This is a genomic window from Paenibacillus nuruki (genome assembly GCF_963311185.1).
Classification (GTDB): Bacteria; Bacillota; Bacilli; order Paenibacillales; family Paenibacillaceae; genus Saccharibacillus; species Saccharibacillus nuruki.
In genome coordinates this window covers 3,818,186-3,875,856 of record NZ_OY725677.1, presented here as the reverse complement: position 1 = coordinate 3,875,856, position 57,671 = coordinate 3,818,186, and the positions used below count along the sequence as shown (strand labels likewise).

The following is a 57,671-nucleotide window of genomic DNA, read 5'->3' as shown; positions in this document are numbered from 1 at the left end:
AGCTAGAGCGTAATGATGCTCTGGCTTTTTCGGTTACGTAAACAGGTTGTTGATTGCAGTCTATGCAAAAGTTGACAAGGATTAGCATCTTAAAATATAATTAACTTATTAAAAGTAAGTAATAAAAATTACTATTTGAACTATTATAAATAAAGCTACTGAAAAGCAAGGTAAGGAGAACAATCTGATGGAAAAGGTTGCAGATGTATGTATAGTTGGAGCAGGGCCTGGCGGTGCATTGTTAGGTTATTTACTGGCTGCACAAGGAGTATCTGTTATTTTGTTAGAACGTCATGGTCATATTGATAAAGAGTTCCGTGGTGAACATTTGAATACACAGGGTGAGCAGATTCTGAAGCAATACGGGCTGTATGAAAAAGTTCGTGAAGCAGGGCTGTTACTGATGGAACGTGTAGAATATTTTCAGCATGGTCAAATCATCAAAACGATTCAACCTGCACCTGGAGAACAACATACCGGTATTCATGTACCGCAAAAGCATCTGCTACAGGTTCTATTAGATCAATCTTTGCCGTATTCTAATTATGAATTGATGATGAATACAACGGTGATTGACCTGATACGAGATCCACAGTATGGGTCTGTTAACGGTGTTAAAGTAAGGCATGAAGGACAAGAATTAATCATCCGTAGCCAGATTGTAGTAGGTACAGATGGTCGATATTCTTCGGTACGTAAGCTGGCGGGGATTCATGCGGATATTGTAAAGCATGGATTCGATCTATTATGGGCACGTATTCCTGCGCCTGCACAGTGGCCTGCAACGGTACGAATGGCTCTGGCACAAGATGCGCAGTTATCGGTTTTCAGTCAAGAAGGCGGGTATCTCCAAATCGGTTGGAATATTCCGCAGGATACGTATCCTCAATTACGGAAGACTCCTTTTGAATCTTTTGTGCGCTCACTGACTGAAGCCTTTCCTGAATTAACACCTATTGTCGATCAGCATATCCGTTCATGGGAAGATTTCGTATTGCTCAAAGTGCAGAGCTGTGTCTGTGATACATGGGTGCAAGATGGATTAGTCATTATGGGAGATGCGGCACATACATTTAGCCCCACCGGAGCTATTGGTGTAAATAGCGCAATGAAGGATGCTCATATATTAGCTCCGATTCTCATTGATGCGCTGTCTACTCATCAGTTTAGCGCAAGCCGATTAAAAGAATTTGAACATGCCCGTCGTCCTGAGACTGCGGCTGAACTGGATAGCCAACTGGTCAAAGAAGCTGCTTTTCGCGCACAATTTGCATCTTTCCAACATGAAGGCATATAATCCATATCACTTCATATAACGTATCTACAATCATATACAGAATAGAACATGAACATATGGACTCTGGAGGTAATAATAATGATTAATCCTAAAATTACAGCGGCTTTGCAAGATCATATTCAAATCGTACCAAGTGCAGATAAATCAATCTACTTAGTAGGGCCGATTCGTTTACCTGTCAATTTGGACAATGAGACTGTTGTATTCCAGTGGTATTGCTGGTTGCGATGCGATAGTATGCCGGGGAATTTGTGCGGTGAAGGTGATTATGATCAAGCGGCTATTATTGAAATGTTATCTTCATCTAATTTAGCAGAAGCGCAACAATCGAGTGTACTTGTATATGGTGATTTCAAACAATCTCCAGATGCTTTAATTCGGATGCATAGTATTTGTCATACAGGTGATATCTTTGGAAGTAAGCGTTGTGACTGTGGATTCCAATTGAAGCAGTCGATGAAAATGATTGCAGCTCACGGATCAGGTGCGTTATTTTATCTGGCAAATCATGAAGGACGTGGTATTGGTCTATTCAGCAAAGCGATGGCTTATGTCTTGCAAGAACAAGGAATGGATACGGTAGAAGCGAATCTAGAACTTGGATTTGAAGATGATATGCGTAATTATGATGACGCGATAAATGTGTTGAATCATCTACGTACATTGCCGGTAACATTGATTACAAATAATCCGCGCAAATTAGAAGCATTACAACGTTCAGGAGCCGAAGTGAAAGAACGTGTACCATTATGGGGCGATATCTCTGAATTTAATGAAAAATATTTAAAAACAAAAGTAGCTCGTTCAGGGCATTTTGATATATAATTAAAGGTTGACGGTATCATTCACTTTAGAATATAAAGTACGTGTAAATCTGATATGGTAGAATTAGGAATCGTTTGGTAAAATTCTTAGAAAGTACTCTATTTACATGTTGTACTGTTTGATGAAGACTAGGCTTGTAGAAGATTGTATAGAAAAGAATAGTTTTCATGATAATGCTTGATAAGATACTGCGGTAGGAGGTGAGTTTCTTGGAACATCTAAAAGAGATTGAGGAATCGATAGAACTAGAGCGCCGGGAACTTAATGAAATGGTGCAGTTTTATGACCTTCACGATCGCCGCGTATTGGACCAGTCTAGAAGAGTAGATTCCATACTTAATCAATACAACCATCTCAAACAAGCTTTACTAGGCAATCGTAGTTCAATTGTAGGTTGATCGCTTATAACGAAAAATAATTCAAATAGCGAATAGCGCTTGAGTTATTATTATGCTTCCGGCACATGTCGGGAGCTTTTTTGTATCAAAAAAAGCTTGAATGCACTCTGTTATAGCAGTACATTCAAGCTTTTATTTTGGATTTAGAAATCGAAGTTGTCTGGATCTGGACCGGTACGCTCATTTTTGTTGAGTGCACTGATACGATCAATTTCTTCAACCGTTAATTTGAAATCAAAGATTTCAGCGTTAGAAGCGATACGTTTTTCTTTAACCGAACGCGTGATCACAACGACACCTTTATCGAGTACCCAGCGTAAGATCACTTGAGCAGGCTCTTTACCATATTTATCAGCGATCTCTTTGATCACTTCGTTGTCGAATAATTTACCACGTGCTAATGGAGACCATGCTTCCAATTGAATTCCTTTTTCTTCACTATACGCAAGCAATTCAGTTTGCGTTAATAGCGGATGGAATTCCACTTGGTTGACCGCAGGAACCACTTCAGCATCAGCTAACAAATCATCTAAATGATGGGTTTGGAAATTACTTACGCCGATCGCACGAATACGTCCGTCTTTGTATAGTTTTTCCATAGCACGCCATGTGTCTTTATATTTACCAGCAACAGGCCAGTGAATCAAATAGAGATCCAATACGTCTAGATCTAATTTCTTCATCGTTTCTTCAAAAGCAGCAAGAGTCGATTCATACCCTTGATCTTTATTCCATACTTTTGATGTAATGAATAGTTCATCACGAGCAATCCCTGATTCTTTGATTGCTTTGCCGACACTTTCTTCATTACCATAAGCAGCAGCTGTATCTATTGCACGATAACCGCTTTTAAGTGCAGCTTTTACCGAATCAATCGCTTCGTTACCATCTTCAACTTGCCATACACCCAGACCAAACCAGGGCATATTTACACCATTGTTCAACTTCTTAACTGAAATTAAATCAGTAGTCATTATTTAGCTCCTCCTTTAAATCTGATCTCTTATAAAACATACCCGATTTTAAGGGTATTCACACATACTTGATTGAATTAGCTAGCAGAAGCTGTTTTTTCTTCAGGATGAATAAAGCCTTTACCGCCTGCCATCATTCCGGTATAAAGAATCACGAAAGTAGCGATTACCAGTATACTGAGCGGTAATTTCCAGTTGCCTGTGACATCATGCAGTATCCCGAAAAGGGTAGGACCACATGCAGCAAGCAAGTAACCTATTGATTGCGACATTCCGGATAGATCAGCCGCTTGATTGGCAGTATGTGTACGCAGACTGAAAAACATCATGGAAAGACTGAATGAAGAAGCGCCTGCAATCCCTAATAAAATTAGACAAGTGGCTGTCCACCATAAGTAGCCATCTACAAAGATAATGCCCAGCAGTGAAATTAGGTACAACATTACGGTGAATAATACCAGCGGACGCTGTGTTTTGAGCTTCGCTGCTAGAATAGGAATAATAAAGTTAAATGGCAACATCGAAAATTGCATTAAAGATAACATGTAACCGGATTGAATATTAGTCAGTCCTTGTTCTTGCAAAATATCAGGCAACCATGCGATCGATACATAGAAAATCATAGATTGCATACCCATAAAAATTGTAATTTTCCAAGCCAAAGGAGAACGCCATACACTGCGAGTGGCTTTGACACTGTGTTTCATTAATTTGGCAGGTTGATTGTAACGTTGTTGAGGAATCCATAAGATCAGTGCGACCATCGCAAGCACCGTCCAGATCAAAATCGAACCTTTCCAACCGAGTCCCGTATTAGCTAAAGGTAGACTTACTGCTGAAGCGGTAGCGGCGAATACATTCATACAGATCGAATAAATACTGGTCATAATCCCAACACGAAAAGGAAATTCGCGCTTGATCATACCCGGCAAAATTACATTGACGATTGCAATCGCCAGACCTGTTAAAAATGTACCGATTAACAGCATAGGCAGTCCGCCAAAAGGACGTAACCAACCACCGATGGTTAAGACCATCAGCGAGATAATAATAATACGTTCCATGCCGTACTTTCCAGCTAGCTTGGCGACAAAAGGAGAAAGAATCGCAAAAGCAACCAAAGGAATAGTGGTCAAAAATCCAGCCATCGTATTAGAAACTGGGAAATCGTGACGGATCAAATCCAGTAACGGACTGATCGCCGTAATAGGGCTACGCATATTAATAGCGGTAAACAAAATACAAATCAATACAAAAAGCGGATTCCTCAGGGATAATCCTGATTCCGCATCGTTCAAAGAAGTACGGTTCATTTCTTAGTCCTTTCTATAACACTTGATCGTTCAAGCGTTGATACCCTAATAAGTAACACATGGATAGATCATCCTTGGTCTTCAGGCGATGTAGAGTGATCCAATGACTGAAGTCGATCCGTAAAATAAGTAATATAGTCATCTACAATCAACATCGCTTGTTCACTTTGTTGTTCACGAATCGCTTGAATCAAATTACGATGTCCTGTGCAATACGAATCACTCAGTTCAGTTGTACTGGTAATCGACATCTGAATCTGTTCAAACAGGTGAGCATAGAGATCAATCAGTAATTGATTGTAAGAAGCGGCTGTAATGGCTTGATGTAGCTTAAAGTCGGCTTCTACAAATTCAGCGATCTGCCCTGCATCGATATGTTGCTGGCACAAATCAGCATAATGATCCATCTGCTGTAGATCATCCTCGGTGCGTCTAAGGCAAGCGAGTGCAACAGCTTCGCGATCAAGTGCATGACGCACTTCAAGAACCTCAACAACGGTGGAATTTTGTACCCGCTTTTGCAAAACAGAATGCAGTTCACTGTTAGCGATCACGAATGTTCCGTCCCCTTGTCTGGTCGATAACAGACCGACATGAACAAGCGCACGGACAGCTTCACGTAATGTATTACGACTGACACCGAACTGTTCCATTAATTCAGCTTCTTTGGGAATACGCATACCAATTGCCCAGCTGTTATTTTTGATTCGTTGTTCAATCTGTGAATAGACTTGATCTACCAACGATTGTTTTTCTAATTTATTAAAAATAATATTCACTCCTAAAGGTAGGATGATTGGTCTATGGGACATTCTATCGAACTATACCCAAATTGTAAAGTGAAAAAGACAATTTTGAAGTGATTTCCATGTTAGATTACATTTTGCTTAGACGAATCTATATTGCTATCAGACCTTTTGCTCTGAACAATAGATAAGGTATAGATAGAAAGCGATTTAGAGTAAAAGGGGTACTTTATTTATGATCATAAAAGATATGTTTATTAATTTTTGTATCATCTCTACTTTTTTATTTTTTGGGAATATCGTTTTTCGTAATTGGCGTAGCAACCCGCGTATTAGTCCATTTGTTTTAAGCTGCTTAACAGGGGCTTTTTTGGGTTTATTTGGTATTATTCAGATGCACTTTACATTCAAATTAGATAACGGAACATTACTGGATCTGCGCCAAATTCCTATTATTGTAGCAACAGTGCTCGGTGGAGGCATCTCAGGGACGATTACCACCCTTATTATTTCAATTGCACGCTTATGGCTGTCTGCTCCAATCAGTATCGTTTCTTTTTTAGGGATAGCTAACGCCTGCATGACACTTCTAATCACCTATCTTGTTTTTCGAACCCGGCAATCGTTTAGTCGTAAATGGGTGATAACTTCATTGATTTCGACATTGAACTCATTATTCTTTTTCCTAATCTGGTCAGGGTTTACCAAAGAAACGACACTGATTCTATTTATTCTTATTTTATTTTCATCATTTATTTTTACATATTTATTAATTGAGCGGTTAAGACGGTATAACCAACTGTATGATGCTATGAGTCAAGAAGTACAGTTGGATTTTCTCACAGGGCTATACAACTATCGTGGATTTGAAATGAAGTACAATCAGTTAAGTCAGGAAAAGCATATCCCGTTTGCATTGTTTCTGTTAGATATTGATCATTTTAAAATGATTAATGATCAGTACGGTCATTCTGCTGGAGATGCTGTGCTAGTTCAATTTGCAGAGGTGTTACGTCGTAGTGTGCGTGTCTGTGATCATTGTTCTCGTAAAGGAGGAGAAGAGTTCTCTCTGATCTTAGAACATGTAGAACAGCAAGCGGAGGCGATAGAATGGGCAGAGAACATTCGCAAAAATATAGAGAAACATACCTTTGTGATTCCTGATGGACGACAAGTGTCACTTACCGTATCTATTGGTATTGGATTTTATCCACTGCACCCGTGTGACGAATTATTAGATAAAACAGATGATGCATTGTATCAAGCGAAAAAAGCAGGCAGAAACCAGTTTTGTATCGCCCTCTAAAATAATAAATAAGGACTATTGAATAAAATCGTTAGACTGACGATGTATATAGATATACTTATTATTTTCGCAGTCAAAGGGACGTGAACAAATGTTGTTCAAAGACTTATTTATGAATTTTTGTATTCTAGCAACATTTTCTTTTTTTGGAAGTATGTTATTGAATTATTTGAATGCCCATTTCAAAACAAGTACCTATATAAAGCGCCAATGGATCGGACTTTTTTTCGGTTGCTTGGGAGCGACATTGATGCAATTCACCTTTCCAGTTGGAGATAATGTTTTGCTGGATTTACGCCAGATATCGATTGTACTTTCGATCAGTATGGGTGGCAGTGTAGCTGGGATTATCACCACAATTATGATTATGATCACCCGTATTATATTGAGTCCAACGATAGGGTTAAGTGCAATATTAGGATTAATCAATGCGGCGACGCTGTGTATTGTCGCTTCATGGATTTTTTCGCGAAGTATCACTTTTTATAAAAAATGGTTATATTCAGGCATTGCACTGACGATTATTGCTACGGCTTCTTTATGTATCGTATTAGGAAGAAATGAAATTGATAAAGTATTGGTTTTTATTGTCGTGGAATCAGCGGCGACTTTATTTATTTTTATGCTTACTCGATCCCTGCGCAAAAATAACGAATTGTTTGAAAAAGTCAGCAAAGAAGCTCAATTCGACTTTTTGACCGGATTGCATAATCCAAGAGCTTTTGAGAAGAAGTTTGAGCAATTGCAACATCAGGAAACCGATATGGCACATTCGCTACTGTTTATTGATATTGATCATTTTAAAAAAGTGAATGATGTGTATGGTCATCCTGCGGGGGATGCCGTACTTTTTCAGCTTGCTAATGTAATTCAACAAAGTATTCGCAGTACCGATTATGGTGCTCGCAAAGGTGGAGAAGAATTTGCAGTCTGGCTGGAATATTGTCAATTAACCGAAGCCAAAATGATTGCAGAGACGTTACGTACCAATGTGGAGAAGAAGAAATTTATATTACCTGATGGCAAAATGATTCATATCACCATCTCGATCGGTATTGGGATGTATCCTGCACTGATGTGGGATGAATTGTTAGAAAAGACCGATCAAGCGTTGTATCAAGCCAAACAGCAAGGGCGCAATCGTTCTTGTCTAGCACAGTCTTCACTTTAATAAACTAGCCAGTCCTATAGTATTCAAAATAGATATACGATCTCTTATTGTTGATGAGATCGTATTTTTTAGTATGTTTACAGTGTTCTGGATGTTTAAATTTACTTTTAATTAAAAATTTACATAAAAGAGGAATTAGATAGACAAAATAGAATTATGATAATAAGAGAATCAGAATGACTCATTCTGTCTCTACCTATCAAAGGAGGAATTGTTATATGCATAAGGTGGTAACGAAGCAGTTAACGATAGTGCTTTTGACAGCATTATTGATGTTCATTTCTTTATTGGGTGGATATCGTCCGGTAGCAGAAGCAGCAACAACATTAACTGTTGCTCAAGCGATTCAGGCTCAAAGTGGCGGGTCTACAATTACAGTTAAAGGGATTGTTGTTGGACATGCTTCAGGAGCTTCTACAGGCGATTTTACAAGCCCGTTTGCAAATGATTTCAATGTATTAATCGCAGACAGTAGCAGCGAACGTACAACAAGCAAGCTGTTAGATGTACAATTGAGTACTGCTTTTCGTTCACAGTTCGGTTTACAGAGCAATCCAAGTCTAATTGGCAAAACGATTGTCGTTACAGGTACAGCCGGTGCATATAATAATTTTGCAGGTGTGAAAAGCCCATCATCTGTTACTTTAGATGGCGGCACAACTACACCTCCTACAGAACCAGGGACAGATACACCTCTTCCTAACGGTACAGGTAAAAAAGTATTGTTTGATAACACGCACGCTCAAACAGCAGGTGCAGCAGATTGGGTAATCGATGGTGGATTCTCTGACTTTGCAAATGGACTCAAAGCAGATGGATTTACAGTAGATGCACTTACTCGTCCAGTACCCTATACATTTGGAGAGCAAGCGATCACTTATGATAAGATCAAAGGATACGATGTATTCGTTATCGCTGAGCCTAACGTTCCTTTCAAAGCAACAGAACAAGCAGCAATGCTTCAATATGTAAAAGGTGGCGGTAGTATTTTCTTTATTGCCGATCATTATAATGCAGACCGTAACAAAAACCGTTGGGATGGATCTGAAGCGATCAATGGCTACCGTCGTGGTGCTTACAGTAACCCAACTAAAGGCATGACAGCTGAAGAAGCGGCTTCTCCAGCAATGCAAGGTGTAAGCGGTTCGGACTGGTTAGGGTCGAACTTTGGTATTCGTTTCCGTTACAACGCGCTAGGTGATGTGAATGCCAATGATATCGTAGCTTCTTCCCAAGCATTCGGAATCACATCAGGCGTGAGTTCAGTAGCGATGCATGCGGGTTCTACACTAGCTATTCTAGATCCAACCAAAGCTAAAGGAATTGTATATTTACCGTCTTCTGTATCTAAATGGAACAATGCAGTCGATCAAGGGGTATACAATGGCGGTGGACGTGCAGAAGGTCCTTACGCAGCAATCTCTAAAGTAGGAGCAGGTAAAGCAGCATTTATCGGTGATTCTTCACCAGTCGAAGATGCTTCTCCAAAATATCTACGTGAAGAAACAGGCGCTAAAAAAACAACCTATGATGGATACAAAGAAGTGAATGATGCGAAGTTGTTGGTACAGACTGTAAGATGGTTGGCTGTGAAAGAAAGCTATACAAGCTTAAGCCAAGTATCGGGTCTGACTTTAGATAGCCCAACATCATTGTTGCCGATCGAGACACCTTCTACTTCTACAGAACCACAAGCAGAACCATGGGCAACACCAGCGGCAGGATACAAATGGTATGATCCTACAACATTCAAAAGCGGTTCCTATGGAGCAGCTTCTTAATTAAAGTAGTAAACGTATAAGTAATGAATAAAGAAAACAGCTTTCGGTCTGAGGATATTCTTCAGATGCGAAAGCTGTTTTTTTTATAATGAATGGATCTACATAACAAACGTTCCGATTACAAAAGAAATTCCGATAATTAATGAACGTAACAGTTGAGCAATAGCCATATTTCCTTTTTCGATCTGTTCACAGACTTTAGTGCGTGGTGTAACCCAATCGAATACCAGATACACCAGACAAAGAATCACAATACCGATCCCTGACCAGATTAATACATCGAGCCATGCGTCAGAGTTAATCGAGACTAACCCTACAATAATACATAATCCTAATAGCTTACTCCCCATGTACATGCCTGCCGCTTGGTTGCCTTCAGCGATTTGCTGGTTATCATTGTAGCGTGTCAATAAGCTGAAGATATAATACCCGACAAACAGAATCGCAAATAAAATCACTAATCCTATTCCGATATGCAATAAATCGGTTCCAAAGTTTTTCACTGTACTTCCTCCTTCAAAGTTAAATGTAGAATTTAGTGTGATCGATCTGATATAGATGGATCAACAGCCGCTGCACAGTAGCAAGCCAGATTATCGGTGACTTTGCCTCCAATACGAGGAAGTAATCCTGCAAACTGACCACCGATAACAAAAGCACCTGTTAACAAATAACCATCAAATGTTCCCTCAGTCGTTGTGACAGATACAGGTTCCATAGGGTGCAATTGTTGATAGATTTTGGGTTGATCTTCATAATAAGCGGCAATCTCTTCGGCTTCTGTAGGTATAGCATTAGAATCAATAATAGGGGATTCAGATACAGCTACCGAATGTTGTTCGGGTTGTTCGATCAGATGTGTGCCTAAGCCTTCACGTCCAAAAAAACCTTTGACCACATAGGGAATCTGTTGTTCTATAAAGACTTGATCTGTAAAATACGTCGGTAATAAATAATGCTCAATCCATTCACATTCTTGGGCTGTAAATAAAGTGAATCCCGTATATTCTGCCATCTGTGCATTGCGTTCATATAACGACCAGATCGTAGCCATAAATCCTTTACTTTGCGTTAAAATATGTTGCGTTGGATTGAGTAGACCTAGCTTCCCAATGTTCACCAATTGCAATAAATCTTCACCCACCAGTCGACCTGAATCAGCTTCCCTATCTTCGACCAGATACTCTAATGGATACAAGCGATATAGAATAGAAATACGTTCTACATCATGATACAGCCCTTCACCAGGGACAATCTTCAATTGTTCCAAAGGGATATACTTCGCTTCAATACCTAGCGCTAGACACTGCTCCATCATATATAACGTATTTGCACGATCTTCATCATGCCAGTCGTAACTGGTGAAATGGATGATTCTCCCCAATCCCTGCTGTTCATAATAATCAACGGATTGCTTGAACATTTGACGAATACAATTATTCATCTGCTTTGAAGCAGGTTGTAGATCAGGTGCATAACGCAACAATTCCTGTTCTAAAAAAGCAACTTCAGGTATACCGCTTGGGGTATCTGTATTATTTTCGATACATTTCAGCTCACCTTGAGAGCTAATAATCCAATCTAAGCGAGTAAATCCATCGATAGGAATAGCTTGTCTTGCGCTTTCGATCAATGCAGGATGAATGCCTAATTGTTGCAATAGATATTCATCTGGCAAATGTTCTTGTACAAACTGTAATGTTTTGCGATACAGATGATCTACATTTTCAGAACCGACTCGTAATTGTTCTAATTCGTAATCTTTATACAGCGTGAGCGCTGTTAAGCAGTAAGGTTTCTCATACATCATATGATACGGCACCTGTTGTTCAATCCGAGGGGTAAATAATTGTGCTCGTGTATAGGGAAGAGCGCGTGTCTGTCGCATCTACTTAACCTCCAGAAAAGAAACCACTAACTCCACCACTGCCGAAGCCACTATGGGAGCTACTTTTTTTCGAATACGACGAGCCACCGTAATAGCTACTGTGGGTATTACAGTTATACGCATTGCCGTTCTGATCATACTGACAATCGTCGTCGTAATCATTGCCACAACCAGAAAGGGTTGCAGGAACAGCTAGCATTAACGAGAAAGCGATCATTTTGGTACGATTATTCATGATTCGTTCACCTCACTTAAAAAAATCATCACTTTCTGCCGATCTGCATCCAGTACGGTGTACAAAATATCGTAAGTGATATCTTGCTGTACCAAATAGTGATCCAATAAGCGAAGAGCAAGATCAAGCGGAGCGACATAGGAATCTATCGCATGACGACGTTGAAAGGCTTTGCCATCCCAAAGCCAGTATTCAGGTGACAGACCGCTTGGATAATCTTTTTGCCCGCTGATCGTGGTCGCCAGACTGCGCTGATACGTAGACGGTAATTCTTCTGCAAATGGACGCAGATAGATCGTATGCTTCTCATGATCGACAGACTCATGAGAGACATGAACCCATATGCGATCATTTAACTTTACGGCATCTACTAATTTATGTACGAATAATTCTTCTTGTGACAACGAATGTATGTGATGCACTTCGCCGATTTCAGCTTGTTTGGCCTCTGACCATTCGATATATCGCAGAGGATAATACATAGCGTTCACTCCCTTTTGAATAATGTATCACTAGACTATTCCTTTTACGTCGTAATTTGTAAAAAGATGCACATTTTCCAGTATACCGATTTCTTTGCAAATAGGAACAAATATTTCGTGTAATCGGCTCTGTATCACGCAAAGTCAAGAATATGAATAACAAATTCGCAAACCGCAAAGGCTTGCTTGTATAATGAGCCTAACAACGTTTGTGAATAAGGTAGAGACGATCCATATTGCCTTATTTTCTTGGAACAACGTCTGCCACTTTTGTAACGATACAAGGAGGTATGACTGATGACAGATCGACTCTATAGACACACTCGTAAGCAACAACGTCTGTCCATGTCTCTATGGATAGAATGGCTGTTATTTTTGCTATTACTGTCAGTAGGACTAGGGTTAAGGTTATGGCTAGGAAGCCGTTATGCTGGATTTATGAGTGATCAGAATTTATTTGTACAATGGATGAATGCCTTACGAAAATATGGGCTGGGTACAGTCTATATACATGATCCCAATATTAACTACCCACCACTATTTTTGTTATTTATGCAGAGTTATGCTGCTTTTTTGCATGGATTTGGAATCACGATTCAAGCGGGTCAATTGTCTTTCAAATCATTATTAATTGTACTGGATCTGGTTGCAGGCATAGCTGTATTTGGCTGGTCGCTAGGGAAAGAAAAGGCGATTGTTCGTTGGGGGCTACTGTGTCTGTTTGTCCTGAATCCAGCACTGATTGTGAATAGCTCGATCTGGGGACAAGTGGATATTTTGAATGGGATGTTGATGGCTGGAGCCTTATTAACCTTTCTAGCGTCGCCTATTTTAGCAGGAATACTCTTTGTTTTAGCATTATTAACCAAATTGCAGGCAATTGTGATTGCTCCTGTGTTTGGATTGTATCTATTGAAATCTCTGTGGCAACGTAATATCAAGCCTTTGATCCATATGACGATAGGTGCCGTCATTCCTGTAATAGGGGTCGCTATTTATTTTGCTTCTTATGGCGGATTACAAGCGATGTTCAAAAGCGCGTATATGAGTGCAGTAGGCTTGTACACTCAAGTGACATTGAATGCACTCAATATCTGGTTTTATGTCGTAGGTACGGTTCCAACAACAAGCGATACAGCAAAGCTCTGGAACATCATTTCATTACGTAATCTAGGATTTATATTGTTGCTATTAGCTGTGATCTATACAGGTATCTACCTCTGGAAATGCCGTACGATTACAACAGCTATTTTACTCAAAGCCGGTGCATGGATATCCTTTGCCTTTTTTATGCTACCTACGGAAATTCACGAACGCTACAGTATTCCTGCGTTAATCTTGATCTTGCTGGTGACAATGCTGGATCGTAAATGGATTGCGATCGCATGCGTATTGAGTGTAACGATTACGTATAATCTATGGGGTGTACTCACAAGCAACCTTCCGCAACTTTCTGGTATGGTCGTCGTATGGATTCATATTTTTATTTTGCTATGGATCGGATGGTTAATGTATCGGGATATGCGAAGTACGAGTAGAGGAATAGTGTTGGTAGATACAAATAACTGATACTTAAATAATCTTATTACTATTAGAAAAGCGTGCTTTACAGTGGTTTGCTTCTCAATAAATCAAAAAACGCCTACAAACATCATGTCTGTGGGCGTTTATCAACTTGGTGGAAGCTTACATACTAAATTCAGATTCTCTAATAACCAATCCGTAGCGATCTATTCAATCGGAGGATTATTGTAGCATTTGCGACACACCGGATAATAACTTTCGTTACCACCAATTTGAATTTGCTCGCCTGTATACACAGGTTTACCATCTTTGACCCGCAGATTCATAATGGCTTTACGTTCACAGAACCAGCAGATCGTTTTCATTTCTTCGATTTTATCCGCATACAGTAGCATATACTGGCTACCTTCAAACAGATTATTTTGAAAATCGTTTTTGAGACCGAAACCCATCACAGGGATACTTAATTCATCCACGATGCGTACCAGTTGCAAAATCGCTTCTTTTTTCATAAATTGGCATTCATCAATTAATACACATGAAGGCTTAGGGGAATAATTTTTGACAATACTGTAGATATCCGTATCATCGTGAATAGCAATCGCTTGACGACGTACACCAATGCGAGAAGAGACATAACCGGTCTCATCGCGATTATCTAGCGCAGATGTAAAAATCAGAACATGTTTATCCTGTTCCTCATAATTGTGGGCCACTTTAAGAATCTCAATAGACTTCCCACTGTTCATTGCACCATGCTTAAAAAATAACTGTGCCAATGGTCATAATACCCCTTTCTGTAGATCGTTCTTTCTGTCAGCGTGATCTATTGTAGCAGGAATTAGAGGGAGAGACCAATTTAAAATCCAACGAAAAAACAACAAATCCAAGAACGAGTATGAGCCACTAGACTACTCTTATGCTTGCGTAGAAGAAGCTTCTGTTAATAATCCATCGAGCGTAGTTACCATTTGGCGTAAATACTGGATATCTTCTGCTGTCCATACATGATCTGGTTGGTATAGAATGAAGTTAAGGATTTCTTCACAGATATGATCGATACCTTCGTACGAGAGCGTAAGTGCCAATCCTTTGATAGCATGGGCATGACGATGAATCGCATCAGGTAATGTACGATGATCTGCTGACAATCGCCCGTGATCATAATCTTCGAAGCGATGGTGTAAATCTTGCATTTTGAGAGAAGCATCCGCCAAAAATCGAATTCTAGTTTGCTGAATGATCTGTTGATACCGATCTGCTTTTGACATGAATCTTTCCCTCCCTATTTTTCTGCAAAGGACGTGTAACCGTTTCATGAAAAAAATAGTTATTATTGATGATAGCGCTCCATTTACATTGTTGATTAAGCAATTGTTGGAAACAGAAGATGTAATCGTAGAATCATATGAGGATGCTGGTGACTTTTTGAAAATCCCTTCGCGTATTACAGGGTATGATTTGATTATTTTAGATATTCATCTACCGGATGTAGACGGACTGCATGTACTAGAAAATCTTAAAAACAAACCAGCTACCAAAGATATACCTGTGTTACTATTGTCAGGTGATTCTCGTTCTGAAATGGTCATTCGTGGTATGCGTATGGGGGCAATTGATTTCATGACAAAACCAATCGATCCTGCACAATTGATCGAGCGAGTATTGGATCATTTAGACAGAGGAATAGATCAATCATAAAAACGCTTTTACAGGGTACATTTTAGCATAAATTTAAAGGAAATAGACAGGATGTTTTGTATCGTTTAGATCAGGATACTTTATAAAAGAACTGTCTGAACCATTTTAAAATGAAGACTATAGTAAAAAAAGATGGAGAAGCAGCAGCCTATTTATTTTCAGTAGGCTGTTTTGTTTGTCCAATAAAATAAATATATATACCTAAAAAAATAAAATATCAATTAATACTTGAATACCCTATGGGGGTATGTTAAGATGGGATTATAAATGATTACAGGGGGCTACTTTATGGAGAAGATGGATCATCTGAATATTGAAGGTTCACCTCAGGAACATCGTGAATCTTGCGACCATAGCCCGGGAGAGGTTCGGCACAGTCACCATTCAGATGAGATGAAAAGTAATATGATTCGCCGTCTTAATCGTGTGGAAGGACAGATTCGCGGGATCAAAGGCATGATCGAGAAAGATACGTATTGTGATGATGTACTGAATCAGATTGCAGCTGCCCAATCCGCATTGAATTCGGTGGGTAGATTGTTGTTAGAAGGGCATATGAAGAGCTGTGTAGTGGAGCGAATCGAAGCCGGCGAGAATGAAGTGATTGACGAGCTATTGATAACGATTAATAAATTATTGAAATAATATAATCATAACTTTTTGAAGGAGGAAATAATCATGGCAACGATCAAATTAGAAGTAGAAGGTATGTCTTGTAATCACTGTGTTCAAGCGGTAGAAGGAGCACTGCAAGAAATTGGTGCTAAAGGCAAAGTGAATTTGGAAGCGAAGTCTGTAGATATCGAATACGATGCAGATCAAGTGGATATCATGAAATTGACTGATGCGATTGAAGAACAAGGATATGACGTTATCTCCACAGGCGGTTAATAGAACGATAGAGCTGTATACTGATTTATGTATGTTGAAATGAAGTGAATGTGTTGCCCTTAGTGATCCTTTGGGCAACTTTTTTTGGAAATATAAATACCCTATAGGGGTATTATGAAATAAAGAATCATATCGAAAAGGGAGGTTATTAGCATGAACGCATCATCAGAAGATCAGACCAAGCAATTAACATTACAAATTGGTGGCATGACTTGCGCTGCTTGTGCAACACGGATCGAAAAAGGATTGGGTCGTCTTGACGGGGTAGAAGAAGTGAATGTGAATCTAGCTCTTGAACGAGCTTCTGTCACTTATACCCCATCTACAGTAAATAAAGAACAAGTGGAACAGAAAATCGAACAATTGGGTTATCAATCACTGAAAGAAACTGTCGATCTGGATATTGCAGGTATGACCTGTGCAGCTTGTGCTACAAGAATTGAAAAAGGAATCAAGCGGATGGAGGGCGTCTCATCAGTCAATGTAAATCTGGCGCTGGAAACCGCCAGAGTTCAATATACGCCGGGTAGTCTAGAAACAACCGATATTATACGCAAAGTCGAAAAGCTAGGCTATACCGCATCTCCCAAAAAAGAAGAAGGTCTTCAACAACGACGAGCACATGAAGCCACTGTGCGAAAGTGGAAATTAATCGCTTCGGCGATCTTATCACTGCCTTTACTGTGGGCGATGTTCGGTCATTTTAGCGTGACATCATGGATTGGTGTACCGATGTTCTTAATGAATCCATGGGTACAATTAATACTTGCTACACCGGTTCAATTTATTATTGGAGGAGCTTTCTATGTGGGTGCTTACAAAGCATTGCGTAGCGGAAGCGCCAATATGGATGTACTAGTAGCATTGGGAACATCAGCTGCTTACTTTTATAGTTTATTTCTCATTATCCGTTCGTTGGTGGTACCAGGAACGACGATAGAATTGTATTTTGAAGTGAGTTCGATCTTGATTACATTGATTTTACTAGGCAAATGGTTTGAACATCGTGCCAAAGGACGTTCTTCGGATGCGATACGTAGCTTGATGGGCTTACGAGCTGTAACTGCTCGGATTGATCGCGATGGAGAAGAAGTAGAGATTCCAGTCGATGATGTGCAAGTTGGCCATATTATTATTGTCAAACCGGGTGAAAAGATTCCAGTTGATGGTGAAGTGGTCGAAGGGCATTCTTCTATTGATGAATCGATGTTAACCGGAGAAAGTCTACCTGTCGAAAAAACGGTCGGTGATCAGGTGATCGGAGCCACTATTAATCAGAATGGACGACTTAAGTTCCGTGCTGTTCATATTGGCAAAGAAACTGCGCTGTCTCAGATTATTCGTGTTGTAGAAGAAGCTCAAGTCTCCAAAGCACCGATTCAGCGTCTAGCTGATGTGATTTCAGGTATTTTTGTACCGATTGTAGTCGGTATTGCGTTATTAACCTTTGCAATCTGGTTCTGGGGTGTAACGCCCGGTGATTTTAGTGGAGCACTTGAAAAAGCAATTGCGGTACTGGTTATCGCTTGTCCATGTGCACTAGGGCTAGCTACACCGACTTCGATTATGGCAGGTTCAGGTAGAGCTGCTGAATACGGTATTTTGTTCAAAGGTGGAGAGCATTTAGAAGCGGCACACAAAGTAGATACAGTTGTATTAGACAAAACAGGAACGATTACACGTGGTGAGCCTATTTTAACAGACCTTCGATTTGCTAATCATCACGAACAGATTTCAGAAGATCAATGGTTAACATGGGTAGCGGGAGCGGAATCAGCTTCTGAACATCCATTAGCTAGAGCCATTGTACAAGGGATCAAAGATCGTGGATTAACACCTGTTCATGTAGATACCTTTGAAGCGATACCCGGCAAGGGTATACATGCAACGACAGGGCAACAATCGCTATGGATCGGAACTCGTCAATTGTTGCAATCTCAGCAGATTGATGTAGATTATCTTGAAGCAGAGATTCAAGAAGTTGAACAGCAGGGTAAAACAGTGATGTTAACTGCTATTAACGGTCAGTACGCAGGCTGGATTGCTGTAGCGGATACGGTTAAAGAAACATCACAAGCAGCAATAGCTCGTCTCAAACAAATGGGCTTACGTGTGATTATGATTACAGGCGACAATGAACGTACCGCTCAAGCGATTGCTAGCCAAACAGGTGTCGATCACGTATTGGCAGGTGTACTGCCTGAAGGTAAAGCTGCCGAGATTAGCCGTTTGCAACAAGAAGGTCGTATTGTAGCGATGGTAGGAGATGGGATCAATGATGCTCCTGCTTTGGCAACAGCCAATACAGGGATTGCGATTGGTACAGGAGCCGATGTAGCGATGGAAGCGGCAGATATTACCTTAATGCGTGGAGATCTGAACGGGATTGCCGATGCGATTATGCTCAGTCGCCGGACGATTCGTAATATTCGCCAAAATCTATTCTGGGCGCTTGCTTATAATGTTATTGGTATTCCTATTGCTGCCCTAGGTTTGTTAGCTCCATGGTTAGCCGGGGCAGCAATGGCTTTTAGTTCCGTATCGGTGGTATTAAATGCGTTACGTTTACAACGAATCAAATTATTATAAACTTGCATTTAGTACTAATTAATATGATAATAGTTATATATAATTAGTTAGTTATAAATGATTAGTAGACAGGAGTGTTCCTATTTATGAATGATACTATTTCTTTATTAATGAAGCACCGTTCGATTCGTAGCTATAAATCTGATCCCGTTACCGAAGAACAATTAGAAGCGATTGTTGCTGCTGGGCAAATGGCATCTAGTTCTAGTAATGTGCAAGCTTATAGTGTGATTGCCATTACAGATCCAGAGCGTAAGTCCAAGCTATCTGTGCTTGCAGGGAACCAACCGTATATTGAGCAATGCCCTGTATTTCTAGTATGGTGTGCAGATATGTATCGCTTGGAAAATGCGGTTCAACAGCATATGCCTGAAGCTGAATCTTATGGTGATGCCGCAGAAAACTTTATCGTGGCAACCGTAGATGTTACTTTAGCTGCACAGAATGCCGCAATAGCCGCAGAGTCTTTAGGACTTGGTGTAGTCTATATTGGTGGGATTCGTAACCATATCGAAGAAGTGTCTGATTTCTTAGACTTACCGGATCATGTGTACCCTATCTATGGCATGTGTCTAGGCTATCCGAATCAAGAGCCGGGTATTCGTCCACGCTTACCACAGAAAGCGATCTTGCATCGTGAATCCTATCAAGCAGATACAACTTTAGAAGCAATGAAAGAGTACGATGACACGATGGTTCGTTATTTGTCTGAACGTACAGGTGGAGCCAAAAGTGCACCATGGTCAGCTTTGATGGCTGAGAAAATGACGGCTCCTTCACGGATGCAATTAAAATCATTTTTAGAACGCAAAGGATTCAATAAACGTTAATTGTAATATCGTGATTTTACATCATAATATAGTGAAAAACCGTTATCGATTGTTCTCACGAAGAGTCCACGATAACGGTTTTTTATGTTTTATTCAGCTAATATTTTGAACCAACCTAATATAGAAATGATAAGCATCGTGAAAAGAAGAGCAGATAACCGTACAATGCGAGGTATAGCCAGCCAATACTTTAGCAATTTCCACTGTAGTTCTTTCCATTTTTCCCAATCGATGATCATGGAGCAAACACTCCTCTATTAAAGTCGTGTAGAACTTTTTTAAGTGTATCGAGTTTATTAAGAACGTTCCAGTGCTGGCTTAGCATTGGACTGATTGGGAGTCGGATGAACAGTAGGTGCTTCATGCTCTCGAATCGCCTGAAATAATTGTTTACTAGAAGGTAAGAACAGAGCGACAATCAGATTCAATATCGATACAGCAAACATCAATATAAATACATAATGAATTCCAGATGCTAATTGAGAGGGGGTACCTGTCGTCACCATTGCATTAAATACCATACCGAATACAGCTACACTAATCGTCTGTCCAAGCGAGTTCATTAACGTATTGGTAGACGTTGCTACACTACGCATCTGGAAGCCGACAGCGCCCTGAATAATAACCAGTGATGGAGTCACAATAAAGCCCATGCCCAGTCCAATCAGAATCAATGAACCTACGATCACACCGTAAGAAGATTGAGCATGCATAACAGCTAGCCATAGACTACCGCCTACAACCAATGCTGATCCAAGTACAATCAGTAATTTGGCGCCTACTTTGTACATCCAGCGTCCGGCTAACGTAGAAGCGACAGGCCAGGCAATCGACATCGGCATTAGAGCCAGTCCAGCACTCGTAGCACTATAGCCGAATACATCTTGTATCCAGAGTGCACAATACACCGTTACACCCATGACCATCCATCGTGTAGAGAAACCAAGCACATAAGGAATAGATAAAATACGTGAGTGAAACAGCGATAACGGTAACATCGGTTCAGCTGCACGCTGTTCAATCCGTAGGAATAAAGCCATAAAAATAACAGTCACCGCAAATAAACCTATAATTATCGGTGAACTCCAAGCATATTCTTCTCCACCTGTTAAAAGGGCTAACAACAAAGCGGTCATTCCGATCGTAAACGTAATGGCTCCTGCATAATCGATCGACTTCTGCTTTTTCTCAAAAGATTCGTGGAAATAAATAAAGATAAACAAAATAGCGATAATACCTACAGGTAAATTGATAAAGAAAATCCAGCGCCAGGAGATATAATCGACGAAATAACCACCAACTAATGGACCAAACAGCCCGGCTACAGACCATACCGATGAGAATAATCCCTGTACTTTGGCACGTTCTTTACCGGGATACAGATCGCCTACGATGGTAAAGGTTACCGGAGTAAGTGCTCCTGCGCCAATCCCTTGAATCGCACGATACCAGATCAATTCAGTCATCGAGTTAGCAAATCCACACATGATCGAACCCAGCACGAATACTCCAAGTCCTATCGCAAAAATAGATTTACGACCAAATAAATCACCGAGCTTACCAAAGATAGGCGTGGCGATACATGTGGTTAATGTATAAATAGAGAAGATCCAACTAATAAGGTTCAGTCCACCGAGTGAAGAAATAATGCGCGGTGATGCTGTACTGACTACTGTAGAATCTAGGGCACCAATAAACAGGGCTGCAAGCAGACCTATAGTAACCATAGACCGATTGGTTGCTTTGGACATGTACATTGTTCCTTCTTCCTGAATCAAGATGTTTATTATTAACGAAAAGAGAGTTATTTGAAGCACTGCACATCGTATATCAGAATAAAAGGAACGTCAAGACATTTGAAGCATACGAACACTTGTAGTGAGTCAACCAATTTTTACAAAAAAGATTGTATTAAATCGAGACAATTGCTGGAATTTAGCGTATTCTTGATAGAGTATGAATATCTTTCTATACAAACATTAAGATGGCACAACAGAGAGGAAGATTGTCTAACGAATGAATTACAAAAACCAACAAATCTTTGGATTTAGCATTGTTTTAACAATAGCTATTATATTCATGGTTATTGAATTTATTATATTTCAGAATGGCTCATTTACAGGTACAGGAATGGTTGTTGCTCTGTTATCTATTCTTCTTATCGTAGTTGGAGTGGGAATCGCATTTTGGACGATCAGAAGAACGACCCGTCAGTTAAAACAAGTCACGACAGTGATGGAACAGATCGATTTTGATACGTCTCAACCTTTGCCACGTCTACATGTTACAGCTAGCGGTGAAATTGGTAATATTGCTACAGCTTTTAATAAAATGTCTGAAGCGTTAGAAGCGCATACTCATCAAGCAAGTGAATTTAATAAGCATATCGAAGAAAGCAATTGGATCCAGACTCAATTGGCTCATATTGGAAATGTCTATCGCAATGTAAATGCAATCGATGATCTAGCAGATCGATTAATTCATGAATTAACACCTGCTGTAGAATCAGCATATGGTATTTTTTATTTTTGTGAAGAAGAAAATGGAATTGAATTATTAAAAAGAAAAGCGTCTTATGCTACCTACAGCGATGTGCCTGATCTAGTTCATGCATTTAAATTTGGTGAAGGTATTATTGGACAAACGGCCCTCGAAAAACAGACTCATATCATGAAAGCTCCATCGGATCACCCGATACGTATTCAGACAGGTGCAACCGTTATTCCTATTCAAGAAATTATGATTGTGCCCATCTTATTTGAAAATCGTACAGTCGTTGTCATTGAATTAGGAACAATTCATGGATTTTCGCAAAGACAGGAACAACTGGTTGAACGTATCGCTAATACTTTTGGTGTGGTTGTGAACAATATTGATAATCGGATGCAAGTGGATCGGTTATTACGTGAGTCTCAGACACTAACAGAAGAACTGCAATCACAACAAGAAGAGTTACAAGTCCAACAAGAAGAACTGCAAGCTACCAATGAACAGCTTCGTGAACGTAATCACTATGCTGAGATCAAAACGGAAGAATTGCAGATCACGCAAAAAGAACTTCAATTGTATTCAGAAGAATTGAGCCGTAGTTCTCGGTACAAATCGGAGTTTTTAGCGAATATGTCCCATGAATTACGTACACCACTGAATAGTATTTTAATTCTGTCTCAATTGATTAGTGAAAAAGAAAAACAGCATGAAGAAGATGATGTTCCACATTTTGGAGAAGTGATCAATCGATCCGGGCAAGATTTGTTAACCCTAATCGACGATATTTTGGATTTATCTAAAGTAGAAGCAGGGATGGTTGAAGTACAACGTGATTCGGTAGCGGTCTATGATCTACCTGAAGTCATGGGATATAGCTTTGACAAAATTGCAGAGCAAAAAGGTATTGAATTCCATTCTCATATTAATGAAAATGTGCCAGATGTCTTCTATACCGATGAGAAAAGATTACAACAAATCATGAAAAATCTACTTTCTAATGCATTCAAATTTACAAGTAAAGGTTCTGTAACAATCAATATTTCGTTAGCAGATGAATCGATTGTGGCTAAAGGATATAGTATTCCTGAGCAGATGGATTATATGTTAGCGATCTCGGTAACGGATACTGGAATAGGAATCAAAGAAGATAAGCAAAGTTTAATCTTTGAAGCTTTTCAGCAAGAAGATGGTACTACAGAGCGTCAGTATGGAGGCACAGGGTTAGGATTATCTATTTGTCGTGAGTTCTCCAAATTGCTGGGGGGCTATGTAACAGTTCAAAGTGAATTGGGTAAAGGTAGTACATTTACATTATACCTTCCTTCACTTGCTATTAATGAAGAAGGACAGCCTGTGACCAAGCCTGTATCTCCAACATGGATGGACAAAGAAGAACAAGAAGATTCGTTAGCTCGATTACAAGGCAAATCTGTGCTGGTTGTTGATGATGATTTGCGTAATATTTTTGCATTAGAAGGCGTGCTCAAGCTCAAAGGGATGCATGTTCGTAGTGCACAAAATGGGGAAGAAGCGATTGCACTTCTACATGCCGAATCTACAGATATTGTATTGATGGATATGATGATGCCGATTATGGATGGATATGAAGCGATGCGCTGGATTCGCTTAGAGGAAAAGTGGAAAGACTTGCCTATTATTGCGTTAACTGCGAAAGCGATGAAAGATGATCGTGAATTATGTATTGAAGCAGGAGCATCTGATTACATCAGCAAACCGATGAATGTAGAACAGTTGTTATCTGTTATTTTGGTATGGCTTTCCGATTGGGAGCAGCCTGATCAAGTCAGCTCACCTGAACAAGAGCAGACTCAAGAACAAAATAAATAATTTACAGTAAAATAATAAGGCACATTGTCCGCATAATGGACAGTGCGCCTTATTTTATGTGTAAAAAGATAGTGTGTTTTGATACAGTATCTGACGTGCTTCTTTCTCCGTTAGTCCTTGAATCTTCGCCCATTCACGGCATACATCAGCAGTCATCATAGGATGAGTCATCTGTTCTGCAAAAGAACCTTCAAATGGCCACGGCCCATCGGTTTCAACCATAACGAGATGAGCAGGATATACGGCTGCTAATTGCTGAATCTCCTGCTCATATTGGATATCCGGTGTAAATGAAATAGAGTAACCGTTATGGATCATACGCTGAATCGTTTCAGGATATCCTTTGAACCAATGAAAATGTGCTTTGGTAACACCATATTGCTCTAGCAAATCACAAGCGATTGCAGCATCTTCATAGACTGCATGTAAGATCACAGGCTTATCATAACGAGCAGCCAATTGGAGCAAAGCAGACAGTACATCTTGATATCCTTGCTCGTCCAATAACTCGCCACGTTCTATCGCTTCAAGCCGACGATAATAAGGTAATCCAATCTCCCCAATAGCAATCAGTCGATCTATACGCTGTTCGATCCACAACAATAACGTCTGAAGCTCTTGAGCGTCAGGTAAAGGCTGTTCTGGATGATAACCATACGCAGGTTGAACAATAGACGGATAGCGCTGAGCAAGCTGTTCTGTGCGCTGACAGGAAGACAGATTCATTGAGACGCTGATTAAAGATTGAATATTCAGATCAGCCAATGACCGAATCATCTGTTCAATCTTCGGATCATCATATTGATCCAGATGAATATGACTATCTATCAATGGAGCATAGACCTTATTCATCATAGATCACCTTCGTCTGTATGACGCATCGCATTCATCAGTTGTCTACGTAAAGCAATAAATGCTGGATCATCGGTAATCTCTTCTCGTCTTGGGCGCGGGAAAGGCACAACAATATTGTGTAGCACGGTCGCTGGACGACGAGACAGTACATAGATGCGATCGGACAACAGCAAAGCTTCTTCAATATGATGCGTAACGAAAATAACCGATCGTCTATTCTCTTCCCAAATATTTAACAACCATGATTGCATCTCACTGCGTGTAAAAGCATCCAAAGCACTAAATGGCTCATCCAGACAAAGTAAGTCACGAGGACCTAGCAATGCTCTAAGAAAAGCGACTCTTTGCTGCATACCGCCAGATAAAGTATGAGGATAAGCAGAAGCAAAATCACCCAATCCCACTTTGTCCAACCAGTGACGTGCTAAGTCTAGTGATTCTTTACGTGGTAAGCCTGCAACCTCGCGCGCTAGAATTACATTATCCTGAATCGTTCGCCATGGCATCAGTGCCGGTTGTTGGGGCATATAGCCACTTAATCCTTTACGTCCTGTTATATTTTGACCATCTAACAGAATATCACCTTGATCGGGAAGAACGACACCACCGATCATCTGTAACAGTGTGCTTTTACCTGAACCGGAAGGGCCGATAATCGAGACAAATTCTCCTTGATCAACATGTAAAGAAATGTCTTGTAGCACATGTAAAGATTGCTTGCCTTGTGCAAAAGATTTACTGATCTGTTGTAATGCTAACAGTGGCGTAGAAGTGTTCGTGATGATAGGTGAAGATTGAGATTTATTGATCGACATCTTTGGAACCTCCTTTGCCAGAACGCATCGATGCAGGATGATGCCAACGAATAGACCATTTTTCAATAAGATTGATAATCATAAATAACAAAAGACTGATAGCGACAACGACTAGAATCGCTAAAAACATATGATCAGTACGGAATGCTGATTTCTGTAACATCATATAATAGCCTATTCCTTCACTACTGCTGATCCATTCTGCGATAATTGCACCCATCACACTATAGGTTGCTGCAATTTTTACGCCAGAGAAGATCGAAGGTAAGCTAAAAGGCAATTCTAATTTCCAAAAGATTTGGCTTTTGGAAGCACCGATCATTTGCATATAATTGAGCATTGTTCGATCGGTTGTAGCCAGTCCGCTGAGTGCCGCAATCGTGACCGGGAAAAAGCAGACGAGAATAATCACGATTAATTTGGATAAAATACCAAATCCGAACCAGATGACAAGTAGAGGTCCCAGTGCAATCGTCGGAATATTTTGACTCAAAATCAATAACGGATATAGCGCTGAACGTAGAAACGGAGTGTAATGAAGTACTCCTGCTACCAGTAGACCTACAGCGACCCCGATACTAAAACCGGATAATGTTAACTTTAAAGTTGCCCACGTATGCAGACCCAGTCGATCTTTTTCACTCCAAGCTTCATGTCCAATTAACGCAGGACTTGGCAGAATCCATGCTTCAATATGGAATAGACTGGTTGCCAATTGCCAGATGACCAATAATAAAACAACCGCCCCCAGGGGCGGCCATATGCTTTTCCACCATGATCTCATAGCAGACATTAGCGGTACTTCTCGGTCAATCCATCCATACTGATACCGGATGGACTATGTGCAATCTTGATCTGAGAAATGATACTAGGACTACCTTTCTCCACCAAAGCTTCATGCATTTGACGAACCACTTCTAGCAATTCGCTAAGTTCGCCTTCCATAGTAGTCTCGAGGGGATGCACTTCATATTTCACGCCGGATGCTTGAATTACTTCAATCGCCCGATCTACATAATCATAAGAGTTCTCACCTGCTTGTGTTTTGGGAATTACTTGAATACTGAGTAACGTATGTGCCATTCTATCCATCTCCTTATGCTCTATTTAGTCGTTGCCGCAGGTAAATAATCATTGGTGTAGGCTTTAGTTGCATCTAATGGACTATCGAGCAATTTTTGCTTGAACATCCAGTTGGCATATCCTTCCCAGACGGATTGTTTTTGTTCACCCCAGCGTGGTGCATCATCTTGATAACGTGGAGATAACCATTCTTGACTGGCTTTTACTAATTTAGGATCAAGATCAGGAACAGCTTTGAGCAAGATATCCGCAGATTCGTCTGGATGCGCAATCGCATATTCATACCCTTTACTGGTTGCCGCCATAAATGATTTGACCAATTCAGGATCGGTAGAGATCTGCTTCTCATTGGTTACGATAACAGGGGTATAGTAATCCAGTTGGTCAGAATAATCTTTAACATATAACATATCTAACGGCTGACCACGAAGTTCAGCTTCTATGCCTGTCCATGCGTAGAATATCCAGGCAAAGTCGATTCCTTTTTGTACTGCTGTAAAATAATCGGCATTCCCGATATTCACACTTTTAACTTTGCTAACATCGCCGCCGTCCGTGTCCATAATTGATTTCATGACAGCTTCTTCAACAGGAGAGCCCCAAGCGCCATAGGATTTGCCTTCCATATCTTTAGGCGTTTTGATCCCGCGATCTGTAGGTGCTGCGAAGCCAGAAGTATTATGTTGAATAACAGCAGCAAGCGAGACGAGTGGAACACCTTGTACTCTAGCTTGTGTGACACTTTCTTGGTAGCTGATTCCAAAAGGCACTTCACCAGAAGCGACCATCGTATCTGCTCCGCCTTGTCCGGGCGCTATAATTTCGACATTCAATCCTGCTTCTTTATAAAAGCCCTGTGCTTGGGCTACATATAAGCCGGTATGATTTGTATTAGGTGTCCAGTCTAGAACGACTTTGACATCTTTAAGTGCAGATGTATTGCCCGCTTCATCTGTTGTATTGGTTGTACTTGCTGCTGAACCACATGCAGTTGTGATCCATAATAAACCTACCATTAACCATGGTAAGCTTTTCCGCCACCCTTTTTTATTTCCAATCATCCTAACCCTTCTTTCTGTTCAATCAAATAGTAGAATCGGTCTTCACTTGATAAAAGGCATAAAAAAAACGCCCCCATCGGGACGACATAGGTGCAATTATAAGCTCAACATACAGCATATAACGACTTGTTACTTTCCTACGCTGGCATTATCCAGATCAGGTATAAGGGTCTGTATTTATCACAATACACTCTCAGCCAGTTGCAACTAGCTCCCCTGTACGTATGCGGTTTTTTTACATTGTAATTATAGACCAGAGGGTATCAACTGTCCAGTACAGAGAATGCGTTGTCATCAGCAATAGACAATCTATTTCGGTTCAGGAACTCGGTCTAAGGGTATTTACATATACGGAAGTTTGTAACTAATAAAGTTCCATTCAATCTTTTTCTATCATATCTATTCGATATACATAGACTAAGAAATTGAATACACCCATACGTTTATATACAGGAGGAGATTGATCATGAGTAAAACAGCTGAAGAACAAGCAATTTTGACTGCATTAGAAGGTAACCCATTTTGTGCACTAGGTACTGTAGAAAATGACAAACCTAAAGTACGTTATATGGCGCTATATAATGAAGGCTTAAATATTCATCTCGCGACGAACCGCAAAACACATAAAGTCGAAGAGTTAGAAAAAAATCCGAACTGTTATGTATTGTTGGGTTATGAAAAAGGCGGCACAAGTCAAGTTGTTGAAATTGAAGGCGTAAGTTCTGTATCTACAGACGACGAACTCAAAAAACGTGTCTGGAAAGAAGAATTTAAAGAATGGTTCTCCGGTCCAGAAGATCCTGATTATGTGATCCTAGATATCAAACCACAAACGATTGAATATACAGATAAAGATGGCAACAAACAAACTTGGACTGCATAATATTCTTTTTCAAAAGAATTAAATAGGCAGTAATAGTATAAAAAACTCGGGATTTGAATTTGCGAAATAAGTAAAATGAATGCAAAATTCAAATTCCGAGTTTTTTCGTCTTTTTATTTCCAAAAAAAGGATAAAATAGGTACTTGAGGAACTTGATAAGGTATGCCCAAATAAGGTATAAAAAGATAAGTAGAATTATTTTAGATCATAACATGTAAAATGCCGATGGTGGAATAAACTGAAAGTTCTTATTGTAGAACTGTAAAGGAACTATACTGGAGGTGGTTTCCTTGAATTTAAAACAGATTGAACAGCAGATCGAACAGGAACGCCGCATACTGAACCAGATGGCAGAAGAACACGGAGTACGTGATTATCGTGTGTTGGATCAGTCCGAGCAATTAGATCGAATTTTAGATATGTATTTTCAATATAAAGATCAAGATGCCGATTTTTTAATACCTTAATGTATAGATTTTATGAAAAGAAACATAACACAATCATGTAAAATATAGAATTTTTCGTAAAATAAATATCATTTTCATAAAAAATAGAACTAATAACCCTTCAAATATATCAGCTGATAGTATACAATTCTATCATGCGTTTCTTTTGGTAGCCTTTTCTTCTTTATCTTGCCTATTCTATAAATAGATTACAATATATAATGTAATCGTTTTAAAACAGCATGAACTATGGTTAAGCGAGTTATTCATGCTGATAATACATATCGGGCGCAGAGATAAAGTCGTAAAAGGTCAAGCAAATGCGAATATATTTGGGAGGGGTTTTTTATTTTGAACTTAGGAAACAAAACATTTAAAAAAGCAATTACTGTCATCGCAGCGCTGCAATTGTTTGCAGTGTCGGCAGTTCCTGCTTTTGCAGCAGAAACCACTTCTTCTGAATCTACAGTGAAATTGCGTTTGTTGGAGACAACAGATATTCATGTTAACGTAATGAACTATGATTACTACTCAGATGCAACTACAGATCAATACGGTTACGCTAAAACAGCGACATTGATCAAAAATGCTCGTGCAGAAGCAACCAATAGTGTATTGATTGATAACGGTGATCTATTGCAGGGTAATCCGTTAGGCGATTATGTAGCTAAAGTCGATCCTTTAAAAACAGGCGAAGTTCATCCTGTCTACAAAGCCATGAACCAATTGGGCTACGATGCTGGAAATATCGGTAACCATGAATTTAACTATGGCCTTGATTTCTTGGGCAATGCGTTAAAAGGTGCTAATTTCCCTTATGTAAATGCTAATATTTATACAGATGATGGTACAGGTAAAGGCGAGAAGAACTACTTTACACCTTACCTTATTCTAGATAAAGAAGTAACTGACGAAAGTGGAGCTAAGCATACAATTAAAGTAGGCGTTATTGGCTTCGTACCACCTCAAGTCATGCAATGGGATAGCGCAAACTTGTCGGGGAAAGTGGTTGCTAAAGATATTATCGAAACAGCGAACAAATTTATTCCACAAATGAAAGCAGAAGGCGCAGACATTATTATTGCTGTTCCGCATTCTGGGTTTGAAGATATTCCACAGACTGAATTGATGGAAAATTCCGTGTTGTACTTGAGCAAAGTGCCAGGTATTGATGCGATTATGTTCGGACATGCACACAAAGTATTCCCTAGTGCTGATTTTGCTGGGAAAACAGGCGTTGATCTTGAAAAAGGTACAATCAATGGTGTTCCTTCTGTAGAGCCAGGATTCTGGGGCGATCACTTGGGTATTATTGACCTTGAACTGAAACAACAGGGCGACAAATGGACAGTAAGCGATTCTAAAGTAGAAGCTCGTCCAATCTATGATACAGCAACCAAAAAAGCATTGGTTCAAGCAGATCAAGGTGTCGTCGATTCTGTATATCATGAACATGAAGAAACACTAGGTTATATTCGTGGACCTGTAGGTGAATCTACAGCTCGTATTACAAGTTACTTTGCACTGGTAGAAGATGATCCTTCGATCCAGATCGTAACGAATGCTCAGAAATGGTATCTGGAGAAACAACTTCAAGGTACAGAATATGAGAACTTGCCAATCCTTTCTGCTGGAGCTCCATTCAAAGCAGGTGGACGTTCAGGAGCAAGTTACTACACAGATATTCCAGCAGGTACAATAGCAATCAAAAACGTATCTGACCTTTATGTATACCCAAATACAGTTCACGCTGTGCTTGTCAATGGCGCTGAAGTGAAAAACTGGTTGGAATGGTCTGCAGGACAATTCAATCAAATCGATCCAGCTAAATCCGGTGAGCAAGCGTTAATCAATATGGACTTCCCAACGTATAACTTTGATGTTATCGATGGCGTAACATACCAAATTGATGTTACACAACCACCTAAATACGATGCAAAAGGAACAGTTCTCAACGCATCTTCTAACCGTATTGTGAATTTACAATTTAACGGTAAAGCGATTGATCCCGAACAAAAATTTGTTGTAGCTACAAACAACTATCGTGCATCTGCTTCTAAATTGGCGAATCCAGATGGTAAACGTATTATCCTAGCTGCACCAGACGAGAACCGTCAAGTGATTATCGATTATATCCGTGAAAACAAAACAATCGATCCAGCTGCTGATGGTAACTGGTCACTTGCACCAATCAAAGGCAATCCAACGGTGACATTCAATACTTCTCCAAAAGCAAAAGATGCACTAGCTAGTGCTAAAGCGGTAGCAGGAGCAGATCCAATTGCTTATGTAGGCGAAGCAGCAGATGGTTTTGCTAAATATTCTATTAATCTTTCGAATACAGCAGCAGGTAGCCAGCCAGCGGTGACACCAGCCAAACCGGTGAAACCAGTAACACCAGCGAAACCTGCTAAACCAACAACGAAGCCAGCTCCAAAACCAACCAAACCAGCTGTAGACAAGCCAGTGAAACCTACAGATGAGCAAACGTATATCATCAAAAAAGGTGATAATCTGTACCGTATTAGTCTGAAATATGGCGTAACATGGGAAGAACTTGCTAAATACAATAAAATTACAGATCCAACGAAACTTCAAGTTGGAGATGCTATCGAGATTCCAGCTAGCTAATAGCGAGGAATATGAATCCAAAATAGGATCAAATCATACACCAAAGACTGCAATAGAAAATAGATTGCAGTCTTTGGTGTATTCAAAATCAACATTTAAACCGATAATAGACAGAGTGTCTAATGTTATCTGCGTTTAAGGATGATATAATTAATAAGATTAAAAGTAGAAGTAACTTGTCTGTAAATCATTATATTTTGACGTTCATCTTATGTTTTTGCTTTATTATTAAGGAGGATTGCTATGAATTGTAGCGGTTGTAGTTATGTTCAACCTATAGAAGACCAAGGAACAGTGTCCTTGCGACCGCTTTCTCCTTCTCTTGAAACTCTAATCCGACAACAATCTTATGATACGTATATCATGGAAGATATTTGTTCTATTTCATATCAGTCAAGAGGACAGATGCTTGATATTATGCAGTGGGTACGAAGTTTACCTGAAGACATTACATCATGTGTATCTGTAGGTTTGTTGGGTTCAGACGATATTGGTGGAGAGCCTGTGTGGCTTTCATTGTCCGTATTTGTCACCCGTTTGCAACATGATGATGTCGTAGAGATTATTCGGAAAAAGCAGTTTACCAGCCATATGCAACCTATTGTGGATCAACATGAGCAAGTGATCGCATATGAATTTCTTCTGCGTCCGATTCAAAATGGCCCTACTTTTCAGCCGTATCGGTTATTCGATATCGCTCGTAAAACAGGATTACACTCTTTTCTAGATCGTGCGGCTCGTATCTCAGCGATTGAGGTCAGTGCTGAGCATTTAGAACCGGGAATTAAACGGTTTATTAACTTTTTACCATCCTCTATTTATAACCCACAATATTGCTTGAGCCATACGTTTGAAGCAATAGAACGCCTTGATCTCAATCCAAAAGATTTTGTGTTTGAAGTGGTGGAGACAGAGAATATTATCGAAATGCCTAAATTGCAAAATATTTTTGACGTGTATCGTAGCAACGGGATATCGGTAGCACTGGATGATGTTGGTTCAGGTTATTCAAAGCCTGAATTAATCGATTATCTTCAACCGGATTATGTCAAAATAGATCGCAGTTTGATTGATCATTGCGATACGTATCCTGAAAAACAACAAAAGATTATTCATATTCTTGAAAGTTCACAAAAGCACGGTTCAACTGTATTAGCAGAAGGCATCGAACGCCGTGAAGAATACGAATTTTGCCGCAGTATCGGCATCGAACTAGCACAGGGATACTTGTTTGGGAAACCATCCGATTCTCCTAATCTTCAATTAGGTTGAAAGCCGTATAAGTGCAATCAAAAAGCCCTTATTTCTAAAGTGTAGTATACACTTCGAATTAAGGGCTTTTTTGATGAGTTCTTTTATACTCAAAGCTTTTATTTATCTATATTAGCCTTTTAAAGACTTCAATTCTTCGTAAGCGGCAATGACTTTATTGTAGTCTTCGCTGTCTTTGGCAAATCCAGTAACGTCGCTTACCACAGGGCCGAAGCCTTCAGCTTGGATACGTCCTTGTAGTTCAGCAGATTGAGGATCAGCTGTGTTGTCATAATGGAATGCCGCTGCAATTCCTTTAAGCAAATGATCACGACTAAGATCGAATTCAGTCGCCATTTTTACAGGGCCTACTAAACGATCGGCTTGTCCTAATTTACGTAAAGGTTCACGTCCGACACGAATTACTTCATCACGGATATACGGATTTTTGAAACGAGTTTCAATTTTATCGATATATTTCGCATGTTCATCCGCATCAAAGCCATGTTTTTGCACAAGAGCCGCGCCGCTTTCTTCCATTGCAGGGCGTACAATCCCGCGAACACTTTCATCTTGAATACTTTGATCGATCGTTTCTAGACCTCTCAAGAAGCCAATATAAGCCGTAATCGCATGACCTGTATTGAGTGTAAACAATTTACGTTGTACATAAGCTACAAGATTGTCTGTCAATTTCATGCCTGCAATTTCAGGTGTACCGCCTTTAAGCTTAGGCTCTTCCACAATCCACTCATGGAATGCTTCTACACCTACATCTAGAATACTGTCACCCTGGAAAGGAGGAACGATACGGTCAACAGAACAGTTAGCAAAGCCTACATGTTCTTCAGCATACGCTTTGCCTTCTTCTGAAAGGTGAGTCAACACTTGCTCTTGTAGATGGCTTGTTGCACCTACCATGTTTTCACAAGCGATAATATTCAGTGAACCGCCACCAGCATTACGTCTAGCTTCGATTCCTTGTGCAATCGTGGGTGCGATAAATTTCAGTACGTTAGGACCTACCGCCGTAGTGATAATATCTGCACTTGCGATTTCATCAACAATATCTGTACCGTTAGACAAACAACCGGATACATTGGTAATCGTTTCAACACTTTTTTCCAGATCTAGAATATGAATTTGGTAACTTTTTTTCTCATTCAATTCGTTGATCATCTGTTCGTTAATATCTGCAAACACCACATGGTAGCCTGCATTTGATAATAAAGCACCAATAAATCCACGTCCGATATTTCCTGCACCAAATTGAATAGCTTTTTTCATAATATTGCACCTCCGTAAGTATTTGTAGGTAATCATCCTGTCAAAAACAAAATAATACCTTTAGATGTAGCTTATATAAGCAAAAGTAGATATAAACAGGTTAAATCAGCAACGAAATCGCTGCTGATTCAACCGGAATAACTATAGGATTAGATAGAGAATGTGCGATAGATTTCTTCAGCATCTGTTACTTTAGCTAAATGTTGTACAGTCGCTTCATCTTCAATCGTTTCTGCAATTTTAGTGAGGATTTGAAGATGTTCTCCACCTGCACCTGCAATACCGATGACAAGATAAGCAGTACCGCCTTCAAATTCCACACCATTTGGATATTGAAGAACAACAATCCCGGATGTTTGAATTTGTTTTTTCGCTTCACCGACACCATGAGGGATCGCTACACCGTTACCGATATAAGTGGAAGCTACTTTTTCACGCTCATGCATCGCTGCAATATAGTCATGTTTGACATAACCAGCGGCGGCTAGCATTTCGCCTGCTTTGTTAATCGCATCTTCTTTAGACGTGCTGGTAAGACCTAGAACAATATTCTCTTTACGCAAAATACTAGAGCCTGCATTAGAAGTTGTTGTTGTATCTTGTACCACATGTGGAGCATTGTGACTCAATACATTACTGACTTCTTCTTTCACACCCGCAGCATTATCTGGAATCGAAGAATCTGCATTGCCTGCTGTAGCTGCTTTGAGACGTTCAATCATATCATCATAAATCGGATTGTTAATAAAGTTATCAATGGATACATGCTGTGCATTTGGCGCTTTGCCTTTCGCACGACTGGTTAGATTTTGCTGTGTAACAACGATATCTGCATCAGAAGGGATCGCATCGATCGCTGTGTTAGTTACGTTAATAGGCAAGCCGGCTTGTTGTACTTTTTTACGGAAAGAAGAAGCACCCATAGCACTTGAACCCATACCTGCATCACAAGCAAATACGATTTTGCGAACTTCACCTGTTTGAAGATCGTTAGCCGATGTCAAAGCAGGACCACCAGTGTTACCGCCAGACTTCATGTTTTTAGAAGCGGCTTGCGCTTTTTCCAAATCTTCATCGCTTGGTGCTTTGCGTAAGAAGATCGCTGAGAAAATAAAGGAAACAATGGCTGCTGCGGCTACACCTGCTAATACAACCAGATGACCACCTTTTGGAGCTAGACCTAAGATTGCGAAAATACTACCTGGAGAAGCCGCACTGGTTAGACCACTACCTAGGATACTATTTGTAAATACGCCAGCCATACCGCCAAGGATAACAGCGACAAACAAGATTGGACGCATCAATACGTAAGGGAAGTAGACTTCATGAATACCACCAAAGAATTGAATAATGATAGCACCTGGAGCAGAACCTTTAATTGTTCCTTTACCGAATATCCAGTAAGCTAACAATAAGCCAAGACCTGGACCTGGATTAGCTTCTAAAAGATAGAAGATTGATTTACCCGTTTCTAGAGATTGTTGCGCACCAAGTGGTGTAAAGATACCATGGTTAATCGCATTGTTTAAGAATAGAATTTTACCTGGTTCGACGAAGATCGAAACCAATGGTAAAAGGTTGTGAGCAACTAAGAAGTTAACACCTGATTCGATTAACATTGTAAATGCTTCAACTAATGGACCAATACCTACAAATCCAAGAATCGCAAGGAACATCCCGATAATACCAGCAGAGAAGTTGTTAACCAACATTTCAAAACCAGTTTTTACTTTACCTTCGATCAATTTATCGAACTGTTTGATCACATATCCACCAAGTGGACCCATAATCATCGCACCGATAAACATTGGAATCTCGGCACCCACGATAACACCCATTGCGGCAATCGCACCCAGTACACCACCACGATGACCAGCTACAACTTTACCACCTGTGTAAGCGATCAATAAAGGAAGCAAATACTTAATCATAGGATCAACCATTGTCGCTAAATCAGCATTAGGCCAGTAACCTGTTGGAATAAATAGTGCTGTCAGTAGACCCCAAGCGATAAATGCACCGATATTCGGCATAATCATAGCACTTAGAAAACGTCCGAACCCTTGAACGCGATCGCGAGCACTTTTTCTTTCTTTTGTAGCTGTCTGCACAGAACTCATAATTGTTCGACCTCCATCATATATTGTTCAATTTTGCGAGTGTATAAATCTTTCATTAGGCTAGAAATTTCAGCCGTTAATTCGACCGCACTACCCGATACAACTCTAGTGACAAAGCCAGGGCGATCAATCAGTGATTTACTGACTTCGTTGACTGCTTCCAAATAGGACTTACTGCTGTCTTTAGGAGCAAGCAGTACAATTGCCGCATACAGATCAACCGATTGTGAAGCAGCTGATATCGGATGTGCAAATCGCATCACGCCTAAAAATAGTTTGGGTACGACAGAGGAACGACAGTGTAATAGAATCAATCCATCTTGTGAAAGTACCGTTTCACCTAATCGTTCACGTTCATGTAATTCTTGTTCTAATACGTCTGCCCGTTCAGCAGAAGCTGTAAAAGTGGTGGCTATCTGATGAATCAAGTCAGTCACAGAAGTAGCACTGTATCCATCTCTTATCGCTAATCCTTGCGTAAGATCTAAGATGCCTGTCAGTGTTTCTTTGTGTGTACTTAGCGTTTCAGTTAAGCGTACACTCGGATGGATCGATTGTTGTAATTCATGCTGTGCATGATGAGAAGTATCTAGCTTGGATAAAGCTGTTCGAATATCGATAATGTCTTCTGATGAAAGTAAAGGCGATACACGTACCGTTGGAATCACACTATCTACTTCTACGGTCGAGATAATAATGTCAGCCCGCTTTTCTAAGCGAACCGCTTCAGAAGAAGAGACCACATCAATAATTTGCAGTGTTGGGAACTCACGCTTGACTCGAACAGATAATAGACTGGACGTTCCCATACCACTTGCACAAGCGATTAAGGCTTTAAATGGTTTTTTCTGAGCGGCGGCATATTCAGACATAGCACCGATATGCATCGCCATATAGCCAATCTCTGCTTCAGGTACTTCTTTGCCTGTAAATTGAGCAAGTAATGTAGAACACTTACGTGCCACTTCAAAGGTAGGACCATATTGTTCTTTGATCTGAGCAAGTAGAGGATTACGAATATCTAAACCCAATCGTAGACGTTCTACCGCAGGCCCCAGATGATTGATAAATCCGGCAAATAACTTGCTGTTTCCTTTGAGCTCGAAGCCAGTTTCACTTTCCGCCATTTTCAGCACGTCCCTGGCAAGCTTGACCAGTTCAAAGCTGACATGCTCATAATACGGATCAGATTCGACACTCAGTCGGGTTTCGGCGCCTTTGAGATGCATGGTGATATAACCCATCTCATCTTCAGGAATCATAATATCGAAAGACTGTTCTAACTTGATCGCAAGTGTACGTGCTGTTTCAAATTCACTTAGTTGCTTAAGCTCATCCAGTATGCGTGGAGCAATTGTGATACGTTGCCCTCTGCGAATACGTTCAATCGCCAGTGCTAAATGAACAGCAAGCCCGATATACGCGCTATCGGTTAATTTCATATGCATTTCACGTTCCAGATCACTCAAGTACTGCTGAAGCTGGTTCATCATTCCATCATCAACCAGGTTCAGCAGGCGGTTGCGGATATGGAATTGTACGCGTCCCGGTTGTTCTTCGGTAGGGAAACGGTCACGTACCAGATGATTCAACTGATATTCATCTACACTTTCATAAAGAAGATGTACCAGTGCAGAACGTATACTACTTTCGGTTCCTTCAATATAGACACCTAAGCCCGGTCTGCGAATCAATGTAATCTCAAAAGCTTGAAGCCATTGTTCTATTCGATCGAGATCGTTACTGAGTGTGCCTTCTGTGACTTTGAACTGTGAAGCAAAGGTGTATAACTTAATCGGTTCTTTGGAAAGTAAAAGTTCACTAATAATGAAGTAATGCCTTTCTTCACGGGTGTAGTCTTTCTTCGGTGTCTGTTCTTCCAGTTCTTGCTGTACAATAGCCAGATGTTCTGGACTACCTTCCAGTGCAAGTCCTGTACCCGGTTTGCGAATCAGGGTTAGCTGTCTTTGATGCAACCAGTCTTCAACGCTCGGCAATTCACGCTTGACCGTTTTCTCACTCACATCTAGATGATCGGACAAGTCCCTGATTGTAATATAGTCACCATGAGAGGCAACCAGAAACTGTAGCATCATTGTGAGGCGAGCGGTCAGCTTCTCCAAAATCGATATCCTCCTTTCCAAAGTCCGATTGAAAACGATATCATAAACATAGGGCTAAGAAATAAGAACTAGTAGTGAATACTTCAAAGTTTAAGGTTTTAAGATGAAGATATCAATTGAAAGATGATACGATTTGTCCTTTGTGTATAAGGGACAAAGGTAAAGAGGGAGCGAATAAGCAGCGAAAAGCGAATGACGAAAAAGGATAAATTGAGATCTCTTTTTCAAAAAAAGGGTGTAAAAAGTCGCATAAATCTGTAAAAGATATTCGACAAAAAATGATAAAAATTGAATTAAAATACTAAACAATGTATAACATAAACCTAAATAATACTTGTTGAAACACTTGAATAAAATGTAAAAAAAGCTTATCTATTTGAATATCGGAACCTTGTTCTCAATACTTAATATAAAATTCAATACTCTATATGTTATTGCAAAAAAAGGGAATCCTTCTATCTAAAGATGAAGCGAATAAATACTTTAAAATGATAAATGATATGCATAATAAGAGATCGTCTACCGCTGATTACATATGGAATAAATTATAAAAAAAATTATAAAAAAGCCTACTTTCTATAAAGAAAGCAGGCGTTTAACATACAGGTAGTTCCTATATCTATCGATTTTAGGATTGAATAGCTTTTAAAATAACAAATGCAAAAGCAGGTAGCTGCTCTTCTAGCCGTCCATTTTCAACTTGAAGTGTAGTGTGATCCAACATATTTTCCCATTGTGTAGTCTTCACATCAATACTTACTGTTACAGGTTCAGAGGAGCTATTCATTGCGATGACAAATGTATCTTTATCATCAGAACGCTCATAGATCAGTCCATTATTACCTTCTTTGGCATGCAAGAACTTAAACGTACCTTGACGTAGAGCCGGATATTGCTTGCGTAGCGCAATTAATTGTTGGTAAAAAGCAAATAACTCTAAATCTTGATCTTTTTCATCCCAGACCATACAACGACGGCAATCTGGATCATTGTCACCTTCCATTCCAAACTCATCTCCATAATAGATACAAGGAGTACCACTATACGTCATCTGGAAAGTTACCGCTAATTTGAGACGATCTTTATTGCCTTTAGCGAGTGTGAGCGCGCGAGCGGTATCATGGCTATCTAGTAGATTGAACGATACCTCGGTTACTTGACGAGGATAGCGTGACATCTGTGTCCCAATCGCATGAGCAAAAGTTAATGCATCGGTAGTATCTTCAACAAAGAAATCTGTTACCGCATTTTTGAACGGATAATTCATTACAGCATCGAATTGATCGCCTTGTAACCATGGAGAAGATTCATGCCAGATTTCGCCCAAAATATAGACGTCTGGATTGATACTTTTCACCGTTTGACGGAATTCACGCCAGAAATGATGATCCACTTCGTCCGCAACATCTAAGCGCCAACCATCGATTCCAAATTCTTCGACCCAGTATTTCGCTACATTGAGTAGATACTCTTTGACTTCTGGATTTTCGGTATTCAGCTTCGGCATTAACGGCTCAAAATCAAATGTATCATACGTCGGAATACCGTCTTCTACAGCTAACGGGAATTTACGTACATGGAACCAATCTTTATATTTAGATTGTTCGCCTTTTTCCTGTACATCGACAAATGGAGCAAATGTTTTACCCGAATGATTAAATACCGCATCAAACATCACTCGAATCCCTTTATCATGGCAAGTTGTAATTAATTTCTTCAATGTTTCTTTATCCCCGAAATGAGGATCAAGTCCCATATAATCTTCTGTATCGTATTTATGGTTAGTCGTTGCTTTGAAAATAGGAGTCATATAAATCGCATTGATACCCAGATCCGTCAAATGATCTAAATGATCGATAATCCCTTGTAGATCACCACCGAAAAAGTTAAACCATTCTGGCTTTTCGCCCCATGCTAAGGTGTCTTTAGGGTTGATGGATGGATCTCCATTAGCGAATCGTTCCGGGAAAATCTGATAAAAGACAGCATCTTTTACCCATGCTGGTGGTGTAAATACATCGACTGGATTGATAAATGGAATATCGAATAAACGATCCATTTTCGGCTCTTCTTTGCCAAATTTATCTTCATCCATCCAAATTTCTTCGTCATCATTTTTAAGAAGGAATCCGTATTTGATACGACGGAAAGGAGGAACAACTTCACATTCCCAATAATCGAACCAATCATCTGTTGCAAAAACATGCATTTGTACACGTTCTTTGGACTTTTCCCACATGTATTTGTCTCCAGCCAAAGCCCAGACTTCTTTGACATCCTGCTTTTTGGTACGTAGACGCAAATGAATCGTTTTGAGATCATAAGGATAGCCCCAATTCAGCTTGGGACGATGATAGACAGCTTCGATTAACATAGATGTTCCTCCTATTAAAATATGTATGATAGTGCTTTTGCTCTATCGATTTATACCCGAAAAAGAATTGATGGAACCAATTAGTTAAGCTCTACATCGGCGCATATCTGTGGCTTATCTATTAGAAGAAATAGAAGAATAAAAAAGGTTACGATAACAAGCCATATCTAAGCTTATTATCGTAACCAAATTGCTGAAAACCCGAAATTATTTATAAGCAGTCATTACTACTCATAAAAGATACTTGTATATGCTCTGTATTGAATATATAAATGAAAGGTTAACTTTACAGATTTTTTGGCAACCATTCAGGACGATTAGATCCTCTAGGCACAAGTACAGTGTTGTAATGTCCAGGTGTCTCAGACATTTGAACTTGATCGGTCACTCCTTGATAATCTCCACAGACCGTTTCTGCTGTAAATAAGTCAGGATCAAGATACAGATGTTCGTCCGAAGAACCTGCTGTAGTATAAGCGTAATCTTTATCAAAAATACCCATCGATATCAACCATAAGGACACACGACTAAGCGAAATGTGTACTTTATAACTGCCACCTTCTTGTGCTCTTCTGGCTAATGCCGCCATGGCGCCAGCAGCAGCGAGCCATGAGATAATATAATCGTTAACCACCAAAATAGCGGGTAATTGTGGTTTCTCTGGTGTTCCTTCAAGACACATCACACCTGTCACTGTTCCAGCCGTCTGATCGAATCCTACCCGATCTGCCCAGACACCGTCTTCACCATGAAGGGAAACCGATACATGAATAATACCTGGTCGAATAGCAGCAACTTGCTGAGGATCTAGTTCAAATCGATTCAGATATGAAGGTCTACGATTCGCAAAAAAGATATCCGCATCTTGAAGTAATGTTTGCATTTTGGCATGACCTTGAGGTTCGCCAATCTCTAAAGTAGAAGAACGCATACCTACACTAGAGGTGTAATAAGTGGTATCTACTTCCCAATCGGATGGTCGCCAGATATTAAGTACATCTGCACCTTGAAGAGCCAGTGCACGTCCTATACCTGCACCTGCAATCACATGCCCCATTCCCAAAGCACGTATACCTTCAAGTGGAGAAGATACACCTTGAGACAACGGTTCAGGCTCACTTTCACCGATTTTTTCAATTTGAATAAGCGGTAATTTGGCAACATCTGCAAATGTAGGCTCTTCGATAAATTCTTCTAATGTACGTGCCATTGGCATCACTACGCCTACTTTAGCAGCAGCATCTTCCAAATCTTTGGCATTCCATTTAGAGATGGCTTTAGCTACAGCTTCCGGTGTATCGGCGCAATCAAGTAATTTTAACGTATTGATTTTGAGCTTAGGATAAGGTTCAAGTGGCATCACCCAGCGATGATCTTTCGTTTCATAAAAGCCAAATTTGAGTGCCTGACTAGGATCGGAAGGACTAGCAGGTGAGTATCCGTTTAATTTCTCCCATTTACGATCATAAAAAGGGGATAGGCGATGTAGAATTTTACGCAAATCCAGTGAAATATCTTGTCCTTTACCCCCACGAAGTCGCCAGAGATTAGCGGCTGCCACAGACTTGGCAACCATTCCGATTCCAGCAGAACTAGCTAAACGCAGTACGCTAGGGACAATCGGATCTTTCCCTGTAAATGAAATGTCTCCGCCACTATCTGCGGAAGATAAGCCGATATCTTGTAATACTTTTTCCAATTCTGCGTGAATATCAAAGTCCGTATGAGTAAGACGATTATGCTGAGCATCCAAAATACGTTGTTTCATATGATGAATCGTATTCATTTCTATATTTGTGGTATCGTTCATGATTGTCACTCCATCCATAAGTAAATGTATACATATAATTATAAACTTACCCAAAGTGACACTCAATAACCAGTGTGATAAGAAATGAGGATAAAGCCACAGATATCTTGAAATTGGGTAAAAAAGAAAGGAGTCTATAAAACATCAATAAAAAAGCCAAAGCATCTTCTGGTCATGTTCCTTACAAAGGAAGCATATCCGTTCTAGCGAAGATTACTTTGGCTTATATACGTTTTAAATTATTTTTAAAATTGTTCTCTTATGAATTACGTTTTAGGATGCTTTTGTGATGAGAGAATAGTTCGAAGCTTTGTTGTCCATGATATGAACCCATACCGCTATCACCAACACCGCCGAAAGGTAGGTAGTGTGAAGTCATATGAGATAGTGTTTCGTTAACACAACCGCCACCGAAAGAAACAGTGTTGAATACTTGGTCTTGTACTTCTTCATCATTGGTGAACAAGTATAGAGCCAATGGTTTTGGACGTTGTACGATTTCGTCTAGAATAGGATTAAGGTCGTTATATTCGATCACTGGCAAGATCGGTCCGAAGATTTCTTCTTGCATCACCGGTGAAGTCCAATCGACATTACCAAGTAGTGTAGGTTCAATAACCAATTGCTCACGAATCGAACGTCCACCGATTAAGAATTCGCCATCTTCCAAAAATTTCGCTAATCGATCAAAGTTACGTTGATTCACGATGTGTGGGAAGTTTGGATTTTGGGTTGCATTCTCTGTATATTTATCATTGATTTCAGCTTGTAATAAAGAAATAAATTCTTGACGTACATCTTCGTGCACCAATAGATAATCAGGAGCTACGCATGTTTGACCAGCATTCAAGAATTTACCACGAGCTAAGCGTTGCGCTGCCACTTGTAAGTTCGCATCTTTGTGAACGATACTTGGGCTTTTACCGCCTAATTCCAATGTCACTGGAGTCAAATGTTCTGCTGCTGCTCTCATAACAACTTTACCTACACCTGTGCTACCTGTGAAGAAGATATAATCGAATTTTTCTTTAAGCAATGCTGTACTGGTCTCTACTTCGCCTTCCATAACAGCGATATACTCACTAGGGAATGTATCTGCAATCAGTTCCGCAGTCACTTTAGATACCGCAGGTGTTAATTCAGAAGGTTTGATCACTGCACTATTTCCAGCTGCCATTGCACCGATCAACGGTCCGAATGCTAATTGGAAAGGATAGTTCCACGGTGCGATAATCAAAGCCACACCATAAGGTTCTGGATGAATAAAGCTAGTCGAATCTGGCAACGTAGAAGCAGTAGGTACTTCACGTGGTGCTGCCCATTGTTCTAAATGTTCTAGTGTAAAGTCAATTTCGCCTAGAACGATACGAATCTCAGAACCGAAAGCTTCAGGCTCTGATTTGTTCAAGTCGCTTTTCAAAGCATCCAAAATCGGTTGATGGAATTTCTCGATTGCTTTTTTGAGGCGATTCAATGCTTGGATACGGAATGTTACGTCTTTGGTGTTACCTGTATTAAAAAATTGTCGTTGTTGTTGAACCAACTCATGTGCTGTTGTCATATTTAAAACTCCCTTTGAATTTAGTTTTTATGATTTGTAAATCCATTCGGTTGATATGAATAAATTTTCATATTAAATTGTGATAAATTGAATTATACGCTATTGATCGTATAGTTACAATAACCAAACAGTATTAAGGTGTGGCAAAAGCGACAACTGTGTATAAAGTGGGTATATAACATGAAACAAAATAGAAGGAGGAATTCTGTTGCCAGACAAAAAGATAGACCCTCGTGTGCAACGTACACGCCATTTATTACGAGATGCACTGATCGATTTGATGGATCGCAAACCGTATGCACAGATTACAATTCAGGACATCACCGACCTTGCCACCTTAAACCGTAAAACATTTTACCTACATTATGAAACAAAAGATCATTTATTATATACAACCACCGATGAGATTTTGGGCGAATTATTTGGAGATGCCAAAGAAGCATCGGTTGTTAATCCTTCGATCGATGATCTGCAACGCTATATTGCGAAAAGGATTTTTGAGTATGTGATCAAGTACAAAGAATTTTTTCGGGTGATGTTTGAACGCAAAGCCAGTATTAATTTCATTGAATACATGAAGGAGTATATTACTACTTTTTATGAGGAAAAGTTTTCGCGGTTTGATGATGATAAGTTATTTGTCCATAAAGATGTGATCGCTAGTTATATTGGTTCTGCTTATGTAGGCGTTATTTATTGGTGGTTAGATAACGATATGCCCTATACGCCTGAGAAAATGACAGAACAGATGATCCAACTGAATTCACGTGGGCCGATTCAGATTATTCGGATGTATGCGGAAGATAAAGAGTAACAGACATGCCAAAAAGGCAAATCCCGCTTCTTTAAATCTAAAGAGGATTTACCTGATATCTATACAAACTAGAAAGATTAATTACTGATTAGTGATAGGTACGGATTCTGAAGCGATAATTGGACAAAGAGAAGGAGCGGTTGTGCTGGCGTTATCACGGACTTTGGTAAGAAGCTGGCGCAACAAGACAAGTTCTTCTGCCGAAATTCCATCCACCAGTTCCTGACCGATTTCTTCCATCACAGGGCAGACTTCATTTTCAAGTTGTGCGCCTGCGGGGGTAAGATAGATTTTGAAGCAACGTCGATCATCAGTACATGTGATTTTACGGACAAAGCCTTTGTTTTCCAAATTAGAAATCATACGTGTAATGTTTGTTTTGTCTTTCCCTAATCGCTCGCCAATTTCATTTTGTGTAATGCCGTCTTTTTTCCATAACAGCATCATAATGAAATTTTGTTCAGGTGCGAGGTTAAAAGGAGCTAATTTATTTTTGATATGACCGGAGATTGCTAAATGAACATCGCGAATCAACACGGTATAACTCTTTTCTACGTCATAAGGCATAGCATTCACCTACTGTTTTAGTTGTTATAGCAACCTTTTGTGCAAAAATAGACTATCACTTGTAACCGTTATTGTCAACGAAGCTATTCACAAGTAGTATCAAAATACCGATAATAAATTGACGGAATAAGTAATATTCATTCTGAAACTTTCATTTTTGTTCTTGACATTGTTCGACACAAGGTCTATTGTGGATTTTGTAAACAGTGTCTGTCACAAAAGAGACACAACGACGGATTGACTTTAAAGCGAGATTTGGATATGCGACGACTTCCTTTATGTAAAGTCGTACATAATAAAAAATGCTCGTTTATTTTTTGGCGATATAGTTGCTATATCAACCGTATCTTTTCGGCAAGTGTAAAATGACCATATTTTAATTAGATCAAATATACCCGCACGATAGAATAGAAAATGTGTTGGAGTAGGGTACTTTGGAGGAGAAACGAATGGAAGCAATGACTTTTGTATTGTTCGGCTCAACAGGGGATTTAGCAAAACGTAAAATTTTCCCTGCTTTGTATAACTTGTTTGTAGATAGCAAAATGCCTGAAGCTTTTTCAATTATTGGTTTAGGAAGAAAATCGTTCAATGATGCTACATTCCAAACTTATGTAGAACAGGCGTTAGAAGAATTCTCACGTAACAAACCAGAAAATCGCGAATCGGTAGATGCTTTTCTTCGCTCGATTCGTTACCATATCTTAAATGTTGATGATACAGCAGGTTATCAAGAACTGCTCAAAATCGTTGAAGCTCGTGAAACAGAATTAAATATTCCTCAAAATCGTATGTTCTATATGTCTGTAGCTCCTGAATTCTTTGAAGTGATCGCTACAAACATTAAAGATAGTGGACTTGGAACAACAACAGGCTGGAAACGTCTGATTATTGAAAAACCATTTGGACATGATCTAGCTTCTGCTCGTCAATTGAATGAACAGTTAAGCAAAACGTTTGCAGAAGAAGAAATTTTCCGTATTGATCACTACTTGGGTAAACCAATGGTGCAAAACTTGGAATCTTTAGCTTCTACGAACCCGGCGATCCAAGCTCTTTGGAACAACCGTCATATTGCTAATGTACAGATCACAGCAGCAGAAACAGTTGGTGTTGAAGAACGTGCAGGCTATTATGATCATACGGGTGCTATTCGTGATATGATGCAAAACCATATGTTGCAAGTGTTGATGATGACAGCTATGACATTGCCTGCTGGTCACACCGTAGACGATGTACGCTCTCACAAAAAACACATTGCTGAATCTTTACGTTCTATTTCTAAAGAAGATGCGCACAAACATATCGTGCGTGCTCAATATAGTGCGGGTGAAAGCAATGGTAAAGCATTAGCTTCTTATCAAGATGAGCCAGGCATCACTCCAGGTTCAGTAACAGATACATTTATCGCTGCTCGTGTATGGGTAGACGATTTCTCTTGGCAAGGTGTTCCTTTCTATATTCGTACTGGTAAACGTATGAAAGAGAAATCAACTCGTATTGTGATTGAATTTAAAGATGTAATGAAAAATGAAGATATCTGTGTAGCTTGTGATGCTCAACCAAATATGTTGGTAATCAGCATTAATCCAGATCAAAAAATCACACTACAATTAAATCATAAAAATGTCATCACAGGTCGTCTTGAGCCTATGACTGCTGAATTCAAAGTCGGTTCAGATAATGAGCCAGAAGCTTATGAATTGCTGATCAATGATGCACTACGTGGAGATGCTACATTCTTTGCACACTGGGATGAAGTTGAATTGTCATGGCAGTGGGTACAGCCGCTCTTAGAAGCATTTGCTGATAACGATCTGCCAATCCATCATTATGCAGCAGGTACGTATGGTCCAGAAGCTTCCAATGAATTGCTTGCTGTTGAAGGATTCCAATGGTTAAAAGATCAACCTGTACAAGCTTCTACTCCAGTAGCAGTCGTTTAACAGGTATTATAAGTTGGGTACTACGCTCTGTGCTATGTTTTTACAGAGCGTATTCTACATGTTATCTAAAGCCAAGATTTGGCTTTGTAGATATAGATAAGAGAGAAAAGACTTATGGATAGTGAGTAACAACTACTTTTACAAAAAAGACACGGAGGGTTACACAATGAAAATCGGATTAGTTGGATTAGGAAAAATGGGTATGAACCTTGGACAAAACTTGATGGATCACAACCACGAGGTTGTTGCGTTTGACTTAAACAAAGAAGCAGTTAAAGAAATCGCTGATCTTGGTGCAACACCTGCATATACATTAGCAGAAGTAGTATCTAACTTAGAATCTCCACGTATCCTATGGATTATGGTTCCTCATGGTGTTGTTGATTCTGTATTGGGCGAGATCGCTCCATTGCTTAACGAAAATGATATCGTGATCGAAGCAGGGAACTCTCACTACAAAGAATCGATTCGTCGTTATAACGAATTGAAATTAAAAGGGATTCGTTACATGGATGCAGGAACTTCAGGCGGTATGAGTGGTGCTCGTAACGGTGCTTGTTATATGGTTGGTGGCGACAAAGAAGCTTGGGACGTGGTTGAACCGGTATTCCGTGATACTTCGGTTGAAAATGGCTTCTTGTATGCAGGCGAATCAGGTAGCGGTCATTACTTGAAAATGGTTCATAACGGTATCGAATACGGTATGATGGCTGCAATCGGTGAAGGATTTGAAGTGTTAGAGAAAAGCCCTTACGATTTCAACTATGAAAAAGTAGCACGCGTATGGAACAACGGTTCTGTTATTCGTTCATGGTTAATGGAATTGACAGAAAACGCATTTGCAAAAGATGGTAACTTGGAAGAAATTCAAGGAATCATGCATTCTTCAGGTGAAGGTAAATGGACTGTTGAAGAAGCAATGGATCTACAAATGGCAACTCCAGTTATCGCATTGTCTCTATTGATGCGTTACCGTTCTCTAGACAACGATACATTTACAGGTAAAGTTGTAGCAGCACTACGTAACGAATTTGGCGGACACGCTGTAGAGAAAAAACAATAATCTAGCGCTTGGCAGTCAAAGCGCGACTTCTTCTAGTTGAATAGAAAAGTGATTTTTGCGAAGCAAAATATCTTACATCAGCGCTTAGCAGTCAAAGCGCGACTTCTTCTGGTTGAATGAGAAAAGCGACTCTATTTTAAAATAGAGTCGCTTTTTTTATATCTCAATCTATAAATTCAATTTAACGTATTTAAGTTATTTTTGATCGTTGATTATGCTACAATAAGATAGGAAAGACAAAGTGCCGGTGGTGAATGATATGGCGACGCAACCCGAAAGGGGGTGAAGCCATGTCATACTTGGAGTTATTGCTTATTGTTTTAGATGCAGGTATCAAGTTAACCAGCTTAATCGTTGGATTGAACAAAGTTATCGCAATCTGGAAAAAAGCAAAACAAAAGAAAAACCGCCGGGACTAAGAGGTAGAAGTCTTATTCGGCGGTTTTTCTTATGCTGTTTGACAGTGTAGCGTCGTCTTACTTGCTGCCTGTTCTTGTCGATCCAGCCTACAGTGTACCACCACTGTAGGCTTTCTTTATATTCTTAGTATACACAAAAGGACAATAAAATGAAACGTAATCATCTGATATAACCATAAATTTTAATAATAATAAATATAGATAGAGGATACGTAATAAAGATAATATAATAAATCTGCATTAAATTATTATATAACAAAAAATACATATAAATTTACGATATAACATTGACGTTAACGTGAGATAGTAGTATTATAGTTACATAATCAATATGTAAATATTTTTATATAAAAGAAGATTTATTTCAAAAAGGTGGGGATAATAAATGACTCTCTACAAGATTGATGAAGTAGCTACAGCCTGTAACTTAACCAAGCGTACGCTTCGTTATTATGAAGAGATTGGGCTTGTTTCTCCTCAGCGTAGTGAAGGCGGAACACGATTGTACAGTCAGACCGATATTGATCGGCTCAAAAAAATCATCAACGCTCGCGATGTGCTAGGCTTCTCGCTTCAAGAATTACAGCATTATGTCAAAGTAACCGAGATGCTCAATGATCAGCGCGAGCAATACCGCAACACTACGGATGAAGAAGAACGTCGACAGCAATTGATTGAAATGAACAAGACGTTAGATCAACAGCTACATATGGTGGATGAGAAATTAAGCCGTATTTATGCGTTCAAAGCAGATGCAGAACTATTGCGTCAACGGATTCAAGAAGGACTCGCTAAATTAAATTAACGTTTTCCAAGGAGGAATACAGCAATATGAGTACCAAACCATCAACTTTAAAAGAACTGCCTGAACGTGGCGGGTTGTTTTCTCAACCTAAAGCAGTCTGGGCTGTTGCTTTTGCATGTGTGATCTCATTTATGGGATTAGGTCTAGTCGATCCTATTTTGCCAGCGATTGCTAATCAATTACACGCTAGTAAAAGTCAGGTGTCTTTATTATTTACAAGCTATAACTTGGTTACTGGTCTAGCCATGTTAATTACAGGTTTTGTATCCAGTCGGATCGGAGTGAAATGGACATTATTAAGTGGGATTTTGCTTATTATTGTGTTCTCCGCATTGGGCGGCGCATCAGATACGATTGCTCAAATCGTTGGGTTCCGTGGAGGATGGGGATTTGGTAATGCACTCTTTATCGCAACTGCATTATCTGCCATCGTTGGATTATCCACATCAGGTACAGCCAAAGCGATTATTTTGTATGAAGCGGCATTGGGACTTGGGATTTCAGTCGGTCCTTTGCTAGGCGGAGAATTGGGTTCCATTTCTTGGAGAGGTCCTTTCTTCGGAGTTAGTGTATTGATGGTGATTGGTTTCTTATTTATTTTATTCGTTTTACCTAAAATTCCGAAACCAACTAAACGCAGTTCACTAGCTGATCCGTTCAAAGCCCTTAGCTATCCAGCACTCAAAACATTAGCGATTGTAGCGTTTTTATATAACTTTGGATTCTTTACATTAATGGCTTATTCTCCTTATGTCATGGGCTTAGATGAACATGGACTTGGATATGTATTCTTTGGATGGGGAATCTTGCTTGCTTTCACTTCCGTATTTGTAGCACCTAAATTACAAAGCCGTTTCAACCTTGCTGCTTCGATGGGTGTTATGTTGACCTTATTTACTATTGACTTGTTAGTGATGGGTATCGGTACATTTATGGGTTCACCAACGACTGTGATTGTAGCTGTAATTGTAGCCGGTATTTTCTTAGGGATTAATAATACGTTGATTACAACAGCGGTTATGGAATCGGCTCCTGTAGAACGTTCTGTAGCTTCTGCCTCATATAGCTTTGTTCGTTTCTTAGGTGGTGCGGCTTCTCCTTGGTTAGCTGGTAAATTATCAGAATGGTACAATGCACAGATGCCATTTTACTTTGGTGCTCTAATGGTATTTATCGGGGTAATCGTATTAATTGTACGTCGTCGCCATTTACGTGATATTGATGTATCCCATGCTCACTAATTATTGAACTATATTTACAGTTCAAATCTATATAATAGAAGGAAGAGGATAACGATGAATGATATTCAAGCCCAAGAGCAGATGCCAACGAGTTCGATATTTAACAAAATATTAGTCGCTGTAGATGGATCAGAACATGCTGATCGAGCTTTGCAGAAAGCAATCGAATTGATTCAAGCTTTATCCAATAAGCCATCTCTTACAGCAGTGCATGTCAATCCGGTAATGATGGTTGCTGAACCACCGCTGGGGATTGATGTAGATGCCAAGTTAAATGAAGAAGGTCATGAAATGACAGAACCTTATCGTCAAGTGCTTAATCCTACAGGGATTCAGTATGATATTAATTATCAGACAGGTGATCCAGCGACCATTATTTGTGATCTAGCGAATAGCCAGAATTATGATCTGATCGTGATGGGAACGAGAGGCATGAGTAAGATGTCTGAACTATTCCTTGGAAGTGTTAGTCACAAAGTTATCCAACATGCGAACTGTCCAGTATTGACTGTAAAATAACGCACAGAATACAAATAGATGACTATCGATGTATAAAGTCGATAGACCTCAATCTAAAGCAAAAGAGCTATACGATCTGATTATTCAGAAATATAGCTCTTTTTTTATTTGAGAGTTGATCACTATTTAGAGTGAGCAGATAGAGTAGTTATGAATTAGACAACATCTTAGAAAGTATCGTTTTTAGCAATGACTACGGGTAGAACAGCTTCAACACTATTCTATTATCGATCTGCTGGATTACTCATTTTGTGGCGCAGTGGAAGAAGGGAAATAAGATCCTGCCTGTAATTCGCTTACAAAATGTTGCATCCGATCTTTCTGTTCCTGCATCAGCCTTTGACAATGCGAACTATATAGTGACTTATTCCGATGGTATCATAGTAACAGAATAAGATAGGAATCTCTCTCCAGAAGTAGGATAACCAACAACTGCGAGGACTTCTGATCCGTATACTGTGGATTAGGTTACCGCTAGCAAATATGGTATTCTTACTTCTGGTTCTGCTTTTAGAGCAGTCATTCTGTTTATAATATAGAGAAAATAGAATTGGAGAGATGATCGGATGAAACTGGTTCCACCTCAGTCATTTACCTATCGCGGAGGAGCAAGGGCTGCTCTACTGCTACATGGATACACTGGCAATACATTGCATGTCCGCAAACTGGGACGTTTCCTGAATGATAGAGGGTATACCTGCCATGGACCACTGTATAAAGGACACGGTAGCACTCCAGAGGAACTGCTACACACGAAACCTTCGGAATGGTGGAAAAGTGCTGTAGACGGTTATGAATATCTGGAGCAGGAAGGGTATGAAGAGATCGCTGTAGTTGGTGTATCACTGGGCGGTGTATTCTCCCTGCGACTGGGAACTCTGTTTCCCGCCAAAGCTATTGTCTCTATGTGCGCACCTATACGTGAAAAAGACAATGAGGATATCCTCAGACGGGTACTCGAATATGCTCGCTGGTTCAAGTCTATTGAGGGCAAAGAAGAGCTACAGATTGAGCAGGAACTGATAGAGCTGGCTGAAGAGCCACTACACAGTCTGGATCAACTGCGTAAACTAATCGCCTCCACCGCTAGTCAAGTGAAGCGCATCTCTGCACCAACAATGATTATGCAGGGAGAGCTTGATGAAGAGCTTTATCTAGAGAGTGCCCGAATTATTTATGAAGATCTGACTATGCCGCTCAAGGAGCTGAAATGGTATGACCAATCCGGTCATATTCTAACGATGGACAAGCAACATGATCTGGTCTTTGAGGATGTATACCGATTTCTGGAAGATCTAGAGTGGGATGCAGCATCGAGTTCGGGAGAATAACTAGAAAGAATATAATATAGCTTTATAAATGAATATTTAATACAAGCAAAAGAGCTATACGATCTGATGATTCAGAAGTATAGCTCTTTTTTTATTTGATAGTTGTTCACTATTTAGAGTGAGCAGATAGATTGATTATAAATTAGACAACATCACTATTTGGAATGATCACAGGAAGAACAGCTTCGATACCACTACGAATTTGCTGACAAGAATATTCGAACTTGACCTGCTCTTCTGCGGTCAGTTGAAGTTCGATAATTTCTTTGATACCTTCACCGCCGATAATTGCAGGTACTCCTGCACAGACATCGTGTTGTCCATATTCACCTTCTAATATAGAAGAAACTGCAATGATTCGTTGTTCATCATTCAGAATTGAACGGGCAATATAAGCAAGCGCGTTACCGATACCGAACTGAGTGTTCCCTTTACGAGTGAAAATCTCCCAGCCTGCATCTTTGGTTTTGCGAGCAATATCATCCAGATTCAGATCGGGAAAACGAGCCGTATGTTGATCCAGAATATGCAATAAAGGCTTACCACCAATCGTTACATGCGACCATGCTACAAATTGAGATTCTCCATGTTCTCCAAGCGCATAACCATGTACACTGCGTGGATCAATTGAAAAGACATCAGACAGCAATGTTTTGAGACGGGAAGAATCGATCGATGTCCCTGTTCCAATCACACGTTCACGCGGAAAACCTGAAATTTGCCATACTAGATGAGTAATCACATCTACTGGATTAGCCGCGACAATAAATACACCGTTGAATCCACTTGCGACAATCGGCTCTGTAATTTCACGAGCAATAGCTGCCGTCTCATGTAGAATATTCATTCGATTATTCTGACCGGGTACAGGATTAGCACCCGCTGTAATAATCACAATATCCATATCTCCGCAATCTTGTAATGTCCCTGCATACACTTTGGTACGATGGGATGTGAACTCCATACAATGGGAAAGGTCAAGAGCTTGAGCGACTGCACGTTCATGTGTACGTCCAATCATCATAATCTCATCACCAATCGATTGATTGATCATCGAATAGGCACAACCTGCACCGACCATTCCTGCACCCACTATAGCGACTTTTCTTGATTTTCTACGCATAGCTAACCTCCTACTAATCTAAATATACATCTAACGTTGATTGATCTATATGATACAAAACACAACTAAAGTGCATTTTAATGTCAATTAAGTATTCATCATCTTTTATTATACTACTTTATTTTGTCTATTATTAACAGGTGTGTCATGAAAGTTAACTTAATATTTATTATGAATGATCAGAATGTGAAAAAAGTGTGAATAAGCGATAGAATAGATGATTAAGGGTAATAGTAAAGAGTAAGCAAAACAAGGAGGAATAAATGATGTCTACTATTCAAAATGAACGCATTCTATTGGTAAGCCGTCCAAAAGGTGTACCTACCGCAGAAAACTTTACGATAGATCAGCAACCACTGGAGGAAGCTAAAGAAGGACAACTGCAAATTCAAACTTTATATATATCGGTCGATCCTTATATGAGAGGACGCATGAGTGAAGCGAAGTCTTATGCTGCTTCTTATGCTCTAAATGAACCTGTAGCCGGTGGTTCTATCGGTAAAGTTCTGCAAAGTAACGATTCTCGTTATCAAGAAGGCGATATCGTTGTTGGTGGATGGGGATGGCAACGTTATGCAGTAGTAGAAGCGGATACGTGCCGCAAAGTCGATCCCGAATTGGCTCCTATCTCTACAGCTGTTGGTGTACTGGGTATGCCTGGATTAACAGCTTACTTTGGCACACTACGTATCGGTAATCCGCAACCGGGTGAGACATTGGTTGTTTCTGGTGCAGGTGGTGCTGTAGGGATGTTGGTAGGACAGATTGGTAAAATTAAAGGATGCCGTGTTGTAGGGATCTCCGGTTCAGAAGAAAAAAATCGTTATTTGTTAGATGAACTTGGATTCGATGCAGTCATTAACTATAAAGATGAGAAACCTGTCCGTGAAGCGCTAGAAGAAGCTTGCCCGGATGGTGTCGATATTTATTTTGACAATGTAGGTGGCGAGATCTCAGATGCTGTAATCGATCTACTCAATACCAATGCTCGTATTCCATTATGTGGACAAATTTCACTGTATAACAATGAAAAACCAGATATCGGACCACGTATTCAACCGACATTACTCAAACGCACTGTGTTGCTTAAAGGATTCCTTGTAGGCGATTATGCCGCAGATGCTGCTGAAGGATTGAAAGAAATGGGTAGCTGGGTCAAAGAAGGCAAAATCAAATATCGTGAAAATATCGTAGAAGGTTTCGAAAATACACCTAAAGCCTTTATTGGATTATTTAGTGGTGAAAATCTAGGTAAACAATTGGTTAAAGTCACCGACTAATCCTATACTTTATCATCGAAAATCAATGAACTTTAATAATAGTGTACTCTAATACAAAAGCCGACTTTTATCTATATAGATAGAAGTCGGCTTTTTGTTGTTATTTGGTAGATGGATGAGACAACGAGATATCTGGATCTGAAGTCATTTTGCGATATTGGCGATACATAGAGATTCTCCAGTGCAATAATGTTCCAAATGCCAGAATAAAGAATACGCCTGCTGTCTGCGGAATTGAAATATATTGCTCAATAAACCGATGCAATAGTAAGCGGATCATCAACAGACCAATCAAAATAAACAAAAAGCTTTTTGAACGCTGAACCACGATATCGGTGCCTGAACGTTCGAATCTGGTACCGCGAATTAAAGGATAAGAGAAAATAAACCATCCTGCTAAAAAAGCACCTAAAGCCCACATCCAGGATACCCGGAAATCAGCCACCACAAACATTAGAAAACCAGTACTCATTCCCATAGGTGGGATCAGAATTTTTTTGGCATTAACCGGTCGGTGATTGGTGCGAGAACGTACCAAAATAGCAGTTATCGCAATCACTAGAAGACCAACAGTAGATCCGATCTGTAAAAATGAGGGACTAAATTGTAGCATAATAAAGGTCAAACCCCTCTTCTGTAATTAAAATGGAATTACGCTTTCATTATATCATATTAACAGGAGCGATCGACGGTAGCAAAGCTTGTAAAGTCGTCTATTTTGTTAAAATTTTACTTATGATGATAAAGACCTACATCCATCAAAAGCAATTTTGTCGAAATAGTTAAATATAGTAAAATGTAGAGGAGATCTATTACCGTATATAATCTTGGCATCGCAAGACATGATTCTATAATCTTTTACAACAAAGGGGATACATGAAATGACAACGTATCAAATTTTAATCGCAGAAGATGAACCAGCTTTACGCTTTTTGCTTCAGGAAACATTAGCAGATGAAGGGTACAACGTGGTTGAAGCAGAAGATGGTAAGCAAGCTCAAGAAAAGCTGTCGAGTCACCCTTTTGACCTTGTGATTTTAGATTATATGATGCCAGAAGCGACAGGGATTGAAGTCTGTGAATGGCTACGTCAAAGTGGTGGAGTCAATGCGCAGAAACCTGTTATTTTACTGACCGCCAAAGCACAGGAGAAAGATCGAATCCGTGCGGAGCAAGCGGGAGTCTCTTTGTATATGTCGAAGCCGTTTAGTCCATTACAATTGATGGATGCAGCAGAAGAATTACTGTCGAGCAGCGGTGGAGGGGATGAATAATGAATCCAGCCCGCGGGGGACTGGCACGTCGCGTCGCATTATGGACGATTGCGCTTTTTCTGATTTTTGGCATTATTATTTTTATGGTGGAATGGTTTTTTAAGCAACAAACAGCAGATATTACGAATGATATTAATATCCATCTGGATCAGCAAAATCAGATTCAAGATATGGATGAAGATTATCGTACAGCAGTGTCTGATTTTAGAGCGTATCTTGCTTATGATCGAAATGAATTTTTGCTTGAAGCAGAGACCAGTCGTGATGCATTTACTGAACGATTAAATACATTTAAACAAGCACAGGCTGAAGATTCCCGGTTGGATGAATTATCACGTAAAAGCACAGAGTATTTCAGTTACTTTCCAGTGATGCAAACGCTCAAACAGCAGAATAATCAAGCTGAAATCAATCGCATCTCGCAGACGATCACGACCAGTCTGGTACAATCGGTCAACAGTGAACTGGATCGCTTAATGCAGATTGAACGGCAAGAAGTGAATGATCTGATTGCGAAAAGTAGACATTTAAATTCGTTAATACTGTTTGTACCGCTTGTTTTAATTTTTTTAGGATTAGGCACAGCGATTATCTTGATTCGGTATCTGCGGAAGTCGATTATTCACCCGATCGCTCAAATGGAACAAGTGGTCGAGCGGATTAGCCACGGCGAATATATTCATTTAGAAGATACGTTTTC

At 39.8% G+C, this 57,671-nt stretch carries 53 protein-coding genes and 1 riboswitch (1 of these 54 cut by a window edge); of the genes, 28 read left to right on the top strand and 25 right to left on the bottom strand.

Annotation, left to right across the window (positions count from 1 at the left end; genetic code table 11):
• Positions 1 to 187: 187 nt before the first annotated feature.
• From RCP16_RS17215 to RCP16_RS17205, 3 genes are all read left to right on the top strand, one after another.
• Complete coding sequence (locus RCP16_RS17215; protein ID WP_308640897.1) at positions 188 to 1,297, top strand: FAD-dependent monooxygenase; 1,110 nt, start codon at positions 188 to 190, stop codon at positions 1,295 to 1,297.
• A gap of 78 nt (positions 1,298 to 1,375) precedes the next feature.
• Complete coding sequence (locus tag RCP16_RS17210; protein WP_069329614.1) at positions 1,376 to 2,122, top strand: GTP cyclohydrolase II; 747 nt, start codon at positions 1,376 to 1,378, stop codon at positions 2,120 to 2,122.
• Between the two features lie 209 nt (positions 2,123 to 2,331).
• The gene (locus RCP16_RS17205; RefSeq protein WP_069329613.1) at positions 2,332 to 2,520 is read left to right on the top strand and encodes an aspartyl-phosphate phosphatase Spo0E family protein; all 189 of its coding nucleotides are present in this window, start codon (positions 2,332 to 2,334) and stop codon (positions 2,518 to 2,520) included.
• Positions 2,521 to 2,663: 143 nt separating this feature from the next.
• Here RCP16_RS17205 and RCP16_RS17200 read toward each other — a convergent pair whose 3' ends face one another.
• The 3 genes from RCP16_RS17200 to RCP16_RS17190 form a co-directional block, all read right to left on the bottom strand.
• On the bottom strand, positions 2,664 to 3,494 hold the full coding sequence (locus RCP16_RS17200) for an aldo/keto reductase (RefSeq protein ID WP_069329612.1): 831 nt from the start codon (positions 3,492 to 3,494) through the stop codon (positions 2,664 to 2,666).
• A gap of 77 nt (positions 3,495 to 3,571) precedes the next feature.
• Complete coding sequence (locus RCP16_RS17195; RefSeq protein ID WP_137224435.1) at positions 3,572 to 4,807, bottom strand: CynX/NimT family MFS transporter; 1,236 nt, start codon at positions 4,805 to 4,807, stop codon at positions 3,572 to 3,574.
• A 68-nt stretch (positions 4,808 to 4,875) separates the two neighbouring features.
• Positions 4,876 to 5,577, bottom strand: coding sequence for a FadR/GntR family transcriptional regulator (locus RCP16_RS17190; protein WP_308642504.1), 702 nt, complete (start codon positions 5,575 to 5,577; stop codon positions 4,876 to 4,878).
• Positions 5,578 to 5,788: 211 nt separating this feature from the next.
• Between RCP16_RS17190 and RCP16_RS17185 the strand changes: the two genes are divergently transcribed.
• From RCP16_RS17185 to RCP16_RS17175, 3 genes are all read left to right on the top strand, one after another.
• Positions 5,789 to 6,859 carry a GGDEF domain-containing protein gene (locus RCP16_RS17185; RefSeq protein ID WP_069329609.1) on the top strand — a complete coding sequence of 357 codons (1,071 nt, stop codon included), beginning with the start codon at positions 5,789 to 5,791 and terminating at the stop codon, positions 6,857 to 6,859.
• A gap of 154 nt (positions 6,860 to 7,013) precedes the next feature.
• Positions 7,014 to 8,030 (top strand): GGDEF domain-containing protein, encoded by a 1,017-nt coding sequence (locus RCP16_RS17180; protein WP_308640896.1) that lies wholly within the window; start codon positions 7,014 to 7,016, stop codon positions 8,028 to 8,030.
• Positions 8,031 to 8,302: 272 nt separating this feature from the next.
• Positions 8,303 to 9,811: a DUF6359 domain-containing protein gene (locus tag RCP16_RS17175; RefSeq protein ID WP_371748235.1), complete on the top strand. Its 1,509-nt coding sequence runs from the start codon at positions 8,303 to 8,305 to the stop codon at positions 9,809 to 9,811.
• A gap of 98 nt (positions 9,812 to 9,909) precedes the next feature.
• On the opposite strand, the gene RCP16_RS17170 is transcribed toward RCP16_RS17175, so the two are convergent.
• The 4 genes from RCP16_RS17170 to RCP16_RS17155 are packed head-to-tail and all read right to left on the bottom strand — an operon-like array spanning position 9,910 to position 12,416.
• Positions 9,910 to 10,314, bottom strand: coding sequence for a DUF350 domain-containing protein (locus RCP16_RS17170; protein ID WP_069329606.1), 405 nt, complete (start codon positions 10,312 to 10,314; stop codon positions 9,910 to 9,912).
• A 32-nt stretch (positions 10,315 to 10,346) separates the two neighbouring features.
• Positions 10,347 to 11,699 carry a glutathionylspermidine synthase family protein gene (locus RCP16_RS17165; RefSeq protein ID WP_308640895.1) on the bottom strand — a complete coding sequence of 451 codons (1,353 nt, stop codon included), beginning with the start codon at positions 11,697 to 11,699 and terminating at the stop codon, positions 10,347 to 10,349.
• Positions 11,700 to 11,703: 4 nt separating this feature from the next.
• Positions 11,704 to 11,934, bottom strand: a complete 231-nt coding sequence (locus RCP16_RS17160) for a hypothetical protein (RefSeq protein WP_069329604.1) — start codon at positions 11,932 to 11,934, stop codon at positions 11,704 to 11,706.
• Positions 11,931 to 12,416, bottom strand: a complete 486-nt coding sequence (locus RCP16_RS17155; protein WP_083243671.1) for a hypothetical protein — start codon at positions 12,414 to 12,416, stop codon at positions 11,931 to 11,933. Before RCP16_RS17155 ends, RCP16_RS17160 begins: the two co-directional genes overlap by 4 nt.
• Before the next feature lie 297 nt (positions 12,417 to 12,713).
• On the opposite strand from RCP16_RS17155, the gene RCP16_RS17150 reads away from it, so the two are divergent.
• Positions 12,714 to 13,985 (top strand): putative hexosyltransferase, encoded by a 1,272-nt coding sequence (locus RCP16_RS17150; protein ID WP_308640894.1) that lies wholly within the window; start codon positions 12,714 to 12,716, stop codon positions 13,983 to 13,985.
• 161 nt (positions 13,986 to 14,146) lie between these two features.
• On the opposite strand, the gene RCP16_RS17145 is transcribed toward RCP16_RS17150, so the two are convergent.
• Together RCP16_RS17145 and RCP16_RS17140 are read right to left on the bottom strand one after the other, a co-directional pair.
• Positions 14,147 to 14,719 (bottom strand): thymidine kinase, encoded by a 573-nt coding sequence (locus RCP16_RS17145; protein ID WP_069329602.1) that lies wholly within the window; start codon positions 14,717 to 14,719, stop codon positions 14,147 to 14,149.
• 138 nt (positions 14,720 to 14,857) lie between these two features.
• The gene (locus RCP16_RS17140; RefSeq protein WP_308640893.1) at positions 14,858 to 15,211 is read right to left on the bottom strand and encodes an Hpt domain-containing protein; all 354 of its coding nucleotides are present in this window, start codon (positions 15,209 to 15,211) and stop codon (positions 14,858 to 14,860) included.
• A gap of 46 nt (positions 15,212 to 15,257) precedes the next feature.
• On the opposite strand from RCP16_RS17140, the gene RCP16_RS17135 reads away from it, so the two are divergent.
• From RCP16_RS17135 to nfsA, 5 genes are all read left to right on the top strand, one after another.
• Positions 15,258 to 15,641, top strand: a complete 384-nt coding sequence (locus tag RCP16_RS17135; protein WP_069329600.1) for a response regulator — start codon at positions 15,258 to 15,260, stop codon at positions 15,639 to 15,641.
• 288 nt (positions 15,642 to 15,929) lie between these two features.
• Positions 15,930 to 16,286, top strand: coding sequence for a metal-sensitive transcriptional regulator (locus RCP16_RS17130; protein WP_083243668.1), 357 nt, complete (start codon positions 15,930 to 15,932; stop codon positions 16,284 to 16,286).
• 33 nt (positions 16,287 to 16,319) lie between these two features.
• On the top strand, positions 16,320 to 16,532 hold the full coding sequence (locus RCP16_RS17125; RefSeq protein WP_069329599.1) for a copper ion binding protein: 213 nt from the start codon (positions 16,320 to 16,322) through the stop codon (positions 16,530 to 16,532).
• 153 nt (positions 16,533 to 16,685) lie between these two features.
• Entirely contained in the window at positions 16,686 to 19,121 is a 2,436-nt protein-coding gene (locus RCP16_RS17120; RefSeq protein ID WP_308640892.1) for a heavy metal translocating P-type ATPase, read from the top strand.
• Between the two features lie 86 nt (positions 19,122 to 19,207).
• The gene (gene nfsA, locus RCP16_RS17115) at positions 19,208 to 19,951 is read left to right on the top strand and encodes an oxygen-insensitive NADPH nitroreductase (RefSeq protein ID WP_069329597.1); all 744 of its coding nucleotides are present in this window, start codon (positions 19,208 to 19,210) and stop codon (positions 19,949 to 19,951) included.
• A gap of 89 nt (positions 19,952 to 20,040) precedes the next feature.
• On the opposite strand, the gene RCP16_RS17110 is transcribed toward nfsA, so the two are convergent.
• Positions 20,041 to 20,190: a hypothetical protein gene (locus RCP16_RS17110; RefSeq protein ID WP_308640891.1), complete on the bottom strand. Its 150-nt coding sequence runs from the start codon at positions 20,188 to 20,190 to the stop codon at positions 20,041 to 20,043.
• Between the two features lie 57 nt (positions 20,191 to 20,247).
• Positions 20,248 to 21,708: an MDR family MFS transporter gene (locus RCP16_RS17105; protein WP_308640890.1), complete on the bottom strand. Its 1,461-nt coding sequence runs from the start codon at positions 21,706 to 21,708 to the stop codon at positions 20,248 to 20,250.
• A 259-nt stretch (positions 21,709 to 21,967) separates the two neighbouring features.
• Here RCP16_RS17105 and RCP16_RS17100 point away from each other — a divergent pair, with 259 nt between their 5' ends.
• A complete protein-coding gene (locus RCP16_RS17100; protein WP_308640889.1) occupies positions 21,968 to 24,289 on the top strand; it encodes a response regulator in 2,322 nt (773 codons plus the stop codon).
• Positions 24,290 to 24,343: 54 nt separating this feature from the next.
• Here the strand turns inward: RCP16_RS17100 and RCP16_RS17095 are convergent, their stop codons facing one another.
• The 5 genes from RCP16_RS17095 to RCP16_RS17075 are packed head-to-tail and all read right to left on the bottom strand — an operon-like array spanning position 24,344 to position 28,103.
• The gene (locus RCP16_RS17095; RefSeq protein WP_308640888.1) at positions 24,344 to 25,141 is read right to left on the bottom strand and encodes a TatD family hydrolase; all 798 of its coding nucleotides are present in this window, start codon (positions 25,139 to 25,141) and stop codon (positions 24,344 to 24,346) included.
• Complete coding sequence (locus tag RCP16_RS17090) at positions 25,141 to 25,959, bottom strand: ABC transporter ATP-binding protein (RefSeq protein WP_137224404.1); 819 nt, start codon at positions 25,957 to 25,959, stop codon at positions 25,141 to 25,143. The genes RCP16_RS17095 and RCP16_RS17090 overlap by 1 nt, the downstream gene beginning before the upstream one ends.
• Entirely contained in the window at positions 25,946 to 26,743 is a 798-nt protein-coding gene (locus tag RCP16_RS17085; RefSeq protein WP_069329760.1) for an ABC transporter permease, read from the bottom strand. Before RCP16_RS17085 ends, RCP16_RS17090 begins: the two co-directional genes overlap by 14 nt.
• An 8-nt stretch (positions 26,744 to 26,751) precedes the next feature.
• Positions 26,752 to 27,042 carry an MTH1187 family thiamine-binding protein gene (locus tag RCP16_RS17080; protein ID WP_069329593.1) on the bottom strand — a complete coding sequence of 97 codons (291 nt, stop codon included), beginning with the start codon at positions 27,040 to 27,042 and terminating at the stop codon, positions 26,752 to 26,754.
• 20 nt (positions 27,043 to 27,062) lie between these two features.
• On the bottom strand, positions 27,063 to 28,103 hold the full coding sequence (locus RCP16_RS17075) for an ABC transporter substrate-binding protein (protein ID WP_308640887.1): 1,041 nt from the start codon (positions 28,101 to 28,103) through the stop codon (positions 27,063 to 27,065).
• A 116-nt stretch (positions 28,104 to 28,219) separates the two neighbouring features.
• Positions 28,220 to 28,331, bottom strand: a riboswitch (TPP riboswitch).
• 238 nt (positions 28,332 to 28,569) lie between these two features.
• Between RCP16_RS17075 and RCP16_RS17070 the strand changes: the two genes are divergently transcribed.
• The 4 genes from RCP16_RS17070 to RCP16_RS17055 all read left to right on the top strand — a co-directional run bounded on the left by RCP16_RS17070 (position 28,570) and on the right by RCP16_RS17055 (position 33,335).
• Positions 28,570 to 28,986: a pyridoxamine 5'-phosphate oxidase family protein gene (locus RCP16_RS17070; RefSeq protein WP_069329591.1), complete on the top strand. Its 417-nt coding sequence runs from the start codon at positions 28,570 to 28,572 to the stop codon at positions 28,984 to 28,986.
• A gap of 290 nt (positions 28,987 to 29,276) precedes the next feature.
• Positions 29,277 to 29,453: an aspartyl-phosphate phosphatase Spo0E family protein gene (locus RCP16_RS17065; RefSeq protein ID WP_069329590.1), complete on the top strand. Its 177-nt coding sequence runs from the start codon at positions 29,277 to 29,279 to the stop codon at positions 29,451 to 29,453.
• Positions 29,454 to 29,783: 330 nt separating this feature from the next.
• A complete protein-coding gene (locus tag RCP16_RS17060) occupies positions 29,784 to 32,063 on the top strand; it encodes a bifunctional 2',3'-cyclic-nucleotide 2'-phosphodiesterase/3'-nucleotidase (RefSeq protein WP_371748118.1) in 2,280 nt (759 codons plus the stop codon).
• 243 nt (positions 32,064 to 32,306) lie between these two features.
• Positions 32,307 to 33,335: an EAL domain-containing protein gene (locus RCP16_RS17055; protein ID WP_308640886.1), complete on the top strand. Its 1,029-nt coding sequence runs from the start codon at positions 32,307 to 32,309 to the stop codon at positions 33,333 to 33,335.
• Positions 33,336 to 33,446: 111 nt separating this feature from the next.
• Here the strand turns inward: RCP16_RS17055 and RCP16_RS17050 are convergent, their stop codons facing one another.
• From RCP16_RS17050 to RCP16_RS17025, 6 genes are all read right to left on the bottom strand, one after another.
• Positions 33,447 to 34,601: a mannitol-1-phosphate 5-dehydrogenase gene (locus RCP16_RS17050; protein ID WP_308640885.1), complete on the bottom strand. Its 1,155-nt coding sequence runs from the start codon at positions 34,599 to 34,601 to the stop codon at positions 33,447 to 33,449.
• A 149-nt stretch (positions 34,602 to 34,750) separates the two neighbouring features.
• The gene (locus RCP16_RS17045) at positions 34,751 to 36,721 is read right to left on the bottom strand and encodes a PTS mannitol transporter subunit IICBA (protein ID WP_308640884.1); all 1,971 of its coding nucleotides are present in this window, start codon (positions 36,719 to 36,721) and stop codon (positions 34,751 to 34,753) included.
• Complete coding sequence (locus RCP16_RS17040; protein ID WP_273593036.1) at positions 36,718 to 38,844, bottom strand: BglG family transcription antiterminator; 2,127 nt, start codon at positions 38,842 to 38,844, stop codon at positions 36,718 to 36,720. Before RCP16_RS17040 ends, RCP16_RS17045 begins: the two co-directional genes overlap by 4 nt.
• A gap of 628 nt (positions 38,845 to 39,472) precedes the next feature.
• Entirely contained in the window at positions 39,473 to 41,218 is a 1,746-nt protein-coding gene (locus RCP16_RS17035; RefSeq protein WP_308640883.1) for an alpha-glycosidase, read from the bottom strand.
• Positions 41,219 to 41,504: 286 nt separating this feature from the next.
• Entirely contained in the window at positions 41,505 to 43,028 is a 1,524-nt protein-coding gene (locus RCP16_RS17030; protein ID WP_308640882.1) for a CoA transferase, read from the bottom strand.
• Between the two features lie 259 nt (positions 43,029 to 43,287).
• A complete protein-coding gene (locus RCP16_RS17025) occupies positions 43,288 to 44,589 on the bottom strand; it encodes an aldehyde dehydrogenase (RefSeq protein WP_308640881.1) in 1,302 nt (433 codons plus the stop codon).
• 208 nt (positions 44,590 to 44,797) lie between these two features.
• Between RCP16_RS17025 and RCP16_RS17020 the strand changes: the two genes are divergently transcribed.
• Positions 44,798 to 45,403 (top strand): TetR/AcrR family transcriptional regulator, encoded by a 606-nt coding sequence (locus tag RCP16_RS17020; protein WP_069329582.1) that lies wholly within the window; start codon positions 44,798 to 44,800, stop codon positions 45,401 to 45,403.
• A gap of 81 nt (positions 45,404 to 45,484) precedes the next feature.
• Here RCP16_RS17020 and RCP16_RS17015 read toward each other — a convergent pair whose 3' ends face one another.
• Positions 45,485 to 45,970, bottom strand: coding sequence for a MarR family winged helix-turn-helix transcriptional regulator (locus RCP16_RS17015; protein ID WP_137226314.1), 486 nt, complete (start codon positions 45,968 to 45,970; stop codon positions 45,485 to 45,487).
• Positions 45,971 to 46,419: 449 nt separating this feature from the next.
• On the opposite strand from RCP16_RS17015, the gene zwf reads away from it, so the two are divergent.
• The 7 genes from zwf (at position 46,420) to RCP16_RS16980 (ending at position 53,294) form a co-directional block, all read left to right on the top strand.
• Entirely contained in the window at positions 46,420 to 47,916 is a 1,497-nt protein-coding gene (gene zwf / locus RCP16_RS17010) for a glucose-6-phosphate dehydrogenase (RefSeq protein WP_308640880.1), read from the top strand.
• Positions 47,917 to 48,082: 166 nt separating this feature from the next.
• The gene (gene gnd, locus RCP16_RS17005; protein WP_069329580.1) at positions 48,083 to 48,979 is read left to right on the top strand and encodes a phosphogluconate dehydrogenase (NAD(+)-dependent, decarboxylating); all 897 of its coding nucleotides are present in this window, start codon (positions 48,083 to 48,085) and stop codon (positions 48,977 to 48,979) included.
• A 290-nt stretch (positions 48,980 to 49,269) separates the two neighbouring features.
• Positions 49,270 to 49,398, top strand: a complete 129-nt coding sequence (locus RCP16_RS17000) for a hypothetical protein (RefSeq protein WP_281181705.1) — start codon at positions 49,270 to 49,272, stop codon at positions 49,396 to 49,398.
• A gap of 385 nt (positions 49,399 to 49,783) precedes the next feature.
• Positions 49,784 to 50,203: a MerR family transcriptional regulator gene (locus RCP16_RS16995; protein ID WP_069329579.1), complete on the top strand. Its 420-nt coding sequence runs from the start codon at positions 49,784 to 49,786 to the stop codon at positions 50,201 to 50,203.
• A gap of 26 nt (positions 50,204 to 50,229) precedes the next feature.
• On the top strand, positions 50,230 to 51,444 hold the full coding sequence (locus tag RCP16_RS16990; protein ID WP_069329578.1) for an MFS transporter: 1,215 nt from the start codon (positions 50,230 to 50,232) through the stop codon (positions 51,442 to 51,444).
• Positions 51,445 to 51,498: 54 nt separating this feature from the next.
• The gene (locus RCP16_RS16985; protein WP_308640879.1) at positions 51,499 to 51,963 is read left to right on the top strand and encodes a universal stress protein; all 465 of its coding nucleotides are present in this window, start codon (positions 51,499 to 51,501) and stop codon (positions 51,961 to 51,963) included.
• A gap of 566 nt (positions 51,964 to 52,529) precedes the next feature.
• The gene (locus RCP16_RS16980; protein ID WP_308640878.1) at positions 52,530 to 53,294 is read left to right on the top strand and encodes an alpha/beta hydrolase; all 765 of its coding nucleotides are present in this window, start codon (positions 52,530 to 52,532) and stop codon (positions 53,292 to 53,294) included.
• A 142-nt stretch (positions 53,295 to 53,436) separates the two neighbouring features.
• Here the strand turns inward: RCP16_RS16980 and RCP16_RS16975 are convergent, their stop codons facing one another.
• Complete coding sequence (locus RCP16_RS16975; RefSeq protein WP_069329573.1) at positions 53,437 to 54,417, bottom strand: L-lactate dehydrogenase; 981 nt, start codon at positions 54,415 to 54,417, stop codon at positions 53,437 to 53,439.
• A 266-nt stretch (positions 54,418 to 54,683) separates the two neighbouring features.
• On the opposite strand from RCP16_RS16975, the gene RCP16_RS16970 reads away from it, so the two are divergent.
• Entirely contained in the window at positions 54,684 to 55,697 is a 1,014-nt protein-coding gene (locus RCP16_RS16970) for an NADP-dependent oxidoreductase (protein ID WP_069329572.1), read from the top strand.
• A gap of 100 nt (positions 55,698 to 55,797) precedes the next feature.
• On the opposite strand, the gene RCP16_RS16965 is transcribed toward RCP16_RS16970, so the two are convergent.
• Complete coding sequence (locus RCP16_RS16965) at positions 55,798 to 56,310, bottom strand: CcdC family protein (RefSeq protein ID WP_069329571.1); 513 nt, start codon at positions 56,308 to 56,310, stop codon at positions 55,798 to 55,800.
• Between the two features lie 268 nt (positions 56,311 to 56,578).
• On the opposite strand from RCP16_RS16965, the gene RCP16_RS16960 reads away from it, so the two are divergent.
• The gene (locus RCP16_RS16960; RefSeq protein ID WP_069329570.1) at positions 56,579 to 56,971 is read left to right on the top strand and encodes a response regulator transcription factor; all 393 of its coding nucleotides are present in this window, start codon (positions 56,579 to 56,581) and stop codon (positions 56,969 to 56,971) included.
• Positions 56,971 to 57,671 carry the 5' portion of an ATP-binding protein gene (locus RCP16_RS16955; protein WP_308640877.1) on the top strand. 2,320 nt of this gene lie beyond the right edge of the window, so only the first 701 of its 3,021 coding nucleotides appear in the window; it begins with the start codon at positions 56,971 to 56,973; its stop codon lies off the right edge, out of view. Before RCP16_RS16960 ends, RCP16_RS16955 begins: the two co-directional genes overlap by 1 nt.

Excerpts from the sequence above, each read along its gene's own strand:
- RCP16_RS17215 (WP_308640897.1), top strand. The coding sequence starts at position 188 with ATGGAAAAGGTTGCAGATGTATGTATAGTTGGAGCAGGGCCTGGCGGT.
- RCP16_RS17210 (WP_069329614.1), top strand. The coding sequence starts at position 1,376 with ATGATTAATCCTAAAATTACAGCGGCTTTGCAAGATCATATTCAAATC.
- RCP16_RS17200 (WP_069329612.1), bottom strand. The coding sequence starts at position 3,494 with ATGACTACTGATTTAATTTCAGTTAAGAAGTTGAACAATGGTGTAAAT.
- RCP16_RS17195 (WP_137224435.1), bottom strand. The coding sequence starts at position 4,807 with ATGAACCGTACTTCTTTGAACGATGCGGAATCAGGATTATCCCTGAGG.
- RCP16_RS17185 (WP_069329609.1), top strand. The coding sequence starts at position 5,789 with ATGATCATAAAAGATATGTTTATTAATTTTTGTATCATCTCTACTTTT.
- RCP16_RS17180 (WP_308640896.1), top strand. The coding sequence starts at position 7,014 with ATGTTATTGAATTATTTGAATGCCCATTTCAAAACAAGTACCTATATA.
- RCP16_RS17175 (WP_371748235.1), top strand. The coding sequence starts at position 8,303 with ATGTTCATTTCTTTATTGGGTGGATATCGTCCGGTAGCAGAAGCAGCA.
- RCP16_RS17165 (WP_308640895.1), bottom strand. The coding sequence starts at position 11,699 with ATGCGACAGACACGCGCTCTTCCCTATACACGAGCACAATTATTTACC.
- RCP16_RS17160 (WP_069329604.1), bottom strand. The coding sequence starts at position 11,934 with ATGAATAATCGTACCAAAATGATCGCTTTCTCGTTAATGCTAGCTGTT.
- RCP16_RS17155 (WP_083243671.1), bottom strand. The coding sequence starts at position 12,416 with ATGTATTATCCTCTGCGATATATCGAATGGTCAGAGGCCAAACAAGCT.
- RCP16_RS17150 (WP_308640894.1), top strand. The coding sequence starts at position 12,714 with ATGACAGATCGACTCTATAGACACACTCGTAAGCAACAACGTCTGTCC.
- RCP16_RS17140 (WP_308640893.1), bottom strand. The coding sequence starts at position 15,211 with ATGTCAAAAGCAGATCGGTATCAACAGATCATTCAGCAAACTAGAATT.
- RCP16_RS17135 (WP_069329600.1), top strand. The coding sequence starts at position 15,258 with ATGAAAAAAATAGTTATTATTGATGATAGCGCTCCATTTACATTGTTG.
- RCP16_RS17130 (WP_083243668.1), top strand. The coding sequence starts at position 15,930 with ATGGAGAAGATGGATCATCTGAATATTGAAGGTTCACCTCAGGAACAT.
- RCP16_RS17125 (WP_069329599.1), top strand. The coding sequence starts at position 16,320 with ATGGCAACGATCAAATTAGAAGTAGAAGGTATGTCTTGTAATCACTGT.
- RCP16_RS17120 (WP_308640892.1), top strand. The coding sequence starts at position 16,686 with ATGAACGCATCATCAGAAGATCAGACCAAGCAATTAACATTACAAATT.
- nfsA (WP_069329597.1), top strand. The coding sequence starts at position 19,208 with ATGAATGATACTATTTCTTTATTAATGAAGCACCGTTCGATTCGTAGC.
- RCP16_RS17110 (WP_308640891.1), bottom strand. The coding sequence starts at position 20,190 with ATGATCATCGATTGGGAAAAATGGAAAGAACTACAGTGGAAATTGCTA.
- RCP16_RS17105 (WP_308640890.1), bottom strand. The coding sequence starts at position 21,708 with ATGTACATGTCCAAAGCAACCAATCGGTCTATGGTTACTATAGGTCTG.
- RCP16_RS17100 (WP_308640889.1), top strand. The coding sequence starts at position 21,968 with ATGAATTACAAAAACCAACAAATCTTTGGATTTAGCATTGTTTTAACA.
- RCP16_RS17095 (WP_308640888.1), bottom strand. The coding sequence starts at position 25,141 with ATGAATAAGGTCTATGCTCCATTGATAGATAGTCATATTCATCTGGAT.
- RCP16_RS17090 (WP_137224404.1), bottom strand. The coding sequence starts at position 25,959 with ATGTCGATCAATAAATCTCAATCTTCACCTATCATCACGAACACTTCT.
- RCP16_RS17085 (WP_069329760.1), bottom strand. The coding sequence starts at position 26,743 with ATGAGATCATGGTGGAAAAGCATATGGCCGCCCCTGGGGGCGGTTGTT.
- RCP16_RS17080 (WP_069329593.1), bottom strand. The coding sequence starts at position 27,042 with ATGGCACATACGTTACTCAGTATTCAAGTAATTCCCAAAACACAAGCA.
- RCP16_RS17075 (WP_308640887.1), bottom strand. The coding sequence starts at position 28,103 with ATGATTGGAAATAAAAAAGGGTGGCGGAAAAGCTTACCATGGTTAATG.
- RCP16_RS17070 (WP_069329591.1), top strand. The coding sequence starts at position 28,570 with ATGAGTAAAACAGCTGAAGAACAAGCAATTTTGACTGCATTAGAAGGT.
- RCP16_RS17055 (WP_308640886.1), top strand. The coding sequence starts at position 32,307 with ATGAATTGTAGCGGTTGTAGTTATGTTCAACCTATAGAAGACCAAGGA.
- RCP16_RS17050 (WP_308640885.1), bottom strand. The coding sequence starts at position 34,601 with ATGAAAAAAGCTATTCAATTTGGTGCAGGAAATATCGGACGTGGATTT.
- RCP16_RS17045 (WP_308640884.1), bottom strand. The coding sequence starts at position 36,721 with ATGAGTTCTGTGCAGACAGCTACAAAAGAAAGAAAAAGTGCTCGCGAT.
- RCP16_RS17035 (WP_308640883.1), bottom strand. The coding sequence starts at position 41,218 with ATGTTAATCGAAGCTGTCTATCATCGTCCCAAGCTGAATTGGGGCTAT.
- RCP16_RS17030 (WP_308640882.1), bottom strand. The coding sequence starts at position 43,028 with ATGAACGATACCACAAATATAGAAATGAATACGATTCATCATATGAAA.
- RCP16_RS17025 (WP_308640881.1), bottom strand. The coding sequence starts at position 44,589 with ATGACAACAGCACATGAGTTGGTTCAACAACAACGACAATTTTTTAAT.
- RCP16_RS17015 (WP_137226314.1), bottom strand. The coding sequence starts at position 45,970 with ATGCCTTATGACGTAGAAAAGAGTTATACCGTGTTGATTCGCGATGTT.
- zwf (WP_308640880.1), top strand. The coding sequence starts at position 46,420 with ATGGAAGCAATGACTTTTGTATTGTTCGGCTCAACAGGGGATTTAGCA.
- gnd (WP_069329580.1), top strand. The coding sequence starts at position 48,083 with ATGAAAATCGGATTAGTTGGATTAGGAAAAATGGGTATGAACCTTGGA.
- RCP16_RS17000 (WP_281181705.1), top strand. The coding sequence starts at position 49,270 with ATGTCATACTTGGAGTTATTGCTTATTGTTTTAGATGCAGGTATCAAG.
- RCP16_RS16995 (WP_069329579.1), top strand. The coding sequence starts at position 49,784 with ATGACTCTCTACAAGATTGATGAAGTAGCTACAGCCTGTAACTTAACC.
- RCP16_RS16990 (WP_069329578.1), top strand. The coding sequence starts at position 50,230 with ATGAGTACCAAACCATCAACTTTAAAAGAACTGCCTGAACGTGGCGGG.
- RCP16_RS16985 (WP_308640879.1), top strand. The coding sequence starts at position 51,499 with ATGAATGATATTCAAGCCCAAGAGCAGATGCCAACGAGTTCGATATTT.
- RCP16_RS16980 (WP_308640878.1), top strand. The coding sequence starts at position 52,530 with ATGAAACTGGTTCCACCTCAGTCATTTACCTATCGCGGAGGAGCAAGG.
- RCP16_RS16975 (WP_069329573.1), bottom strand. The coding sequence starts at position 54,417 with ATGCGTAGAAAATCAAGAAAAGTCGCTATAGTGGGTGCAGGAATGGTC.
- RCP16_RS16970 (WP_069329572.1), top strand. The coding sequence starts at position 54,684 with ATGTCTACTATTCAAAATGAACGCATTCTATTGGTAAGCCGTCCAAAA.
- RCP16_RS16965 (WP_069329571.1), bottom strand. The coding sequence starts at position 56,310 with ATGCTACAATTTAGTCCCTCATTTTTACAGATCGGATCTACTGTTGGT.
- RCP16_RS16960 (WP_069329570.1), top strand. The coding sequence starts at position 56,579 with ATGACAACGTATCAAATTTTAATCGCAGAAGATGAACCAGCTTTACGC.